Below are 55727 nucleotides of genomic sequence, written 5' to 3'. Positions count from 1 at the left end.
GTGAGAGGCGCTGCTGCTGGCCGCCGGAGAGCCGGCGGTACGTCGTGCCCGCGACACCCTCGAGCCCGAGCAGCCGCATGAGCCACGCTGGGTCGTGGGGGTTGCGGTTGTAGCTCGCCGCGAGCTTGAGCATCTCCCTGACCGAGAGGCCGGCGTAGGAGCCGCCGCCCTGCAGCATGATGCCGATGCGGTCGCGCACCTGCTGCGGGTGGGCCACGGGGTCGATGCCGAGCACCTCGATGCGCCCCGAGGTGGGCTGCGTGAAGCCCTCGCACATCTCGATGGTGGTGGTCTTGCCGGCGCCGTTCGGGCCCAGCAACGCGAGCAGCTGCCCGCGCCGCGCGCTGAAGGAGAGCCCGTCGACCGCCGTTTTGTCGCCGAAACGCTTCACCACGTTGTCGACGACGAGGGCGCTGTCACTCATGGACCTTGAGTGTAGACCTGGCCCGGCCGCGGACCCGAAAGACGAGCCAGACACACGCGACGAGCAGCGCGAACCCGACGATGGCGCAGCCGTAGATCGTCGCGATCGCAGGCGGCTGCAGCCGCAGCCCGCGCGGCAGGACGAGGAAGCTTACCAGGGCGCTGTAGCCGGCGACCGAGGCGCGGAAGAAGAGCCGGTTCGCCCACGCCGCCATCGGCAGGATCGCCCAGAGCGGGTACCACGGGTGCACGACGGGGAAGAGGACGACGAGCACGAGCGTGGCCACCCCGAGCCCGCCGACCGGGTGGATCGCGCCCCGGTACGTCGCCCACAGCATGCGCGCCATGAACGCGGCCGCCACGGCGAGCCCCGCCGAGCGCGTCACGGTGAGCATCGCGCCGGTGTGGTCGCCGAGCCCGAGCAGCATGCCGAGCGCGCCGCTGGCCACGCCGATGTCGGTGGTGAGCGAGAGCCAGCTGCGTATCGACGCAGCTCCGCCCTGCCCCGTGACCCACCCGAAGCCGATGCCGGTCCCGAGCGAGACCGCCACCGAGGTGGCAAGCAGCGCCGCGGCCTGCACCGCCGCCGCGGCGCCGAGCGCGGCGGGGCCGCGCAGCCGGCCGTCGATGCGCAGCGCCCGCGCGAGCGCCATGCCGGTGAACCCGAGCCCGACGAACCCACTCACCTTCACTAGCCCCGCGCAGCTGAGCAGGACGCCCGAGGCCGCCACGAGCACCCACCCGCGAGTGCGGGGGAGGGCGTCGATGCCGCGCAGCCCCACCTCGAAACCGACGAGGACGAAGCCCATCATGACGGCCTCGTTGTGGATGCCGCCGACGAGGTGGAGAACGGTGAGCGGGTTGAGCACCCCGAGCCACAGCGCCGCCGGCACCGCCACGCCACAGCGTCGCGCCAGCGCCGCGATGCCCCAGGCCGCCGCGAGGATCCCGGCGACAGAGACCACGCGGTGGTCGAGCACGCCCCAGAAGATGGAGTCGCCGGTGAGCGAGGAGATCGCGCCGGCGATCCCGAGCGCCACCGGGCCGTACGGGCTCGGCGAGTGCGCCCAGATGAAGGGCACGGAGCGGGCGAGGTGGTGGTCGACGCCGAGCAGCTCGACGGGGCCCGCCGAATAGGGGTCGAGCCCCTGGCGCACGATCGAGCCGTTCGCGAGGTACGAGTAGATGTCCTGGGTGAACAGGGGAGCGGTGGCCATGAGCGGCAGGACCCAGGCGATGAAGGTGCGCAGGACCACTGGGGCGTCGATACGCGGCGGCCCCGCGGACGCCCCGACGAAGGGAGCCATGCACAGCCACGCGGCGACGAGGCAACCGGTGCCGACGAGGACGAGCGAGCTCGAGGCGAGCATCATCGGGCTCATGAGCGCGCCGAGCGGGCCGCGGAACCATGGGTTTTCCACGACCGGCAGCGCCCCGCCCCCGACCGCGCCGAGGGCGATGAGCATCGTGCCGACGAGCCCGAGGAGCCGCAGCGCCTGGAAGCGCGCCCGCTCCCGCGGCGGGCCCGCGAGCGTGGCGGTGCGGCCGCTGACGTGCAGCTGCGCCGAGCGCGAGCCGGGGTGGCCCATGCGGGGCAGCTCCCCGGCGACGGAGGTGCGCGGGCGGCGGCTGGCGGGCGGGGTGGTCACGGCTCGACATTCTAAGGGGCCGGCGCCGGCGAACGCGCGCCCCGGTGCTGCCGAAATATTTTCGGCACACTAGTGTTGTGAAAAGGCAGCTGCCCAAGCACGAACGAAGCGAAAGGGGTGTCACCGTGGTGCTCACACCAACGCAGCCGGCGGCGTCTCCCTCCCGCGGCGGCGGGGAGACCCGCTCGCAGGTGATGTCGGTGCTGCTGAAACGTGCCCCGGTCGCGGCGGCCGACGTGGCGGACGAGCTCGGCCTCTCCACCGCGGGGGTGCGCCGCCACCTGGACAGGCTCGTCGAGGACGGCCTCGCCGAGACCTGCGCGCCCCGCGCGGTCGCCGGGGAGGAGCAGGGCCGGGGCCGGCCGGCGAAGCACTTCCGGCTCACCGCCGCGGGGCGGGCGCAGTTCGGGTCGGACTACGACGCGCTCGCGGTCGAGGCCGTCGACCTCATCGCCGAGCTCGGGGGCGAGGACGCGGTGCGCCGCTTCGCGCAGGCCCGGGCGGAGCGGATCTTCGCCGGGGTCGAGCCCGTTTCCCGGGACGAGGCGACGGTGCCTTCCGAGGCCACCGGCCCATCCGAGGCTGCGGTGCGCCGCGTCGCCGCCGCGCTCGAGGCGCACGGGTACGTGCCCAGCCTCAGGCGCACGGCCGCCGGCATCCAGATCTGCCAGCACCACTGCCCGGTCTCCGCGGTCGCGGCAGCCTACCCCGAGTTCTGCGAGGCGGAGCACGAGGTGCTGGCGAAGCTCGTCGATACGCATGTGCAACCGCTCGCCCTCATCTCGGACGGGCACGGCGTCTGCACAACCAACATCCCACTCGCCGCTGCGGCGAGAACTCACACGAAAGGAGCGGCTGACAATGACTGAAGTGAAGCCCACGCCAGGCCTTGAAAAGCCGATGAACGACGACGAAATCATCGAGTCCATCGGCGCCTACAACTACGGCTGGCACGACTCCGACGTCGCCGGCGCCTCCGCGCGCCGCGGCCTGAACGAGGACGTGGTGCGCGACATCTCCCGCATCAAGGGGGAGCCGGAGTGGATGCTCCACCAGCGTCTCAAGGCCCTCGAGATCTTCGACAAGAAGCCCATGCCGACGTGGGGTGCGGATCTCTCCGACATCGACTTCGACAACATCAAGTACTACGTGCGCTCCACCGAGCAGCAGGCGGCGAGCTGGGACGACCTGCCGGAGGACATCAAGAACACCTACGACAAGCTGGGCATCCCCGAGGCGGAGAAGCAGCGCCTCGTCGCCGGCGTCGCGGCGCAGTACGAGTCCGAGGTGGTCTACCACCAGATTCGCGAGGACCTCGAGGAAAAGGGCGTCATCTTCGTCGACACCGACACCGCCCTGCGCGAGCACGAGGACCTGTTCAAGGAGTACTTCGGCTCAGTGATCCCGGCCGGCGACAACAAGTTCTCGGCGCTCAACACCGCCGTGTGGTCGGGTGGGTCCTTCATCTACGTCCCGCCGGGGGTCCACGTGGACATCCCGCTGCAGGCGTACTTCCGCATCAACACGGAGAACATGGGCCAGTTCGAGCGCACCCTCATCATCGTGGACGAGGACGCGTACGTGCACTACGTCGAGGGCTGCACCGCCCCGATCTACAAGTCGGACTCGCTGCACTCCGCGGTGGTGGAGATCATCGTGAAGAAGGGCGGGCGCTGCCGCTACACCACCATCCAGAACTGGTCGGGCAACGTCTACAACCTGGTGACCAAGCGCGCCAAGGCCGAGGAGGGCGCGACCATGGAGTGGGTCGACGGCAACATCGGCTCGAAGGTGACCATGAAGTACCCGGCCGTGTGGATGACCGGCGAGCACGCCCGCGGCGAGGTGCTCTCGGTCGCGTTCGCTGGCGAGGGCCAGTTCCAGGACACCGGCGCGAAGATGACGCACATGGCGCCGCACACCTCCTCGTCCATCGTGTCCAAGTCGGTGGCTCGCGGCGGCGGCCGCGCCGCCTACCGCGGACTGGTGCAGGTCAACGCTAACGCGCACCACTCCGTCTCCAACGTCGAGTGCGACGCGCTGCTCGTCGACGACATCTCGCGCTCCGACACGTACCCCTACAACGACATCCGCAACGACCGGGTCACGCTCGGCCACGAGGCGAAGGTGTCCAAGGTCTCCGAGGACCAGCTGTTCTACCTCATGTCCCGCGGCATCCCCGAGGAGGAGGCCATGGCGATGATCGTGCGCGGCTTCGTCGAGCCGATCGCCAAGGAGCTGCCGATGGAGTACGCCCTCGAACTCAACCGCCTCATCGAGCTGCAAATGGAAGGATCGGTGGGCTAAATGTCCGACCAGCAAACCGTTGCGAACGTAGTTCGCAACGCCACGACGCACAACAACAAGGGCGACCTGTTCACCTCCTTCGACGTGGAGGACTTCGAGGTCCCGGGCGGCCGCGACGAGGTGTGGCGCTTCGTCTCCCTGCGCCGCCTGCGTGGCCTGCACAACGGCACGTTCGCCGCGCAGGCTCCCGCCCAGATCGCGGTCGAGGGCCCGTCCGAGGTGACCGTCGAGCAGGTCTCGCTTGACGACGATCGCGTCACCGCCGCCGGTGCCCCCGTCGACCGCATCGCGGCCCAGGCTTGGACATCGTCCGAATCGGCGACCCTCATCACGGTGCCCGACCGCGCGGAGCTGACTGAGCCGGTGACCGTCACCGTCACCGGCGCCGGGCTCGACGCGACCACGTTCGGCACCGTCATGATCCAGACGGGCGCGAACTCGACGGCGACCGTCGTGGTGCGCTACGCGGGCTCCGGCACCCACGCCGACAACATCAACTGGGTCATCGGCGAGGGATCCCGCGTCAACGCCGTCGTCGACGCCGACTGGAACACCGACGCGGTGCACGTGGGGCAGCAGTCGATCGTCGTGAAGCGCGATGCGACCCTGCGCCACCACGTGGCCACGTTCGGCGGCGAGGTCGTGCGCATCACCCCGCGCGTCGCGTTCGAGGCGCCGGGCGGCGACGTCGAGCTGACCGGCGTGTACTTCGCCGACGCCGGCCAGTACATCGAGAACCGCCTGCTCGTCGACCACAAGGTGCCAAACTGCCGCTCCAACGTGCTGTACAAGGGCGCGCTGCAGGGCGACAAGTCCTCCCCGCTGCCGGAGGCGCGCACCTGCTGGGTGGGCGACGTGCTCATCCGCGCCGAGGCGACCGGCACCGACACCTACGAGACGAACCGCAACCTCGTGCTCACCGACGGCGCGCGCGCCGACGCGATCCCGAACCTGGAGATCGAGACGGGCGAGATCGCCGGCGCAGGCCACGCCGCCACCGTCGGCCGCTTCGACGACGAGCAGTTGTTCTACCTGCGCTCCCGCGGCATCCGCGAGGAAGACGCCACCCGCCTGATCATCCGCGGCTTCTTCAACGAGGTCCTCAACCAGATCCCCGTCGAGTCGGTCCGCGACGAGCTCATCGCCCGCGTCGCCGGCGAGCTCGAGCGCAACGAAAACTAAAGGAGCATTCATGTCCACCCTGGAAATCAAGAACCTGCACGCCAACGTCCTCCCCTCGGAGGAGGGGCAGGAGGCGAAGCCCATCCTCAAGGGCGTCAACCTCACCATCAACGGCGGCGAGACCCACGCCATCATGGGTCCGAACGGCTCCGGCAAGTCCACCCTCGCCTACACGCTCGCCGGCCACCCGAAGTACGAGGTGACCGACGGCGAGGTGCTGCTCGACGGTGAGAACCTCCTGGAGATGTCCATCGACGAGCGCGCCCGCGCCGGCCTCTTCCTCGCCATGCAGTACCCGGTCGAGGTGCCGGGCGTGTCGTCCTCGAACTTCATGCGCTCCGCCGTCACTGCGGTGCGCGGCGAGGCCCCGAAGCTGCGCGAGTGGGTCGGCGAGCTCAACGCCGCCCGCGAGGCGCTGCAGATGGACGCCTCCTTCTCCGAGCGCTCCGTGAACGAGGGCTTCTCCGGCGGCGAGAAGAAGCGCCACGAGGTCATGCAGCTCGCGCTGATGAAGCCGAAGTTCGCCGTCATGGACGAGACGGATTCCGGCCTTGACGTGGACGCGCTGCGCATCGTCTCCGAGGGCATCAACCGCTACCAGGAGGAGACGGGCGGCGGCGTGCTCATGATCACGCACTACAAGCGCATTCTCAACTACGTCAAGCCCGACTTCATCCACGTCTTCGCCGACGGCCACGTCGTGCAGACCGGCGACGCCTCGCTCGCCGACCAGCTCGAGGCCGAGGGCTACGAGAAGTTCATCTAATGGCGCTCGACGTAGAAGCGATCAGGGCAGAATTCCCCATCCTGTCGCGCACCGTGCGCGGGGACAAGCCGCTGGTATACCTCGACTCCGGGGCAACCTCGCAGCGCCCGCAGCGGGTGTGGGACGCCGAGCGCGACTTCGTGCTCGGCTGCAACGCGCCGGTGCACCGCGGCTCCTACGAGCTCGCGGAGGAGGCCACCGACGCGTACGAGTCGGCGCGCGAGGCGATCGCGGCGTTCGTCGGTGCCGACGACGACGAGATCGCGTTCACCAAGAACGCCACCGAGGGCCTCAACCTCGTCGCGTACGTGCTCGGCGACGACCGCGCCGGCGATCTCGCTGTGCGCGAGGGTGACACCGTCGTCATCACCGAGCTCGAGCACCACGCGAACCTCGTGCCGTGGCAGGAGCTGTGCCGCCGCACCGGCGCGACGCTGAAGTGGTACTCGATGACCGAGGACGGGCGCATCGACCTCGACTCGCTCGAGCTCGACGACACCGTCAAGGTCGTCGCCTTCACCCACCAGTCGAACGTCACCGGCGCGCACGCAGACGTCGAGGAGATGGTGCGTCGCGCGAAGGCGGTCGGCGCGCTCACCGTGCTCGACGCGTGCCAGTCGGTGCCGCACATGCCGGTGGACCTCCACGCCCTCGACGTTGACTTCGCGGCGTTCTCCGGCCACAAGATGTGCGGCCCGAACGGCGTCGGCGCGGTCTACTCGAAGCACCTAGGCGAGCTGCCGCCGTTCATGACGGGCGGCTCGATGATCGAGGTCGTGCGCATGGAGGGCTCCACCTACGCGCCCGCCCCGCAGCGCTTCGAGGCCGGCACGCAGATGACCTCGCAGGTCGTGGGCCTGGGCGAGGCGGTGCGCTTCCTCACCGAGATCGGGATGGACAACATCGCCGCGCACGAGCGGGAGCTCACCGCCTACGCCCTCGAGCAGATGCAGCGTATCGACGGCCTCCGGATCGCCGGCCCCCTCACCGCCGAGAAGCGCGGCGGCGCGATCGCGTTCACGGTCGAGGGCGTGCACCCGCACGACCTGGGCCAGGTGCTCGACGCCGAGGGCGTGGCCATCCGCACCGGCCACCACTGCGCGTGGCCGGCCCACCGGGGCCTCAACCTGCAGTCCACGTCGCGGGCGAGCTTCTACCTGTACAACACGCTGGACGAGGTTGATACCTTGGTGGCGTCGATACGCAAGGCGAAGGAGTTTTTCGCGCGATGAACCTGGAGTCGATGTACCAGGAAGTGATCCTGGACCACTACAAGAACCCGCAGCACGCGGGCCTGCGCGAGCCGTACGAGGCGGAGGTGCACCACGTGAACCCGTCGTGCGGCGACGAGATCACGCTGCGCGTCCACCTCTCCGAGGACGGCGCAACGGTCGAAGACGTCTCGTACGACGCGGTCGGGTGCTCGATCTCGCAGGCGTCCACCTCCGTGATGGCCGAGGAGGTCATCGGCAAGCCGGTCGCCGAGGCGATGGAGAAGCTCGGCGTGTTCGAGGAGATGGTGACCTCGCGCGGCACCGTCGAGGGCGACGCCGCGGTGATCGGCGACGGGGTCGCGTTCGCGGGGGTGGCGAAGTTCCCGGCGCGCGTGAAGTGCGCGCTGCTGGGGTGGAAGGCGTTCCAGGCGGCGACGTCGGACGCGCTCGAGGAGAAGGAGTAGGAGATGACCGAGCCGAATTCGCAGGAGAACACCCGCCCGCAGCAGACCGAGGAGCAGCTCAAGCTCGTCGGCGAGGTGGAGGAGTACTTGCGCGATGTGATCGACCCGGAGCTGGGGATCAACGTCGTCGACCTGGGCCTCGTCTACGACATCTGGATCGAGGAGCGCGCCGAGGCGACGACGGCGGTGGTCAACATGACGCTCACCTCGCCGGCGTGCCCGCTCACCGACGTCATCGAGGAGCAGGCGCTTCAGGCCGTCGTGCCGAACACCGCGGTCGACGACCTCGAGATCAACTGGGTCTGGATGCCGCCGTGGGGCCCGCAGTTCATCACCGAGGAGGGCCGCGAGCAGCTGCGCGCCCTCGGTTTCGCGGTTTAGCCCGCGCTTTCTAAACTGTGGCGTCGTGATTGTCACCAATGATCTCGAGGTGCGCGTCGGCGCCCGCACGCTTCTCGACGCCCCCGGCCAACACCTCCGCGTCCAGCCCGGCGACCGCATCGGCCTGGTGGGTCGCAACGGCGCCGGCAAGACGACGACGATGCGCATCCTGGCGGGGGAGACCGAGCCCTACGGCGGCTCGGTGACGCGTTCGGGCGAGATCGGCTACCTCCCGCAGGATTCGAAAGAGGGCGACATCGAGCAGACTGCCCGCGACCGGGTCCTGTCGGCGCGCGGTCTGGATCAGATCCAGCGGTCGATGGCGAAGCAGCAGTCCATCATGGAGACGACGGACGGCGCGGAGCGCGACAAGGCCATCGCCAAATTCTCCCGACTGGAGGAGCGCTACCAAGCGCTCGGCGGCTACGAGGCCAACGCCGAGGCCGCCCAAATCTGCGACAACCTGGGCCTTCCGGAGCGGGTGCTGGACCAGCAACTGAAAACGCTCTCGGGCGGCCAGCGCCGCCGCGTGGAGCTTGCGCAGATCCTTTTCGCGTCGCGGCAGGGCTCGGGCAAGTCCCAAACCACACTGCTTCTCGACGAGCCCACCAACCACCTCGACGCCGACTCCATCTCCTGGCTGCGTGGCTTCCTGTCGAAGCACGAGGGCGGGCTGATCATGATCTCCCACGACGTCGAGTTGCTCGACGCGGTGTGCAACAAGGTGTGGTTCCTCGACGCGGTGCGTGCCGAAGCCGACGTGTACAACATGGGCTTCGCCAAATATAAGGACGCCCGCGCCCTCGATGAGGCCCGCCGGCGCCGCGAGCGCGCCAACGCGGAGAAGAAGGCCTCGGCGCTGCAGAAGCAGGCCGCGAAGCTGGGGGCCAAGGCCACGAAGGCTGCGGCGGCGAAGCAAATGCTTGCCCGCGCCGAACGCATGATGGGGGAGCTCGACGAGGTTCGCGTCGCCGACCGCGTCGCCTCCATCTCCTTCCCCGAGCCTGCGCCGTGCGGCAAGACGCCCCTGTTCGGCAAGGGGCTGACCAAGATGTACGGCTCGCTCGAGGTGTTCGCGGGTGTGGACTTGGCAGTGGACAAGGGCTCCCGCGTGGTGGTGCTGGGCACGAACGGCGCCGGCAAGACGACGTTGCTGAAGCTGCTGGCCGGTGTCGAGCGCACCGACGGCGAGGGCGGCGTCGTTTCCGGCCACGGCTTGAAGATCGGGTACTTCGCGCAAGAACACGACACCATCGACGGTGCGAAAACGGTCTGGGAAAACACCATCGAGGCGTGCCCCGACGCGGGCCAGCAGGACCTGCGCGGGCTGCTCGGTGCGTTCATGTTTTCCGGCGACAAGCTGGAGCAGCCCGCCGGCACCCTCTCGGGCGGCGAGAAGACCCGCCTCGCGCTGGCCACGCTGGTCTCCTCCCGGGCGAACGTCCTGCTTCTCGACGAGCCCACAAACAACCTCGACCCACAATCCCGCGAGCAGGTCCTCGATGCGCTGAAAACTTACACCGGCGCGGTGGTCCTGGTCACCCACGACCCGGGCGCGGTGCGAGCGCTCGAGCCGGAGCGCGTCATCATCATGCCCGAGGGTGACGAAGATCTGTGGAACGACGAATACATGGAGATCGTCGAACTCGCCTAACGCTGGGACGGCAGGCTGGAGCAGCAAGCTAGAACGGCGGGTACGGATCCTGGCCCTTCGCCCAGGGCGGCGCTTGAACGGGTTCCCGCGGCGGGGGAGGATCGGGCGGCCGCTCCGGGGGCAGGTGGGTTGTGTGATGCCTATGTGACTCGCGGGTGCGGATCAGATTCACCGCAGCATGCTCCGCGGCATCAGCGGTATTGAACTTCAGGTGAGGTGACCCCGGTTCCTTGAGCCCAACCCTCCGTGAAGTCGGGCAGATATCGACGTGGCTGCTGTTGCCACGGTGGTCCATGTTGTCGTTGTTCATCCGGTGGTGCTGCCTGCACAGCGCCGCCAAGTTGCCGATGTCGGTGTTGCCGCCCTTGAGCCACGAAACGACGTGGTGGGCCTCGCATTCGCTGAGCGGGGCAGTGCACCCCGCCCACGCGCACACGCCTTGGAGTGCCAGCAACGTGACGCGCTGAGCAATGGATGCCGTTCGTCTGGTGCGGTAAAGGTCCAATGACAGATGTTCGGCGTCATCGACGGCGAGGACGAATTCGGCCGTCCCGTCCATCCCGAGTCGGACAAGATCGAACGCGGTGACATCAATGCCGGTGTTGGTGGCGAACTTGGTCGTGGCGCCTGCGTCCGCGAGCTGGTCCAGCGTGCACGAGACCAAGACGGATGCGCACCCGCCGCCTGCAGGTTTCTGGCAATGCTCAAAGTGCTCCAGGATGGCGATGAACTGGTCGTAGCGGCGCTGCGCCGGGGTACGGTAATCCTCCTCGCCCTCCGGGAGGTTGGAGTTCGGAACCAGGCCCTTGTCCGTCAGCGTCTTGAACAATGCGGCATGCCCCGCGGTGAAGGTGATGTCCGCGTCAACCGTTCCGTCAGCGTTCTGGTTACCAATCACCAGTTTGCGCTTGCGCATGCCCGCATTCGGATTGGTTGGGTCCGCATGCTTGCGGTTTTCCGCCTCCACCCAGCGTCGGACTAGGGCTCGAAGATCCTTTACGCTGCGATCCGGGGCCTCGTCCATCGCCCTCGCCATGAGGCGGGCGTGCGCTCCTTTTGCCGCGTCGACGAGCCGGTCAAGTTCGAGACGGATGACTCGCTGCTTCTGCTCGGACACCTGCGCCGCAGCCTTTCGCGCCCGAGCCTGGCGTACCCGCGCCTCCTCCCGCCGGCGGTCCTCCTCCCGCCGGCGGTCCTCCTCCCGCCGGCGGTCCTCATCTTCCTCCCCAAAACCGAAGAACTCGAATCCGCCGTCGGATCCCTCCTCGGGCGCGTCTTGCTGGGCGGGCCCTTCAACGTCGGGTTCGCCGTAGAACGCGCGGCCGCGGGCGAGGCGGTCATAGGCGTCGCCGGGTTCGATCCCCAGCCTCTTCTCCAGATACGTCTTCGCCCACTTCGACCCCATAAGCCGACCGGCGTCGTCACGCTCCGCCACGAACGCGAAGAACGCGTCCAACAACGGTTTCGTGCGCAGTGCCGCCTCTAGCTTCTCAAACGGCTCGCGTACATCTTCGAATGTGACGTTGGAGGGGTCGTCGCAAAGGTCCCGCATTGCGAATAAGGCGTGCGCAATTGTGTCGACATGACGTGCGAGTTCCGTGCTCACGACCCCTCCTTCCGGACCTAAGTTCGAACGTTGGGTGTCACTCTACGAACGCTGCCGACATAAACCGCAAGTATGTGCAATACGGCAAACATAAGGTAAAAAAGAGTGATCTAAATCACATCGCACTTCGCTTCACGACGACCTATCGGCCGTAACGCTCAGCAAAATTCGCCAGGATCTGGTTGTTCCACGTGAAATCGCCGGTGTAAGCCTCGGCGATGTTGGATTCCATGACATCGGCGCGAACGTAGCCGAGGTGGGCGTACAAGCGGAGCCGCGCCTCGAGCGCCGGCGCGGTGAGCTCGGGGTGGAACTGCGTGGCGTACACGTTGGACTTCACCCGGAACATTTGGATCGGGCAGGCCTCACCTGAGACGAGCACCGTCGCAGAAGCGGGCACCGACGACACCGCCTCTTTGTGCCCCACCAGCGTGTGAAAACTCTCGGCGAGCCCGTCGAGCAGGGGATCCGAGGCACCCTCTGGGGTGACGGTGACGGTGATGAGGCCGGCCTCCTCGGCGTATTCGTCGCCAAGCGTGGCGCCGATAAGCGTGCCAACCGTGCCGATGCCGTAGCAGGCACCCATGAGCGGGTAGTCGCGGTCGATAATTTCACGGACGAGGGTGCCGATCTCACGCTCGACCCGCAGCTGATTCTGTGACTTTACCGCGTCGGAGTTGTTGAAAGGGCTGCCGCCCAATAGGACACCGGAGTAGGAGTCCAGGTCGACCTCTCCGAGAGGTGCTGACTCGACTCGGCGTTGCTCAATTGCGCCGTCGTCAAGCTGCATGCCCGCGGTGAAGCTCGCGAGCTCTTCCGCGGCGGCTTCGTCCTCGGGGCGGGTGCTGAGGAGGAGGAATGGGCGGTTCAATGTCACCTGCTCAAATGTATCGGAGCGACCTGCCGGTACGATATTCGGCATGGCTAATTCAAACCTCGATCTGCTCGGTTCCCTCAAGGACTCCTGGAACGCAATGTCGTCTGATCAGCGCACCGCGGTCGGTGTGCTCGGCGCGCTGGACACCGCCGGTAAGGCAATCGCGCTGTGGGACCTCGCCCGCACCGACAGTAAGAAGCTCCGCGGCCCCAAGCTGATCTGGACTCCTATTATCGGCGCGGTGAACACGTTCGGCTGGCTGGCGTACTTCGTCATCGGCAAGAAGCGCTAAAAACCGGATGGCATAGACACCTAACTGTACAACTTGTACAATTATCCACATGACTACCGCATCCCTCTCCGAATTTCGGGCGAATCAGAGCCGATATATTGCGGCGGCGCAACGCGAGCCTGTGGCAATCCTGTCAAGGGGAGCTGAACGTCGCGCCGTACTCGTTTCTCCTGAGCTGTTCGATCAGGCTATGCAGGCCCTGGAGGATCAAATCGATCTTGCAGCAGCGCGGGAAGCGGAAAGCGAAGAACGGGTGAGTATGGAAGAAGTGCGTGAGATGATCAGCATTTCAGAGTAGACGAACCCGTGACACGAGCCTACAAAGTTGAATTCGCCAGGTCAGCGGCCAAGTCACTGAGCAAGATTGACCGTACAGAAGCGCAACGGATCTATAGGGCAATCGACAATCTGGCCACCAATCCGGAGCCTCCTGGATCTACTCAACTGGTCGGAGGCGACGGGCAGCGACGCATTCGGGTGGGAGACTACCGGGTGATTTACCGGGTTGAGCACGGCGTACTGGTGGTTTTCGTAATCCGCGTGGCTCACCGGCGGGAAGTATATTGAGGTTCGAAACGGGCACGCCTGCGTCGATTAGTGCGCGAGCCCGCATGACCGCGGCGAGGTCAGAGACTGCATAGTCGCGCTAGTTTCCGCTGGTCCGCGCAGGCTCTGGCACGGCACCTGACTCATGCAGGTGCCGGATGGACCGCACGGAACATCCGGCGGCTCGGCGACATCCGATATTCTCACACCCGCAGTATCAACCATGACACCGTGTGAGGGTCAAGCCCCTAGTTCCTAAACCCGTGTACCGGCGCGGGGATGAACCCGCCGCGGTGGATAAACGCGTCGTTGCCCACCGTGTTCACCGGGATCACCGGCGCGTAGCCGAGCAGCCCGCCGAAGTTCACCTCGTCGCCGGGCTTCGTGCCAGGCACCGGGATGAGGCGCGACGCGGTGGTCTTGTGGTTCATCACACCGATCGCCGCCTCGTCCGCGATCATGCCCGCGATGAGCTCGGCGGAGGTATCGCCGGGGATGGCGATCATGTCGAAGCCGACGGAGCAGATCGAGGTCATCGCCTCGAGCTTGTCCATCGAAATGGCGCCGGAATGCACCGCGTCGATCATGCCCTTGTCCTCGGAGACGGGGATGAACGATCCGGACAGGCCGCCGATGCGCGAGCAGGCCATCATGCCGCCCTTCTTCACGGCGTCGTTGAGCAGTGCGAGAGCCGCGGTCGTGCCGTGCGTGCCCACCTGGTCGAGGCCCATGCGCTCGAGCACGTGCGCCACCGAATCGCCCATTTCCGCCGTCGGCGCCAGCGACAGGTCCACGATGCCGAACGGCACGCCAAGGCGCTGCGCCGCCATCGTGCCCACGAGCTGGCCCGCGCGCGTGATCTTAAACGCCGCTTTCTTGATTTCTTCGGCGAGATCGTTGAGTGACGCGCCCGTCAACGGAGCAATCGCATTATCGACGACCCCAGGGCCCGACACGCCCACCGAGATCACGGTGTCCGGCTCCTCGATGCCGTGGAAGGCGCCCGCCATAAACGGGTTGTCGCCGACCGCGTTCGCGAACACGACGAGCTTCGCGCACGCGATGGAGGAGCGGTCCGCGGTGAGCTCGGCCGCCTCCTTCACGATCTCGCCCATCTTGGCCACGGCGTTCATGTTGATGCCGGCGCGCGAGGACGCCACGTTCACTGAGCTGCACACGTTGTCTGTCTCGGCGAGCGCCTCCGGGATGGAGTAAATCAAACGCTTGTCGGACCGCGTTCCGCCCTTTTCGACGAGCGCGGAGTAGCCGCCGACGAAGTTCACGCCCAGCTCTGCCGCTGCGCGGTCCAACGCGCGGGCGATGTCGACGGGGTTGCCCTCCACACCGGCGGCGACGAGCGCGACGGGGGAGACCGAGATGCGCTTGTTCACGATCGGGATGCCCAGCTCGCGCTCGATGGACTCGCACACGGGCACGAGGTCGCGGGCGCGCTCCATGACGCGGTCGTAGACCGCCTGCGCGGTGGCCACCATCGACTCGCGCGTGCAGCCGATCAGCGAGATGCCCATGGTCACGGTGCGGATGTCCAGGCGGTAGTCCTCGATCATGCGGATGACGTCGAGGAACCGGGCGTCGGAATACTCGAAGTTCATGGCCTGCCCCTAGATGTCGTTGATGGCGCTGAACAGGGCCTCAGACTGGATGCGCACGACCATCCCGAGCGGCTTCCCGGCCGCGTCGAATGCTTCCTGCAGCGCGCCCATGTCCACGTCGCCCTCGGGGAGCTCGACGCGCATGATCATGGTGAAGAAGTCGTCCATGATGGTCTGCGAGACGTCGACGATGTTCAGCTCTTGCTCTGCAGCTTCACCGGCCACGGCGGCGATGACGCCGGGCCGATCCTTCCCGGTCGTTGTAATAATTGCGTACATGCGCAAAGTGTAACCTTTCGTGGCGCGTTAGAGTCGGGGATATGAAAACGAAACACGTCCTCGTCCTCGGCGCCGGCGGCAACGTCTCGCGCCACACCATCCCCAAGCTCGTCGCGCAGGGCCACAGCGTGAGCGCCCTCGTGCGCAACCCCGACCATGTGCAGCAGCTTGTCGACGACGGCGCGACCGCCATCGTCCGCGACCTCACCACGCTCGACGAGGAGGACTGGGCCCGCTTGCTCACCCCGTTCGACGCCGTAGTCTGGTCCGCTGGCGCCGGCGGCAGCAGCGCGGAGGCCACCTGGGCCGTCGACCGGGACGCGGCGCTGGCCATGATCGGCGCACTCGAGGAGCTCGGCGAGTTCGCGCCGTTCCTCGTCATGGTCTCCTACGCCGGCGCGACCGAGGCGACAACCAGCGAAGACAACGCATCGTGGTACGCTTACGTCGAGAGTAAGAAGGCCGTTGACAAGCGACTGCTCGCCTCCGAACTGCCGCACCAGATCCTCGGCCCGACACGGCTCACCGACGGGCCGTCGCAAGGCATCTCGCTTCTCGACGGCCCGATGGCGAAAGACTCCGAAACCCCGCGCGAACTCGTGGCGGATGTCATCGTGGAGTCGGTGGGCCGCGGCGAGCCGTTCCGCCGCAACCCGCTCGAGTTTGAGGGCGGCAGCGACCCCGTGACCGAGATTTAGTCGAAGTACCCGTCGAGGCAGAGCCGGGCGAAGTCGCGCAGCAACGCGTTCGCCCGGCTCACGTCGTGGTTGGGCAGGTCCGCGACGATGCGGGCGTACTCGTCGGCCGGGAAGTAGCCGTAGTCGTGGAAGAAGTCCATGCGGGTGCGCATCGCGGCGGCGTCCATCTCGGCGTGGAACTGGGCCGCCCACACCCGGTCGCCGTAGCGCACCACCTGCACCAGCCCGTCCGGCCCAGACGCGACCACGGCGAGCGAATCAGGCACGGCCACTGGGTTTTCGGTGTGGCCGGTCAGCGCGGTGAACGTGCCGCTGGCGCCGGCGAGGACGTCGTCCTCGACAACTTCTACGGTCGTGGGACCGGACGGCTCGGGGTGGGTCCGCCCGACCTCGCCGCCGAGGTGGTCGACGAGCCAGGAGATGCCGAAGCAGACGAAGAACACCGGCTTGCCGGACGCCACGGCGGCGGACAGGATGTCGTCGATACGCATGTGCCACGCGGAGCGCTCCGGGCTGGAGACGTTGAGCGAGCAGCCGCCGACGATGATGCCGCAGATCGGGTCGAGGGGCCCGAGTTCGGCGCCGGGGGAGTCTATGATGCGCAGCTCCACGTCCACCTCGTCGAGGCCGGTGGCGCGCAGGACGTCGTGGTACTCGGCGTGTGCGACGGCGGGGCCGATGCCGCCCGTGCGCAGCGAGAGGAAGAGGAGCTTGGGCATGGCGGTCATTCTATACCGCTTGGTCTAGTTCGAGGAATCAGCCGCGGACCGACTGCTCCACCACGTCCAGCATCGCCTCGAGGCGCTCCGGTGACTCGCCGGTGGCGAGCTTCGTGATAAAGCCCTCGAGCACCGTCTCCAGGTAGGTCTGCAGGACGTCGACGGGGACGTCGCTGCGCATCTGCTGGTTCGACTCCAGGCGCTCGCGCACCGCCCGGTCGAGCACCTCCTGCTGCTCGCGCCACCGGGCCTCGAACTCGGGGTCGGTGCGCAGCTTGCGCAAGATCTCGGCGCGGGTGGTGAACCAGTCGTTCGCGCCGGTGTCGCTGAGCATGCCGCGCATCACCTCGACGAGGCCGCGCTCGCTGACCACCTCCGCCTGCCGCTGCGCGTCCGCCTCGGCGATGGCGAGAAAGAGCGTCTCCTTGTCGCCGAAGTGGTGGAAGATCGCCCCGCGGGTCTTGCCGGTCGCCTCCTCGAGCCGGGCTACCGTCGCGCCCTCGTAGCCGTAGCGGGCAAAGCACGTGCGCGCGGCGTCGATGATCTCGCTGCGGCGGCGCTGGAGTTCTTCGTCGCTGACGATGGGCATGCGTGGGGCCTTTCGTGTGATGGGGGGAGCGCGGGGCGGGGGATCTTGGCAGCATTATGGGCTAGTGAAATCGCTGTTCCACTAGCCCATAACGGTTCCGGGCGCGGCGCCTCGGCGCCGCGCCACCGGCGGTGCGAGCGTTTAGCTCTTCACCATCTGGCGCAGCACATACTGCAGGATGCCGCCGTTGCGGTAGTACTCGGCCTCACCAGGCGTATCCACGCGAACCACGGCGTCGAACTCGACGGCGTCGGCGCCGTCCTTCTCAGCCTTAACGTGGACCGTCGACGGGATCTCGCCGTTGTTGAACTCGGTGATGCCGGTGATGGAGAAGGTCTCCGAGCCGTCCAGGCCGAGCGACTCGTGGGACTCGCCCTCCGGGAACTGCAGCGGGAGCACGCCCATGCCGATGAGGTTCGAGCGGTGGATGCGCTCGAAGGATTCGGCGATGACGGCCTTCACGCCGAGCAGGTTCGTGCCCTTCGCGGCCCAGTCACGGGACGAGCCGGTGCCGTACTCCTTACCGGCGATGACCACGAGCGGGATGTTCTTCTCGGCGTAGTTCATCGCGGCGTCGTAGATGTACGCCTGCGGCGCGTCGTCCTTGGTGAAGTCGCGGGTGTAGCCGCCCTGCTCATCCACCAGCTGGTTGCGCAGGCGGATGTTGGCGAAGGTGCCGCGCACCATGACCTCGTGGTTGCCGCGGCGGGAGCCGAAGGAGTTGTAGTCCTTGCGCTCCACGCCGTGCTCGTCGAGGTAGTTCGCCGCCGGGGTGCCCGGCTTGATGGAGGACGCGGGGGAGATGTGGTCGGTGGTCACCGAGTCGCCCAGCTTGGCCAGCACGCGAGCGCCCTCGATGTCCTTGACGTCCTCCGGCTCCTCCGGCATGCCGTCGAAGTACGGCGCCTTGCGGATGTAGGTGGAGTCTTCGTTCCAGTCGAAGGTCTTGCCCTTCGGGATGTCCAGACCCTGCCACTGCTCGTCGCCCTTGAAGACGTCGGCGTAGTCCTTCTCGTACATCTCGCGGGAGATGGTGCCGGCGATGGTCTCCTCGATCTCCTCGGTGGACGGCCAGACGTCCTTAAGGAAGACGTCGTTGCCGTCCTGGTCCTGGCCGAGCGGCTGGGACTCGAAGTCGAAGTCCATCGTGCCGGCAATCGCGTACGCGATGACCAGGAGCGGGGACGCAAGGTAGTTCATCTTCACGTCCGGGGAGATGCGGCCCTCGAAGTTGCGGTTGCCGGAGAGCACGGCGGTCGCGGTGAGGTCGTACTCGTTGACGGCCTCGGAAACCTCGGCCGGCAGCGGGCCGGAGTTGCCGATGCAGGACGCGCAGCCGAAGCCGGAGAGGTAGAAGCCCACGGCCTCGAGGTCCTTCCACAGGTCGGCGCGCTCGTAGTAGCCGTCGACAACCTGGGAGCCCGGCGCCATGATGGTCTTCACCCACGGCTTGGCCTTGAGGCCCTTCTCCGCCGCCTTGCGGGCGAGCAGCGCCGCGCCGACCATGACGGACGGGTTCGAGGTGTTGGTGCAGGAGGTCACGGCCGCGATGGCCACGAAGCCGTGGTCGAGGGTGTACTCGCCGCCCTGCGGGGACTCGACGATGACCGGCTTGGACGCGCGGCCCTCGGCGCCCTCGGCGGCGGACTCGCCGTTCGCCGGCCAGGACTCGTTGTAGGAGACCGCGTCGACCTTCTCGGCGCGCACCGGCTCAGCGGTGTCGTCGCCGGCGGTGTTGTAGTCCGGCAGCTGCTTGCGGAAGGTGTCCTTGGACTCGGAGAGCAGGATGCGGTCCTGCGGGCGCTTCGGGCCGGCGATGGACGGCTTCACGGTGGACAGGTCGAGCTCGAGGTACTCGGAATACTCGGCCTCCTCAGCGTCCTGCTCCAGCCACATGCCCTGCGCCTTGGCGTATGCCTCGACGCGGTCGATGTCCTCCTGGGAGCGGCCGGTGAGGTGGAGGTAGTTGATGGTCTCCTCGTCGATCGGGAAGATCGCGCAAGTGGAGCCGAACTCCGGGCTCATGTTGCCGATGGTGGCGCGGTTGGCCAGCGGAATCTGCTTCACACCGTTGCCGTAGAACTCGACGAACTTCTGCACCACACCGTGCTCGCGGAGCATCTCGGTGATGGTGAGCACCACGTCGGTCGCGGTCACGCCGGCCGGGATCTCGCCGGTGAGCTTGAAGCCGACGACGCGTGGGATGAGCATGGACACCGGCTGGCCGAGCATCGCGGCCTCGGCCTCGATGCCGCCGACGCCCCAACCCAGGATGCCCAGGCCGTTTTCCATCGTGGTGTGGGAGTCGGTGCCGATGCAGGTGTCGGGGTAGGCGAGCCCGGCGTTATCGAAGACGACGCGCGACAGGTACTCGATGTTCACCTGGTGGACGATGCCGGTCCCCGGCGGCACGACGCGGAAGTTGGAGAAGTTCTCCGCGCCCCAGCGCAGGAACTGGTAGCGCTCCTCGTTGCGCTGGTACTCGATCTCGACGTTCTTGTCGATGGCGCTGTCCGAACCGAACGCCTCGATGATCACGGAGTGGTCGATGACCATCTCGGCCGGGTTGAGCGGGTTGACCTGATCCGGGTTGCCGCCGAGCGAAGACACGGCCTCGCGCATGGTGGCAAGGTCCACGACACACGGCACGCCGGTGAAGTCCTGCATGAGCACGCGGGCCGGGGTGAACTGGATCTCCACGCTCGGGTCCGCCGAGGGATCCCAGTTGGCGATGGCCTTGATGTGGTCTTCGGTGACGTTCTTGCCGTCCTCGGTGCGCAGGAGGTTCTCGCCCAGCACCTTGAGGGAGTAGGGGAGTTTCTCCATGCCTTCGACTGCGTCGAGCGCGAAGTAGTCGTAAGACTTGTCGCCGACCTCGAGCGTCTTCTTGGCACCGAACGAGTTCTTGCTTTCTGCCACGGTGAGCTCCGTTTCCTCGTCGTATCAGTATCAGGGATTTAGCGACCCTATGGTCAAGGCCCCATGATATGCGACCTGCCATAGTTCCGTTTCCATACTAACAGTACGCGCGTTATGTTTTCGCATTTCGCTTATCGACGCCCCTCCGGCCCCCACCGCTACACTCAAACCCCTGCACAGGTGCGCGCAACGAAAGGATGAGAACGTGGAGCCGGAAGTGTCGCTGGACTCGCTGCTTGCCCAGCTCGCGACCTCACCGATCGCGTTCGGCACCGACAATCCGGTCAACCCCGCCCTGCGCGCCGACCTGGAAGGCGCGCTGCACGCCGCTGACGTCGAGAACCTTGACCCGGCGGGCGTCGTCGTCCTCGAGCAGACGCCGGCCCACGTCGCCGACCTGCGCGACCTCGCCCAAGACCTCGCCAACAGCACCGACTACGGCACCGTCATCGTCCGCACGCCGCAGGTAGCCATCGGGGTGAGCGACCACCTCAACCGCGCGCAGATCGAGCGGGGCGAGCGCGCCATGGTCGCCGAACCCGATTACGCGGACGGCCTGCACGCCTTCGCCCGCGCCGCCGACGGCGTCACGGTGCACTGGCCGCTCGCCGTCGCCGTCGCGCTCCTCGTGCTCGCCGGCATCGCCGTCGCGGCGGCGATGACTGCCCGGCGCTGACAAGGTTCCATCCTTGACCTGCCACCGGGTCCGGTCGCCCGTTTGTAAAAATCCACACCCCCGCCCGGCGGCGCCATTTGCCCAGGTCGCACGCCCACCCCGCGCCGACCGATGTGGATTTTTACACATGGGTCCTCGGCCGTGCCCGTTCCCAGGCCTGTTGCCGTGACGAACGCCACATAGGACAATTTCGGCACGCTTTTCCCAGGTGAGACGCATGTGAATCATGTGAATGGACTTGGCTAACGCGGTCAAATGTAACGAAAGGGATACAAGTCAATTGCCTTGACGTAAGGTTCCCGTATCGGCTCGCGGGCCGATCGTCATCACACGTTTCACGTGAGTTTCGCGGGGCGCTCTAGTCAAGCGCCACGCCTTGCTGTGAGGTTCGGGCATGTGGGGAAGCACGCCGAGTACCGGGCACAGAGAACTCGCCGTGGGGCGGGCGGAGGCGCCAGCCCGCGCAGCCGCGTCAGTAGTCAACATCTAGGACCGCACGTCCAGCCGCTAGTCACGGCTCGGCCGCGCGTGCCTTTGCCTGGCGCCTGCGGGTTTTCTTGATCGCCCCCGGCGCAGCGCAAGCACGCGCGGAGTGCGGTGTGAGGAGCACCTTCGTGGCACATCCACTAAGGGGCACCCGGTTCAGCCGTGCGCGAAGCGTGCTCGGCGTGGCCGCGTGTGTCACAACCGTTTCCCTCGTGTCGGGCGTCGTCAGCCCGGCCGCATCAGGCCAGAGTTCCACCTCCGCCGTCGGCGAGCTTGTCACCGCAGTCTCGCGGGCCCAGGCCGACGTCGACGCCCGCAACCTCGACCTGGGCTCGCTCCAGGAGTCGGTCAACCAGTCGCTCGTCGACCTCCACGACGCCCAAGCGAAGGCCGAGCAGGCCCGCCGAGGCGAGGAGGAGGCGAAGCGCAGGCTCGCCGAGGCGCAGGCGAACGTCGAGAAGCTACGCGCCGAGCTCGACGACTTAAGCCGCGCCCAGTACCGCGGCGCCGCCGCGAGCGACGCGCTGCTGGCGATGAGCGGAAAGCGCTCGCAGGACGATGTCCTCGACCGCTCGACCTTCCTCCGCCAGCGCGCCGAGGAGAAGCGGGCGAAGCTCGACGAGGCCGAGCGGGCGCGCGCCGAGGCCGCGAACGAGGAGTCGACGCTGCGCCAGGCGAGCGAGCTCGCTGACCAGACCGCGGAGGAGGCCAAGTCGGCGGAGGCGAAGGCGCGCCAGCTTCTCGACGACAACCGCGCCGCGCTCAACGCCAGCACCGCCGAGCGCGACGCCGCGCAGCAGAAGCTCGACGAGGCGAAGGCCGCGCTCGACAAGGAGCACCCGGCGAAGGCGGAGGCGGCGCCGGTGGCCGCGGGCGAGGCGAAACCCACCGCGGGCGAGGCGAAACCCACCGCGGACAAGCAGCCCGAGCCGGCGCAGCAACCCGAGCCCGAGCAGCCGGCTCAAAGCGGCGTCGCCGCGACGCCGTACGCCGCGACGCTCACGATCTCCAATGGGGAAACCACCTACGAGGTGCCCGAAGAGGTCGTCGACCTCGTGCGCAAGCGCGTCGCCGACACCGCGCCGGAGTCCCCGGAGCCGAGCCGCGACGCCATCGTCGACGCGGTGAAGACCGTGGCGCAGACGTCGTCGGACGGCGACCTCGCCGCGCTGTCTTCGGCGGGCGGGACGATCGCGAACATCGACTCGGACACCATCGCGAAAGCGGGCGCGATCGCGGCGGGCGTGGCGCTCGTCGGCAACGTCGCCGCCAAGCACGGGTCCTTCGACAACTCGAACGTGGACGCCGCCGAGATTGTTACCGCTTTCGCGGACGGCCTTACGGGCGCGCTCGGCAAGGTCGACTCCACGGCCGACACCGTCTCGGCGGTGCTGCCGGAGTCCAAGACCGCGGAGGATGTGTCTGCGAAGGCGCAGAAGACCGTCGCGAAGATCTCGGACTCGTCCCAGGTCGAGGCGGTCATCGCCCGGGCGCAATCGGCGATCGGCACCCCGTACGTCTGGGGTGGTGGCGACGCGAACGGCCCGACCACCGGCGTCGACGGCGGCAGCGTCGCCGGCTTCGACTGCTCCGGCCTCGTGCTCTACGCCTACGCCGCGGCCGGCATCGCGCTGCCGCACTACACCGGCTACCAGTACCAGCGCGGCACCCAGGTGCCCGCGAGCGAGGCGAAGCGCGGCGACCTCCTCTTCTGGGGCCCGAACGGCAGCCAGCACGTGGCCATCTACCTTGGCGACGGCACGATGATCGAGGCGCCGCAGTCCGGCATGAACGTCCAGATCTCCCCGGTTCGGTGGTCGGGCATGACCCCGTACGCCGTCCGTCTGCTCTAAGCGCCGCCCCCCGCGGGGGCTAGACTCGGGGACATGACCCTGAGCGACCTCACCGACTACGACGCACTCCTCGTCCTTTCCTTTGGCGGCCCCGAAGGGGAGGACGAGGTTATTCCATTTCTCGAGAACGTCACCCGCGGGCGCGGCATCCCGCGCGAGCGCCTCGCCGAGGTCGGCCAGCACTACTTCCACTTCGGCGGCGTGAGCCCGATCAACGGGCAGAATCGGCAGCTCATCGCGAACATCGAGGCGGAGCTGTCCACGCGCGGCCACGAGCTGCCCGTCTACTTCGGCAACCGCAACTGGCACCCGTTCGCCGCGGACACCGCGAAGCAGATGCTTGACGACGGCCACAGGAACATCCTCGTCTTCCCCACGAGCGCCTGGGGCGGCTACTCCGCGTGCCGCCAGTACGACGAGGACATCCAGCGCCTGCGCGAGGTGAACCCGGAGCTCACGTTCACAAAGCTCTGGCAGTTCTACGGCCACCCGACGTTCGTGGACCTCCAAGCGGCGAAGCTCCGCGAGGCGCTGGAGCGCGCCGGACGCACCGCGACCGTGCTATTCACCGCCCACAGCGTGCCCAGCGTGGCGGACGCCGCCTCGGGCGGGCCGGACGACCCCCACCTCTACGCGCGCCAAGTGGCAGAGGCCGCGCGCCTCGTCGCCGAGCGCGCCGGCGTCGACGCCTACGAGGTGGTGTGGCAGTCGCGCTCGGGCAACCCGGCGACGCCGTGGCTTGAACCGGACGTGGTGGACCGCACCCGCGAGTTGCACGAGGAGGGAGGGATCGAGCGCCTCGTCTGCGTCCCCATCGGCTTCATCACCGACCACATGGAGGTGGTCTGGGACCTGGATACGGAGCTCCAGCAGGCGTGCGACGAGGTGGGCGTCGAGCTCGAGCGCGTGCCCACGATCGGCCTCGAGCCGGAGTTCGCCTCGCTCGTCGTCGACCTCGCCGAGGCGGTGGCCGCCGGAGTCAAGCCGGACACCTTGTCTGAGGTGACGGTGCAGGGCTGCACGGTCAACGGCGAACCGTGCAAGGACGGGTGCTGTGCCCCGGTGCGGCGCCCCCAGCGCTAGCCGCGCATGTACTCGCGCCGGTAGTCCACCACGGCGTCGGCCACGCCCGCCATCCGCGCCGAGCGGACGTGGCGCCAGAGGGCGAACAGGTGCGGGTCGAAGGAGTGATCGTCGAGCCGGTCGGTGACCGTCTCAATCGTCGCGGCGACCCGGTCCGCGCGGGCGAACAGCTTCGCGGCGCGCGGGGTCACCCCGGCGGGCAGCCCCGGGGTGTCGTAGAAGTCCGCGAGCGTGCCCACGGCGAGCCGCGGGTTCGGCAGGTCGCGGGAGGTGCCGCCGGCGGCCTCGATGAGCATCGCCGCCTGGTCGGTCGCCTGCGACAGGAGCCGGTCGGCCTCGCCGGGGGTGAGCCACTCGGGCTCCGGCAGCGGTTCCGGGTCCTCGAACCAGCGCCAGTCCACGCCGCCGCCGGAGTACTCGGGCACGAGGATGTGGTTGAGGCCGCGCCCCCCGCGGAGCACGAGCGCGCCGGCCTGGGTGAGCGCCTCCATCGCGGGCGAGCCGGCGCGCAGCCGGGCCGCCTGCCCGGGGCCCCACAGCACGAGGCGCATCACCGGCTCGGGGGATTCGAGGTCGGCGGCGGAACGGACGTCGTAAAGCAGCTGCGAAAGGGGGAGGCTGCCGTACGTGTGCGGCCCGCCGAGGTCCGTGAGCGCCGCGACCGTCTCGTCGGCGGACTCGACGTTGTAGAGCCACGCCGCGAGCCAGACGGCGGTGTTTTGCAGGGGTGAATAGACTTCGGCGCGCGTGTGCATCCGGGCCAGTGTAACCGGGCCTATAAAATACGGACGCACTATGGGAGACAGCCGGTATAGCGGAGATATATTCAAAGGCCACGCGCGCACGCAGCGCCCGACGTACCCCGAGATGCCGGCGGAGCCCGGGATCATCGTGGAGATCGTGGGCAACGACTTCGTCGGTGCCGTCGTCGGGTTCGAGCGGACGTACGACGGGGATTTCGTGCGGCTCGAGGACCGCTACGGCACCCAGCGACTGTTCAAGATGCTCCCCGGCGCGTTCATGGTGGAGGGCCAGCGGGTGAGCCTGACCCGCTACGTCGCGCCGCGCGACACCTCGCCGAAGCGCTCGAACTCGGGCTCGCGCAAGGTGGGCAACGTGCAGGCCAAGGTCGCGATGCCCTCGCGCATCTGGGTCGAGGGCATCCACGACGCCGCCATCGTCGAGCAGGTGTGGGGCCACGACCTGCGCGTCGAGGGGGTCGTGGTCGAGTACCTCGAGGGGTTGGACAATTTGCAGCAGCGTCTCGACGCCTTCCGGCCGGGCCCGGGGCGACGCATCGGCGTGCTCGCCGACCACCTCATCGAGGGCACGAAGGAGTCCCGGCTCGTGGCGGACGTGGGGCCAGACGTGCTGGTCACCGGTCACCCCTTCATCGACATCTGGGCGGCGGTGAAGCCCGCGAGCGTGGGCATCCCGGCGTGGCCCGACGTGCCCTACGGCGAGGACTGGAAGGCCGGGGTGTGTCGCCGGCTCGGCTGGTCGGACCCGAAGGAGGGGTGGCGCCGCGTGTCCTCGTCGGTGCACACGTTCCGGGACCTGGACTCGACGCTCATCGGCGCGGTGGAGCGCCTCGTCGACTTTGTGACGAACCCGGAGTTGTCCAAATCGGATTGCTCACAGATGTAATGTAGCTGCCGTGGGAGCTCTTGTATGGTTCGTGATCGCGGCGGTGCTGGCGCTGCTCGAGCTCGCCGTGGGGGAGATGACGCTGCTCATGCTCGCCTCGGGCGCGCTGCTCACCGCGGCTGTCGCGCTGTTCGGCGTGCCGGTCGCGGCGGAGATCGCGGTCTTTGCCGTCTCGTCGGTGCTGTTCTGGCTGTTCCTCCGCCCGCCCCTGCGCAAGCGGATGGAGTCGCCGCTCGTCCTCGACGAGACGCCGCGCGCCCTCGTGGGCAGCCGGGCGGAGGTCGTCGAGGACATCGACGCCGACGGGGGACAGGTGCGTTTCGACGGCTCCCTCTGGTCCGCCCGCGCCCTCGATCCAGCGCGCACGATCCCGGCGGGCGACCACGTGACCGTTTACGATATCGACGGCCCCGTCGCCGTCGTGTGGAAGGAGTCCTAAATGGGTGGGTTAGTCACCTTCATCGTCATACTTGTCCTCCTCATCGCGCTGCTCTCGGCGTCGATCAAGCTCATCCCGCAGGGGGAAGCCGCGGTCATCGAGCGCCTCGGCCGCTACACGCGCACCGCCTCCGGCGGGCTGACGTTCCTCGTGCCCTACATCGACCGGGTTCGCGCCCGGGTGGACACCCGCGAGCGCGTCGTGTCCTTCCCGCCGCAGGCCGTGATTACCCAGGACAACCTCACCGTGGCCATCGACACGGTGGTGACGTTCCAGATCAATGACCCGGCGAAGGCGATCTACGGCGTGGACAACTATCTCGTTGGCGTGGAGCAGATCTCGACCGCGACGCTGCGCGACGTCGTCGGCGGCATGACGCTTGAGGAGACCCTCACCTCGCGCGAGACCATCAACCGCCGCCTGCGCGGCGAGCTCGACGCCGCGACGGCGAAGTGGGGTCTGCGCATCAGCCGCGTCGAGCTCAAGGCGATCGACCCGCCGCCGTCCATCCAGCAGTCCATGGAGATGCAGATGAAGGCGGACCGCGAGAAGCGCGCCATGATCCTCACCGCGGAGGGCAAGCGCGAGTCCGACATCAAGACCGCCGAGGGCGAGAAGCAGGCCCGCATCCTCGCCGCAGAGGGCGAGAAGCACGCCGCGATCCTCGCCGCAGAGGCGGAGCGCCAGGCGATGATGCTGCGCGCCGAGGGTGAGCGCGCCGCGAAGTACCTCGCCGCCCAGGGCGAGGCCCGAGCGATCCAGAAGGTCAACGCCGCGATCAAGTCCTCCGGCGTCACCCCGGAGCTGCTCGCGTATCAGTACCTCGACCAGCTGCCGAAGATCGCGGGCAACGAGGCGGCGACGATGTGGATGATCCCGTCCCAGTTCGGGGATTCGCTCCAAGAGTTCGCGCGTGCGTTTGCGAAGAAGGACGACGACGGCGTCTTCCGCTACGAGGCGGAGCAGGCCGACGAGCGCGACCGAGAGATCGCCGAGACGGACGACCCGGAAAACTGGTTCGACACCTCCACCGACCCGGAGCTGGCCCGCGCCCTCGCGGAGGCGCGCGCGGTGGCGAACAAGCACGTTGACGACCCAGACCCGACCGCGGCGCCGGGGCCGGGCGCACCGGCTGCACGGCGCGAGATCGCCTCGCGCCCCGCGCAGCCGGCCCCGGAGCTGCGCCCCGAGTTTGGGGGCGCCGGCACGACCCGGGTCGTCGCCGACCCCGCTAGCGGGCAGCCTCAGCCCGAGTAATGAGGTGCAGCGCGAGCTGCCACCCGGCCTGCTCCGCGGGCCACCCGGCCGCCTGCAGCCGCTGGCTCATCGCCTGCTTGGAGATGCCCAGGGCTGCGGCGGCCTCGTTTTGGTTCATGCCGCGGCGCACGAGCGAGGTCGCCTCGCGGCCCTCGTAGGTGCGCTTGTGCAGCACGTGCGCCAGCAGCGCGAACGCCGCGGCGATGTCGGCCGCGTCGGTGGACGCACCAGGCGTCTCGACGGCGACCCGCACCTGCCCCGGGCGCGTGCCCACCGCGTTCGTGGCCGCCTGGGTCGCCGCGTCGCCGTCGGAGATGTCCTCGGTAACGTCAGCAATGCCGAGCCCGATCGCCCAGCCGCCGTCCGAGAGCAGCGCCATCACGAGGGTGAGCGCCGCCTCGGCGTCCGCCACCTGGGTGCGGATGTCCTCCACGCCGAGGATCTCGAACTCGCCGACCCCGGGCAGCGCCTCGAGGGCACGCGCGGAGCGCTCGACGACGTCGGCGCGCCGCTTCTCGCGGCCCCGGTATTTCGCGTGCACGGCAATCATGCGCCGTAGCGTACCCCGGTCTACCCGTGAGCCTTTACTCCGACACTCCCGCGCGGGAGTCGGCGGCGGCAGTTGGTTGCGCCGGCCGCGCGGGTCGCGTGGGCAAGCGCGCGTCGAGCACGAGCCCAGCGACGCCGACGGCCGCGAGCACCGCCATGACGGCGACGAACCGAGGGTCCGCCTGCCCGGTGAGCGTGTCGCCGAAGAGCACGACGAGGATGGTCCCCGGCGCGGAGCCGAGCAGCGTCGCTACCGCGAACGGCACCACGGGCACGCGCGTGAGCGCGGCGGTGTAGTTGAGGACCGAGAACGGCACCGCGGCGATCATGCGCAGGCTCAGCACCGCGAGCCAGCCGCGCTGCTCGAGGCGGGCGTTGATCCTGCCCACCGCCGGGTGCGTGAGCCGCGGCTCCACCCAGTCGCGCAGCAGCGAGCGCACGACGAGCAGCGAGATGACCGCGCTCACGGTGGTGGCGGTGAGCGCGATGAGGATCCCGCGCACGGAGCCGAAGAGGATGCCCGCGGACACCGTGAGCAGGGTGCGCGGGATGGGGAACTGGGTGAGCAGGACGTAGAGCAGCCAAAACAAGAGCGGGAACCAGGGGCCGGTGCGCTGCGCCCAGGTGCGGAGGGTGGCCAGCGGCGGGACGTCGAGAAGCATCCATGCGACGACGAAGACGACGGCGGCGGCACCGAGCAACGCGACATGGCGCGGGGAGGGGGTCCGCCTGCGCTTCGGCTCGCTCGCCGCCATCGCGCCTCCTCTCCCGATTCCCTGGTCCCGATTCACTGGGTACGCCAGCGAAAACACCCCGCCGCAACGTGTGCGACGGGGTGGATATCTGTGCCCGAGGGGGGACTTGAACCCCCACGTCCGTTAATAGGACACTAGCACCTCAAGCTAGCGCGTCTGCCATTCCGCCACCCGGGCTTTGGGTGTTGTTTCAGCCTCTCGGCTGGGCACTCGCATAACTATAGGGCTGGCCCACACATGCTCCAAATCCCCAGCCCAGCCCGCAAGATTTGCTAGGTTCTTCCGGGTGTTTACCCCGCCCCGACGATTGATGACGTACCGCTGGTTCGTCCCCGCGGCCCCGCCCGTGAACGACCCCGCCCAGCTGCACCCCGGGCGGTGGACGAGCGGCAACCGCGTGGTCCGCGATATGGTCGCGGCGTACCCGGGCGTGCTCGTGCTCCACGTGCTCAGCTACCTCATCGGCTCCGGCATCTCCGCGTTCGTGCCGGTCATCGTGGGCAAGATCGTGGACGGGCTCCTCGGCGAGTCGCCGTTCGACGCCTGGTGGCTCTTCGCCGCGCTCGTGGCCATCTTCGTCGTGCAGTTTATCGGGGAAGCGACGGGCGATGGCTTATCGACGGCATCCGTGCGCCGCGTCACCCACAACGCCCAGCTGCACCTCACCTCCGGCGTGCTGCGCCGCGGCGCGGGCGCGATGAGCCCGGGCACGGTGCTCAACACCATCGACGCGGACGCGAACACCGTCGGCCGCTACCGCGAGCTGCTGTCGTTTCCGCTCATGGCCATCGGCTACGCGGTCGGCGCAATGGTGGCGATGTGGTCGGTCTCACCGTGGATTTCGTTGGCTATCCCAGTGAGTGCGCTGATCATCGCCCTGTTCGCCGCGTGGACCGCGGGGCCGGTGACGCGGGTGTCGCTGAAGCGCCGCGCCGCGGAGGCGGATGTTGCTGGCTTGGCCACGGATGCGTCGCAAGGCATACGCACTGTCAAAGGCCTCGGGGCGGGCGCAACCGTGGCCGGGCGTTTTCATACTGAGACAGCCGAGGCGAAGCGGTTGATGCTCACCCACCTGCGTGTGGAGGTGTGGTTGGGTTTTGCCAGGTTCTGCGTGGCGTGGCTGTGCAACCTGGCGATTGTGGGCTTGAGCGCGTGGATGACGCTGAGCGGCGAGATCACTCCGGGGCAGTTGACGTCGGTGGCGCTTTTGGTTCCTCCGGCATTGAACATGGCGGGCTTCGCGTTCGGCGATCTGGCCAGCGGGTGGGGCAGGGCCGTCGCGAGTGGCCAGCGCATCGAGCAGCTGCACCACGCGGGCGACGACACCGCGGGGCCCGAGCTAACAGACACACCGGTCCCAGGCGCGGGGCTGTGGATCCTCGCGCCGGCGGAGCGCTCCTACGCCACAGCCGCCGCGTGGGCGCAGCGCGACGACGTACTGTTCCCGCCGCACACCGTCAACGTGTTTGAGGGCACCATCGCAGACAACGTGAATCCGCGCGGGGATGTGCCGGAGGAGGCGGTCAAGCAAGCGCTCGCCACCGCCCACTGCCAGGACATCCTCCGCAGGCTCGGCGGTATCGGCGCCAACGGCGAGTTGCCGGACGCGCCGCTGGGGGAGGCCGGCTTGAACCTCTCCGGCGGGCAGCGTCAGCGCGTCGCCCTTGCCAGGGCACTCGCCGCCGACCCGGACGTGCTCATCCTGGACGACCCGACCACGGGGCTCGACTCCGTGACCCAAGCGGACGTCGTGGAGGCCGTCGCCGCGCTCAGAGCGGACAAAACCACCGTGGTCATCACCGGAAACGCCGCGTGGCAGCACGCTGGAACCGAATTGGAGGTGGCGTAGATGCGGCGCGAGTACGAACGCACTGACGCGGTCGCCCCCGCGAGCGTGAGGGAGACCTTCGCGTACCTGTCTGCGCTACCCAACGCTCTGGACAAGCGCTGGTGGGCGGGTTTGCTGATCATCCAGGCGCTGATCGTCGCCGTCTACACCACGCAGTCGAACCTGTTCGGCCGCAGCGTCGACCCGCTCACCGGCGGATCAGTGCCACTGCTGGGAACCGGCACCCGCGCCTTCGTTATGACCATCGGCCTAGCGCTGGCCTGCATGCTCGTCGAGATGTTCTTGCGTGCCCTCGGCAATTACGTAGTGGGCCTCAAGGTCGCCCGTGCGTCCATCGACCTGCGCCGACGCTGCCTCGACGCGATCCTGCGCGCACCCGTGCCGCGGGTGATGGAGCTCGGCACCGGCAACGTCATCACCCGCATGACCAAGGACATCGACGACGTCGTCCAAACCATCACCTCGATCGGCTCGCGCGTACTCACCACCGCGTTCGTGTTCCCGATCACCGCGATTGGGCTCTTGCTTATCGACGTCCGCTTCGCGCTCATCCTCATTCTCCTCATGGCGGCCGCCTACCCGTTCGCCCGCGACGTCGTGCGCAGCATCCCGGCCGCGTCGAACGCGGTGAGCGTGGCGGAGGCGCGCCGCAACACCGTGCTGTTGGATACGGTCCGCGGCCTGCCCACATTGCGCGCGTTCGGGCTCGAGCGGTGGGCGCTCGCGCGGATGCGGCGCACGTCGTGGGGCGCCGTCGAGGCGGACATGGACCGCGCGCCGTGGTTCATCCGCCTCATGGGCATCGGGCAGGTCATCTTCGCCGCTTGGGTCCTGCTCACGCTGGGCCTCGGCGTGTGGCTCGCCTCCGGCGGGGCGATCACGCCGGGGCAGGCGAGCGCCGCCGTGTTCCTGGTCATCCGCGCCGAGGTGATGGTGTTCAACGCGCTCTTCTTCATCGGCGAGATGCAAAGCGCGGCGACGTCGATCGGGCGCGCGGTGGCCCTGGCCAAGCTCGCGGACGGCAGGGACGGTGCGGCGCTGCCACCGGACCTCGCCGCGCCGGTGGACGTGGTGGTGGACCACGTCACCTTCGCCTACCCGGGCGGTGCGAACGTGCTCGACGGCCTCACCGTCACCCTCGCCGCCGGCACGACGACGGCGCTCGTGGGCACGTCGGGGGCGGGCAAGTCGACGCTCGCGGCGCTCATCGCCGGGCTCGTCGAGCCCACGGGCGGGCGCATCCTCGTCGGGGACGTGGACACGGGCACCGTGAGCGACCGGTGGACCGCGAAGAACGTCACCCTCATGACGCAGGACGTGCACATCTTCGCGGGCACCCTCCGCGAGGACCTCGCGATGGCCGCGCCCGGTGCGGGGGACGCGGCACTCCTCGCAGCACTGGAGACGGTGGGGCTCGGCCAAACGACGCCCCAGTTCCACCGCGCGTTCCCGCACGGCCTGGATACCCGGGTTGGGGCGGGGGCGGAGGAACTGCCGCCCGAGGTGGCGCAGCAGGTCGCGCTCGCCCGCGTCGCGCTCGCGGGGCCGAAGGTGCTCGTCTTGGACGAGGCGACCGCGGAGGCGGGCAGCGACGCGACCAACGCCCTCGAGCAGGCGGCGGCGGAGATCACCCGTGGCACGACCGCGCTTGTCGTCGCCCACCGCCTGGACCAGGCCGCGGCCGCGGATCGGATCCTCGTCATGGACGCCGGGCGCATCATCGAGGACGGCACCCACGCCGAGCTGCTCGCCGCGGGCGGGAGATACGCGCAACTCTTCACCGCGTGGAGTGGCGCTGGTTACTAGCGCGCCCGGGGGCGCTCGGGTAGGAATGGGGGCATGACTACTTCCTACGATTCCGACCGTTTCCCCGGCCCCGACCCGTACGCCCCGCTCGCGGACGTGCCGTCCTTCGACATCGCCTCCGAGGACATCGTCGATGGCGAGCGCCTCGCCGACACGCTTGCCGGCGATAACGCCACCAGCCCGCAGCTGTCCTGGTCCGGCGCCCCGGAGGGCACCAAGACGTACGCTGTGACCTGCTTCGACCCGGACGCGCCGACCGCCTCCGGTTTCTGGCACTGGTCCGCGTTCAACATCCCGGCTGACGTCACCGAGCTGCCCGCCGGCGCGGGCGCGAAGGATGGCCTCGGCATCGGCGCGGTGGTGCTCACCGGCGACAGCGGCGTGCAGGGCTTCTACGGCGCGAACCCGCCGGCCGGCCACGGCCCGCACCGCTACCTGTTTGCCGTCCACGCGGTGGACACGGAGCTGCCCGCAGACGAGATTGCCAACCCCACGCAGCTCGGCTTCAACCTGAACTTCCACTCGCTCGGCCGAGCAATCATCTGGGGCTGGTACGAGAACCAGTAAGATTCGCCGAATGGTTCCAGTGCAACTCCGCGCCGGCGGCGCGTTCATGGGCATCGCACTCGTGCTCGTGCTCTACGCCGTGCTGGCGCTGCTCCGCGGCGACGCCGCGTTCCCCGTCACCCCGCAGGTGCTCTCCGTCATCGCGGCGGTGGCTATCGTCGGTGCCTTCGCCACCTACAACACGAAACAAGAAGGCTCGCGCACCCAGGTGGGCGCGCTGCTCGCGGCCGTGGTGCTCATCGGGCTCGGGTTCATCGCGCCCGACACCGAACTCATGGCCACCACGCCGTTCTGGCTGATCGGCTGGGCGCTCGCCGCCGGACTTTGCGCGGTGGTGCTGCGCCGCAGCGCAGCCGGACACGCTTAGAGCGCTTTCCACTCCAGCCCGCTGCCCACGGCATGCTTAATCGAGTCCAGGCCGTGGGCTCGCGCCCGCGGCGATGCGCTCCCACGCCTGCTCCGGGGTGGAAATGCCACCGACGCTGACCAGCACCAGCTTGTATCCGACTCGCTCGTTGAGGCGCTTGAGCTCCTCGAGCGAACGCTTAGAGACGGGAGCTCCGCTTACCCCGCCGACCTCCATGGCCTCGACCTCGGCATCGTCTGTCGGCTTGTTTCTACTTTCCGCTACATTGAAAGTTCCAGGAATCTTGGCGACCCATGGTCCGAAGGTGCTGCCATGGGGTTCTATGCTAGCGCGCTCTGCATCGGGTACATAGCGGCTGCACGGTCCGCAACAGGCGGCGCTGCCCAAAAAACGCCGTCGTGCGGGCTCGTCGTTGTGGCAGTCGCGACACCGTGGATCCTCCCAATTTTGAGGGGCGGAGCCCGCCGGCTACGCTATCGTCATCGTGATTTTCGGCCCGCCGTACGTTGCTTACTCAGACCGCTGTATTAGATGGTGTCTATCATTGCTCGCTAACGCCCCTGGCAGCGGAATCAGCTTTCTTCACCGCAATAAAAAATCCACTGCCCGCAACTGCGTAGGCGATTAACCGGATGGCTATTCCTAGTCGCGCGCATATGTTGGGTGCAAGGAGGCCAATTACGACGAGGAGTAGGGCGAAGAGAATGCCGAGAACACCAAAGGCCCGCAGTAGTGGGACGGCTGCTCTGTGCCCCGCGTTCCATGCCGCGTCGCTAGTTCTGGTCGCTTGAGTTCGAATTCCAAAACCACCGTTGCGCGAGTTCGTTCCGTTTACCGTCCTTCTGCACAGTATCAGGGAATTCACGCCGAAAAATAGGAGGGCCAAGGCAGAAATCGCAAGGGCGGAACCCACTTGTAAATCACCTTCAAAATCGAAACGACGGAGTGCTGGTCTAATCGTCAAAAGCACGTGAGGTGCGTTCAAAAGTTTGAACTACGGATTCGTCGAGCTGTTCACGCTCCAACAGCGCTTACCCGAACCGCTCAAAGTAACCCGCATGACTCAGGAGTCCTGCGGTGGCGTCCAAATAAAATTCAGCGAGATCCATCGACGAGAGCTTGCAGGCGCTGCAAAACTACTAGCGGTTCTTCTTATTCCAGCGATACCTGCGGAGATAGAAGATCGGCAAAATCAATAGGTAATATACGCCTAATGTAAAGGTCACCGGTGCGATTAAGTGATCCAAGCTCAAATTGTTCCAGATTGAGCCGCCTGGGTTCGGGGACCGCGTGTTGGAATCGGTGCCGACAGGAAACACAATATACATGGCAATCACTGCGAGAGGCACGATAACGAAGCTCTGCCACCATGGCGGAACCCATGGTGCCCCATTCTCCTCTCGTGCGGCAAGTGCACCCCCGAATCCCATTTCAAACCGAGAACCCATACTATAAGTTCCTAACCAATGTGAATTTGCTCACTAACCGCGCATGAACCCGCGTAGAGAGCGAGCTGCCCCGCCCTCACTGCCGGGCCGCCCAGGGCTTTGATGCCGTATTCGAGGGAAGCGGTCGCGCCGTATACCGCGGCGAGTGAGACAATTTTGTCAGCCGCGAGTTTCCATTGCTTGTTCTTCAGGTAGCGACCAATTTCTTGACCGTCGGCCCACGTTAAGGGAATACCGAGGGCATTAGATACAACACATTGGCCGAAAGTTCCGAGGTCGTACGTCGTGACCGCCGTGCCATCTGTGTATGAATCGGGGGAGCCCATGAACGCGGCGAGTATATCGGCGTCTTCGCGGGAAAGGCCCATTTCGCTAGCGTCGTCGTAGTTAATAGCCCAGTCACCCGGGGACTTTTCGTAGACGATTTCTGTGAAGAAGGTCTCGAAGCCCTTGGATATACCGTTTGACAACTGCTCTTGATCGGATGTAAATGATGCGGGATCCGATGGTTTCATCGGTGAGACACTAGGTTTCGGTGGTTGAGCTGTCGCAGTTGGCAAAAAGCTCAATGTCAAGCTCATCACGGTCACTGCACTTAGGAAAGAACGTAAGGCGTAGTGTTTTTCACGACTGTATACCTCCAAATGCGTACGGACGCCGAAGCGATATTTAACTCACGGCTGGCGCTCGTAAGAGTAATGCACACTTCGTCTTTGCGCATTGCTGCCACCGCAGCTGCAAGTCTCTACCCGACTTGCCACGTGAGCGATTTTTGAAATAGGGTCTGGTTAATGGTCGGTCACCCTCCGTGCGATGCGCTTCTACCAGCTAACTTCGAATCTAGCTTTCACACCCAAACGGGCCTTTAAGAAGCACGATCATTCTAGGGTTCTCCACGCCGTCTAGCACGCGACCGCATCACCACGGCAATGCGTACAACGCACTGCCCAAAGCCAAGCCACACTCAGCCCAAGACAGCCACGACAGGTGGTCCGCGTCCCGGGCCGCCGCTGGAGTTGATCGGTGAGGTTCCCGAACCCAGGTGGGCGCGGTGGTGCTGCGCCGCAGCGCAGCCGGTCAAGCTTAGAGCGCTTTCCACTCCAGCCCGCTGCCCACGGCCTGCTCAATTGAGTCCAGGCCGTGGGCTTTAATCTGCGCGGCGATCCCGCGGTGGATGCCGCGGATCCAGCCCAGCCCGCCGTAAATGAACGGGGTGTAGCCCTGCAGCAGGCTCGCGCCCGCGGCAATGCGCTCCCACGCCTGCTCGGGCGTAGAGATGCCGCCGACGCTAACCAGCACCAGCTTGTCGCCCACGCGCTCGTTGAGGCGCTTAAGCACCTCGAGCGAGCGCTTGGCAACGGGAGCTCCGCTCACCCCGCCTGCCCCCATGGCTTCCACCTTGGCTGCGTCCGTTTTCAGCCCATCGCGGGAAATGGTCGTGTTCGTGGCCACAATGCCGGCCAGGTCCAGCTCCACGGCCAGGTCTGCCACGGCGTCGATGTCTTCGTCGGAAAGGTCTGGCGCGATCTTCACCAGCACCGGGGTAGTGGTGGACTTCTTTACTACCTCCAGGATCGGACGCAGCTCCTCTACAGCCTGGAGATCACGCAGGCCCGGCGTGTTGGGGGAGGAGACGTTGACCACGAGGTAATCCGCCAGCCCGCCGAGCAGCGTCGCGGTGGCGCGGTAATCGGCCACGGCGTCCTCGCTCGTCTTGTTCTTGCCGATGTTGATGCCCACTACATCACGGGAGCGGCGCGCCCGAAGGTTATCCGCAACCGTAAGCGCGCCCTTGTTGTTGAAGCCCATCCGGTTCAAAATCGCCTTGTCCTCGGGCAGGCGGAACAGACGGGGTGCGGGGTTGCCCGGCTGCGGCTTCGGGGTCACGGTGCCCATCTCGGCGTAGCCGAAGCCGATGGCGCCCCAGGCGTCGATCGCCTCGGCGTTCTTGTCAAAGCCGGCGGCGAGGCCCAGCGGGGCGGGGAAGTCCACCCCGAACACGGTCTGGCGCAGCACCGGGTCGTGCACGCGCACGACTTTCTCCATCACGCGGTTCGCGGGCGTGACGGTGTGCAACACGTGCAGCGCGCCGCTGATGATGCCGTGGATGCGCTCCGGGGGGAGCAGAAACATCGCGCGCAGCGCGCGGTCGTAGAGCGTCACCTTGTCGGCCATTGGGTCCTCCTCGTTGCTGCTCATGTTACGAAGTGCGGGTTTGCTCGGCGGGCGGGACGATCTGGATGCCTCCGCCGGTGGCGGAGGCGGCGACCACGGTGCCGTCGTCAAGCGCGATGATGCTCTGCGCGTCGGCGACGGTGGGGAACTCCGCGCGCTTGAGCGGCACGCCCTGCGAGATGTCGTAGCCGGTGGCGGTGTTCACGGCGAGGGAGCTCACCCAGGCGAGGCGCTGCGCGGGATCCCAGGCGACGTCCCACGGCCCGTCGGGCACCGGGGCGGTCTGCTGGAGGCGGACGATGCTGTCGGTGGTGTAGACGCATAGCTGCGAGCCGGTCGAGTCCGCGGCGAGCACGAGTCCGCCGTCGCCGGCGGCGATCTTGCCCACGCCGAGTCCGACGCGCAGCGTGCCGCCCTGGCGCTTGCCCTGCCAGTCGAGGTCCTGGATGGTGGTGTCGAAGCGGTTCGTGCGCACGACCGAATCGGCCTGGCCGTCGACGCGGGCCGCCTGGAGCTGGTCGGTCTCGCGCGCGACGTCGAACGTGTCCGCGAGCTCGCCGTCGCGGAAGACCCACACCTTGCGCTCCGAGTCGCTCGCGGCGAGCACCTCGCCTGACGACACCACGGTGGCCACCGTCACCGGCCGGTCGGTGGGGATGGTTTGCTCCTGCGCGCCGAACAGGCGGATCTCGCCGTCGCAGGCCACCGCGAACGTCCCGGCGTTCGCCGAGGCCTCGCCGCAGGACGAGTCGAGCTCGTGGCGGTCGCCCTTGCCCGCGCGGATGTCTTCGAGTGTGCCGGTGATGAGCGCGGAGTCGGTGCGCACGCCGATAACCCCGTCGGTGGCATCGAGGTCGCGCACGGCCTCGAAGTCGACGACCTCGCCCGCCGGGTGCGCCGCCGCCGGGGAGTGCGCGGGCTCGGCGCTGCCCATGTTCGCGGCCGCCTCGCCGCCGGCCTCCTCGATCTTCGCCTCGGGGGAGGCGCCGCAGCCCGCGAGCACCGCCGCGGCTAGGACGGGCACCACGGCGAGGGCGGGCAGAGCGCGGGCGGTGCCGGAGGTCGTCGATACGCGGGTGCGGGAGGGGGAGTGCAACGGGCGGTGGAACTTCACAGGCGAAAATTCTAGCAACGCGCACGAGGCGCTCATAGGTCGTGCGCCACCCGCGGGGTAGTCTCTGACGCCATGACAAACGCCGCCGACACTATGTCCTGGCTCCAGGTGATCGTCCTGTCGATCGTGCAGGGCCTCACCGAGTTCCTGCCCGTCTCCTCCTCGGGGCACCTGCGCATCGTCTCGCAGCTGTTCTGGGGGGAGGACGCCGGCGCGAGCTTCACGGCCGTCATCCAGCTGGGCACCGAGCTGGCGGTGCTCGTGTACTTCGCCAAAGACATCTGGCGCATCCTCACCGCCTGGTTCGCGGGGCTGGCGGACGCATCGAAGCGGGGGTTCGACTACCGCATGGGCTGGATGGTCATCGCCGGCACGATCCCGGTCGGCCTGGCCGGCGTGCTGCTCAAGGACCTCATCCGCGACAACTTCCGCAACCTGTGGATCACGGCGACGGTGCTCATCGTCTTTTCCTTCGTGTTCATCCTCGCCGAGCGGATGGGCAAGAAGACGCGCGGCTACGAGGACCTGACGATGGCGGACGCGATCATCATGGGCCTGTGGCAGTGCCTCGCGCTCATCCCGGGCGTGTCGCGTTCCGGCGGCACGATCTCCGGCGGGCTGTTCCGCAACGTCGACCGCGAGGTGGCCACGCGCTTTTCCTTCCTGCTCGCCATCCCGGCGGTGCTCGCGTCGGGTCTCTTCTCGCTGCCGGACGCGTTCGACCCGCAGGCCGGCCAGGCGGCGAGCGGCGCGCAGCTGCTCGTCGGCTCGGCCGTCGCGTTCGCCCTCGGTTACGTGTCCATCGCGTGGCTGCTGAAGTTCGTTTCCAACCACTCGTTCGCCTGGTTCGCCGCGTACCGCATCCCGCTCGGCGTGATCGTCATGGTGCTGCTCGCCGCCGGCGTCATGGCACCCGTGTAACCGCGGTAGGGTGGTGCGCATGCATGCATGGCCCGCCCCGTCCGTCCCCGCCGTCGCCGGCACCCCGGTGCCGCTAAAGCTCTACGACACCGCGGATCAGCGGGTGAAAGCGGTGGACACCACAGGCGACGCCAACGGCGAGGTGGGCATGTACGTCTGCGGCATCACGCCGTACGACTCGACGCACCTCGGCCACGCCGCCACGTACCTCACGTTCGACCTCGCGCAGCGCCAGTTGCTGGCCAACGGGCACAAGGTGCACTACGTGCAGAACATCACGGACGTTGACGACCCGCTGTTCGAGCGGGCCGCGCGCGACGGGGTGGACTGGCGCGAGCTGGGCACGAGCCAGATCGACCTGTTCCGCAGCGACATGGAGGTTCTCGCCGTCATCCCGCCGCGCGACTACGTCGGCGCGATGGAGTCCGTCGACGAGGTCATCGCGCTCGTGCAGCGCCTCCTCGAGGTCGGCGCGGCCTACGAGCTCGACCACGGGGACATCTACGCCTCCATCGAAGCCACTGAGCAGTTCGGCTACGAGTCGAACCTCGACCGGGCGACGATGGAGGAGTACTTCGCCGAGCGAGGCGGGGACCCGCAGCGCGAGGGCAAGCGCGATCCGCTCGACGCGCTTGTCTGGCGCGGCCACCGCGACGGCGAGCCCGCGTGGGACTCGCCGTTCGGGGCCGGGCGCCCGGGCTGGCACGTCGAGTGCTCCGCCATCGCCACCAACCGCCTCGGCGCCCACTTCGCCATCCAGGGCGGCGGGTCCGACCTCGCGTTCCCGCACCACGAGTTCTCCGCGGCGCACGCCGAGGCCGCGCACGGCATCGACCGTATGGCCGGCCACTACGTCCACGCGGGCATGATCGCCCTCGACGGGGTGAAGATGTCGAAGTCCCTCGGCAACCTCGTTTTCGTGCACAAGCTCACCGAGGCGGGCCACGACCCGTCGGCGATCCGCCTCGCCGTCTTCGCCGGGCACTACCGCACGGACCGTGACTTCTCCGACCGCATCCTCGACGAGGCGGAGGCCCGCCTGGCGCGCTGGCGCGAGAACCTCGCCAAAGATGTGGACAAGGACGAGGCGCTCGCGACCGTCGCGACGCTGCGCGAAGCCCTCGCCGACGACCTGGACACCCCTCGTGCGCTCTCGCTTCTCGACGCCACCTCCGGCGACCACGACCGCATCGTCGCCACCGCCGTTGACGGCCTGCTCGGCGTGCGCATTTGACCCCGCTCCAGCACAATGGATGGCATGAGCGCCGCTGCCGATACCTCAATCCGGGCCCAATTCCAGCCCGACGTGGACGAATTCATTGACGACCTGACCACGTTCGCCACCGGGTCCTACCTCCAAGATGACGACCGGGACCTGTGGGAGGAGCCGTTCGACCCTGCCGTGCTGCCGGACCTCAAGCACATCCTCGAGATGTTTCTCGACGCGCTCGACCAGCTTGGCGACGACCCGGAGGGCGAGCAGCTGGTGAAGGTGGTCGGCCCCTTCTACGAGAACCTCGACGAGTTCAACGAGAAGCACGCCTCCGCTGTGCTCGAGCCGGAGGAGAAGGCCGACATCGAGACCCTCGTCTTCCGCGCTTGCGCCGCTACCGGCGCCACCGACGAGGCGCTGCACGAGCTGCCCGATTTTGAGTAGCGCGGCAGCATCCCCGGCCGCCGTCTTCTGGGACATGGACGGCACCCTCATCGACACCGAGCCGCTGTGGGGCATCGCCACCTACGAGCTCGGCGAGCTGCTCGGCCGCCCGCTCACGCCCGAGGTGCGCGCGAAGACGGTCGGCGGCAGCTTCGCCAACACGCTCGGCATCGTCGCCAAGTGGGCGGGCTATTCGCTTGTCGACGGCGACCTCGAGCACTACCGCACCTGGATGTATGCCCGCATGGGTGAGCTATTCGCCGAGGGCATCGAGTGCAACCCCGGGGTCGCCGACATCCTGGCCTCGCTGGCGCAGCGCGGCACGCCGATGCTCGTGACCACGAACACGGAGCGCGAGCTCGCCGACCCGTGCATCGACGCGATCGGCCGGGAGTACTTTACCGACACGATCACCGGCGACGAGGTCGCGCACCCGAAGCCCGCCGCCGACATGTACCTCGAGGCCGCGCGGCGCGTCGGCGCCGAGCCGCGGGACTGCCTCGTATTCGAGGATTCGTGGAGCGGCATGTCCGCCGCTGCGGATGCGGGGTGCGTCGTGCTCGGGCTCGCGGAGCGGGTGCCGGCGGGTGTGACGCCGTTCGACCCCCGCGTGTTCGTTGGCGCGTCCGCCGCGGACGTGGACATGTGGTTTTCCGCCGCCCGCTAGGCCCGAACGGGGGGAACCGCCGGGCCGCCTCTGCGTGGGACTCTTCGGCTTCCTCTATTTCGATAGAGGTGCACGCGCAGGTCGCGTGCGTGGCGGTTCGCGGCCGGAAGATGACACCTTTGCGGCCCGTGGAATAGTGCCGCTACCTGCGTATAGTTGGCGCCATGACAACTCGTACTGAAGAAGATTTGCTCGGCACCGCCGAGGTCCCCGCCGACGTCTACTACGGCATCCACGCACTGCGTGCGGTGGACAACTTCCAGATCTCCCAGAGCACCATCAACGACTTCCCGGCGTTCATTCGCGGCATGGTGCAGGTGAAAAAGGCCACCGCGCTGGCGAACCGCCGCCTCCACGTCCTGCCGCGCGACAAGGCCGAGGCGATCGTGTGGGCCTGCGACCAGATCCTCGACGAGGGCCGCTGCATGGATCAGTGGCCGACCGACGTCTTCCAGGGTGGCGCCGGCACCTCGGTGAACATGAACACCAACGAGGTCGTGGCCAACCTGGCGCTCGAGCACCTCGGCAGGGAGAAGGGTGAGTACGACGTCATCAACCCGAACGACGATGTCAACATGTCGCAGTCCACGAACGACGCGTACCCGACCGGGTTCCGCCTCGGCGTCTACTACGCGGTGCAGGAGCTCCTTGAGGAGCTGGACAAGCTGCAGAAGGCGTTCCGCGCGAAGGGCGACGAGTTCGCCGACATCATCAAGATGGGCCGCACCCAGCTGCAAGACGCCGTGCCGATGACGCTGGGGCAGGAGTTCACGGCGTTCGGCTCCAACCTGAGCGAGGAGCAGCGCACGATCTCGAACGCGGCCGAGTCGCTGCTCGAGGTCAACCTCGGCGCGACCGCCATCGGCACCGGCATCAACACCCCGAGCGGCTACAAGGACCAGGTTGTCGCCGCGCTGCGCGAGGTGACGGGGCTGAACATCCAGGCGTCGCCGGACCTCATCGAGGCGACCTCCGACACCGGCAGCTACGTCATGATGCACGGCGCGATCAAGCGCGCGGCGATGAAGCTCTCCAAGATCTGCAACGACCTGCGCCTGCTCTCCTCCGGCCCGCGCGCCGGCCTCAACGAGATCAACCTCCCGGAGCGCCAGGCCGGCTCGTCGATCATGCCGGCGAAGGTGAACCCGGTGATCCCGGAGGTGGTCAACCAGGTCTGCTTTAAGGTCTTCGGCAACGACGCCACCGTGTCCATGGCCGCGGAGGCGGGCCAGCTGCAGCTCAACGTCATGGAGCCGGTCATCGCGCAGTCGCTGTTCGAGTCCATCCGCCTGCTCACCAACGCCGCGCAGACGCTGCGCGAGAAGTGCGTCGACGGCATCACGGCGAACAAGGAGGTGTGCGAGGCGTACGTGACCAACTCCATCGGCATCGTTACCTACCTCAACCCGGTCATCGGCCACCACAACGGCGACGTCATCGGGCGTGAGGCGGCGGCCACGGGCAAGAGCGTCTACAACCTCGTGCTGGAGAAGGGCCTCATCGAGGAAGACGACCTGAAGAAGCTGCTGAGCAAGGAAAACCTCATGCACCCGGAGTACCGGGGCAAGCTCTACGTGGACGACTCGGAGCACGAGCAGAGCGAGTCGAGCGAGTCGCAAGCGCAGCACGGCGAGACCCACGTGCCGAGCGCGGCCGGCGACACCGCCGAGGAGCCGTACCCGGAGGCCGAGTAGCCCCGCACCCGGCGCGTTTCCGATTGGTGTGACGAATAGAGGATAATTGGGGCATGCTTCTCGTGGTCCACCTCGTCATCCTGTTCGGTGCGATCATCCTCGGCGCCCGCATGGGCTCCATCGCCATCGGGTTCGCCGGTGGCCTCGGGGTGCTCCTGCTCGGCGCCACCGGGATGCCCGTGTCTGTCGACGCGATCCCGTTCGACGTCATCGGCATCATCATGTGCGTTATCGCCGCGATCTCGGCGATGCAGCTCGCTGGCGGCATGGACTACCTCGTGGACATCGCGGAGCGCTTCCTGCGCCGCAACCCCGAGCGGGTCACCGTCTACGCGCCGATCGTCACCTGGCTCATGACAGTGCTCGCCGGCACGGGGCACACCGCCTTTTCCACCATGCCCGTCATCGTGGAGGTGGCGAAGGAGGGCGGCGTGCGCCCGTCGCGTCCGCTGTCGGCGGCCGTTATCGCTTCGCAGATGGCCATCGTGGCGTCGCCGATCTCCGCGGCGGTGGTGTTTATGGCCTCGGCGCTCGAGCCGCACGGCGTCGGCTACCTGCAGCTGCTCGCCGTGATGGTCCCGGCGACGTTCTTCGCCATCTTCCCGATGGCGTGGGTGGCCAACCGCATGGGCCCCGAGCTCGAGGACGACCCGGTCTATCGGCAGCGCGTTGCGGACGGGCTCGTCTCGTCGCCAAGCGAACGCTCCAACTACGCCGCTCCGCGCGGCGCGAAGGCGTCGGTGGGCATCTTTGCCGCCGCCATCCTTGTCGTGATGGTGTACGCGACGCTCATCTCAGACCAGATCGGGCTGATCAGTAACCCGACGGTGCCGCGCAACGAGGCGATCATGGCGATCATGCTCGCCGCGGCCGCCGCGATCGTGCTGGTAGCGAAGACGACGGCGGCCGAGATCCTGAACACCCAGGTGTTCCGCTCCGGCATGTCCGCCTGCGTGTGCGTGCTCGGCGTCGCGTGGCTGGGCACCACGTTCATCGACTACTACCTCGACGACATCAAGCGCATCGCCGGCGGCGTGCTCACCGCGCAGCCGTGGCTGCTCGCGGTCGTGCTCTTCGTCGCGGCGTCGCTGCTGTACTCGCAGGCCGCGACGGCGAAGGCGCTCATCCCCGCGGCGCTTTCCATCGGGGTGAGCCCGCTCACCGCGCTCGCGGCGTTCCCCGCCGTTTCCGCGCTGTTCGTGCTGCCGACCTACCCGACACTGCTCGCCGCGGTGGAGATGGACGACACGGGCTCGACCCGCATCGGCAAGTACGTGTTCAACCACCCGTTCCTCGTGCCGGGGGTGGTGTGCGTCGCCGTGAGCGTGATCCTCGGATACGCCATCGGCGCGGCTGTAGTGTGAAGGCATGAGCACTCGTTCCGACGTCGAAATCGCCCAAGCCCACACCCTCAAACCCATCACCGAGATCGCGGCGAAGGCCGGCGTCGCAGAAGACGCGCTGATCCCGTACGGCAAGCACATGGCCAAGGTAGATATCACCCAGGTGCCCGCGGGCTCGCCCGGCAAGCTCGTCCTGGTCACGGGCGTCTCGCCGACGCCGGCGGGGGAGGGGAAGTCCACCGTTCTCATCGGGCTCACCGACGCGCTGGCGAAGCTCGGCCAGAACGCCATGGTGGCGCTGCGCGAGCCCTCGCTCGGCCCGGTGATGGGCATCAAGGGCGGCGCGGCCGGCGGCGGCTACTCGCAGGTCGTGCCGATGGAGCAGATCAACCTCCACTTCACCGGCGACTTCCACGCGATCACGAGCGCCAACAACACGCTCGCCGCGCTCATCGACAACCACATCCACCAGGGCAACGCGCTTGGCATCGACCCGCGTCGCGTGACGTGGCAGCGCTGCCTCGATGTCAATGACCGCAGCTTGCGCAACGTGGTCACCGGCCTCGGCGGCCCGGCCCACGGCGTGCCCGCGGAGACCGGGTTCACCATCACCGCCGCCTCCGAGATCATGGCGATCCTCGGCCTGGCCACGGGCCTCGCCGACCTCAAGCGCCGGCTGGCCAACATCACCGTCGGGCTCACCTACGACAACAAGCCGGTCACCGCGGGCGACCTCGGGGCGCAGGGCGCGATGGCAGCGCTGCTCAAGGACGCGGTGAACCCGAACCTCGTGCAGACCCTCGGCGGCACGCCCGCGTTTATCCACGGCGGCCCGTTCGCGAACATCGCCCACGGCTGTAACACGCTCATCGCCACCCGCACCGCCCAGCAGTACGCGGACATCGTGCTCACCGAAGCGGGCTTCGGCTCCGACCTGGGCGCGGAGAAGTTCTTCGACATCAAGGCCCGCTACGGCGGCCTCGACGTCGCGGGCGCCGTCATCGTCGCCACGATCCGCTCGATCAAGCACAACGCCGGCGTGGCCAAGGCGGACCTCGCCGCGGAGAACGTCGCGGCGCTCGAGGCCGGCATCGCCAACCTCGAGCGCCACGTCGAGAACGTGCGCAAGTTCGGGGTCACCCCGGTCGTCGCGCTCAACCGCTTTGCGACGGACACCCAGGCCGAACTCGCCTACGTCAAGCAGTGGGCGCAAGAGCGTGGCGTCGCGCTCGCGGAGGCCGACGTGTGGTCCGCCGGCGGCGACGGCGCCATCGAGCTCGCGCAGACGCTGCTGGACAACCTCGTCGAGGGCAGTTCGCACCCGCTCTACGACCCGGCGGACGGCGTCGAGCACTCCATCGCGACGATTGCGCGCGAGATCTACCGCGCCGGCGACGTGCAGTACTCCGCGGCCGCGCTGAAGGACCTGCAGACGCTTAAGGACAACGGCTTCGATTCCCTGCCGGTCTGTATCTCCAAGACGCAGTACTCCTTCTCCGACGACCCGGCGCGGCTCGGGGCACCGACCGGCCACACGCTCCACGTGCGCAACCTCATCCCGCGCACCGGCGCCGGATTCGTTCTCGCGCTCACCGGCGATGTGATGACGATGCCGGGCCTGCCGAAACAGCCCGCCGCCAACACCATCGACGTCGACGACAACGGCGTGATCAGCGGCCTATTCTGATTCGACCGCGTCCGCCCGCGACCCCGGCCACCCGGGGTAGGCCGGCGGCGTGCCCCCGAAGACCGGGCACAGCGACTGGAAGGCGCACCACCCGCACAGCTTCGACTCCTGCGGGCGGAACGTGCCCGCCTTGCCGTCCGCCTCGATCTTCCACCACAGCTCGGCGAGGTCGCGCTCGAAGTACTCGAGCTCCTCGCGCGAGGGGGTAAGGATCATCGAGTCCATCACCTTGAGGTACATGAGCTTGAGCTGGGTGGGGATGACCCCGAAGAGCCGCCAGTACACGAGCGCGTAGAAGCGCATCTGGAACTGCGCGTCCTGGGAGTAGCGCAGCTGCGGCTTCTTGCCCGTCTTGTAGTCGACCACGCGCACCTCGCCGGTCGGCGCGATGTCCACGCGGTCGATGAACCCGCGCACCGGCACCCCGTTCGGCAGCGTGAAGTCCACCGGCATCTCCTGGGCGTGTGCGTCGAAGCCGAGCGGGTTTTCCATGGTGAAATAGCCGCGCAGGAGCGTGCGGGCGTCGACGAGCAGCTGGTACTCGTCTTGGACGGGGGCGGCGCACTCCGGGGCGTCGCTACGCATCCGCTCCCAATGCGGCTTGAGCCGCTTCACGGCCGCCGGGTACGTGCGCTCCTCGCGCGGCCAGGTGAACATCTCCTCGAGCACGGCGTGGACGAGGGTGCCTTTCACCTGCGCCTCCGTCGTGGGTTCGGGGATGCGGTCGATGGTGCGCAGCCGGTACTGCAGCGGGCAGCGCTTGTAGTCGGACGCGCGGGAGGGCGACAGGGCGAGGGGGCGCGGTTGCGAGGTGGGAGTCATGGTGCCCCACATCTTAGAGTGGGGGCATGACACAGTCGTTTATCGATTTCCTCGCCGCCAGCCCGTCCGCCTTCCACGCCGCCGCCAACGTCGCCGAGCGGCTCGAGGACACAGGGTTTTCGCGGAGCGTTTCGCTTGACGACGACGCCCACGCCCCCGGCGGGCACTACATCGAGCGCGACGGCGCCGTGGTGGCCTGGTGGGTGCCGGAGGGCGCGCACCCCCGGTTCCGGGTCGTCGGCTCGCACACGGACTCGCCGGGGTTCATGGCCAAGCCCGACCCGGACGTCGTGCGCGAGGGGTGCCGGCAGGTAGCCGTCGAGGTCTACGGCGGGCCGATCCTGGCCAGCTGGTTCGACCGCGACCTCACCTTCGCGGGGCGCGTGGTCACCGCGGACCGCACCGAGCACCTCGTCAACACCGGCCCCGTCGCGCGCGTGCCCAATCTGGCCATCCACCTCTACCGCGGGGACGTGCCGGAGATCGACAGGCAGGTGCACACGCAGCCGATCCTCGGCGTCGACCGCCCGCTGCTCGAGCTCGCCGCCGCGTCGGCTGGCGTCGACGCGGGCGACATCGTTGCGCACGAGCTCGTCACTGCCGACGCGCAGCGCGGGAAGGTGCTCGGCGACCTGCTCTCCGCGGGGCGCCTGGACAACCTCACCAGCGTGTGGGCGTCGCTTGAGGCGCTGCTCGCGGCGAAGGACGACGCGGAGGACATCCTCGTGCTCGCCGCGTTCAACCACGAGGAGGTCGGCTCCGCGTCCACAGCCGGCGCGGGCGGGCCGCTGCTCGAGCGGGTGCTCACCCGCGTCGCATCCGGGTTCGGCGACCCGGCCGCGATCATCGCGGACTCGATCCAGGTCTCCGCCGACGCCGCCCACGCGGTGCACCCGAACTACCCGGGCAAGCACGACCCGACACACCACCCGCTGCTCAACCGCGGGCCGGTGCTGAAGATCAACGCGAACCAGCGCTACGCCTCCAACGCCGCGACGGAGGCCGAGTGGATAATCGCCTGCCGCGCCGCCGGCGTGCCGGTGCAGACGTTCGTGGGCAACAACGCGGTGCCGTGCGGCTCCACGATCGGCCCGATCTCCTCGACGCGCCTCGGGCTGCCCACCGTCGACGTCGGCGTGCCGCTGCTGTCCATGCACTCCGCTCGCGAGCTGTGCGGGGTGGACGACATGGACTACTTCGCCCGCGCGCTCACGGCTTTTTACGCCGGCGCGCGGTAGGGCATACTAACCGCCATGTATTCGGGACCGTTCCAGCCAGGCGACAAGGTGCAGCTCACCGACGCGAAGCGCCGCCACTTCACCATCGAGCTCAAAGAGGGCGGGCAGTTCCACTCCCACAAGGGCATCGTCGCCCACGACGACATCATCGGCGCGGACGAAGGCTCGGTGGTCAAGTCCACCCTCGGCTCGGACTTCCTCTGCTTCCGCCACCTGCTGGTGGACCACGTGCTGTCCATGCCGCGCGGCGCGGCGGTGATCTACCCGAAGGACGCCGCCCAGATCCTCGTCGAGGGCGATATCTTCATGGGCGCGCGCGTCCTCGAGGCGGGCGCCGGGTCGGGTGCCTTGTCGATGTCGCTGCTGCGCGCCGTGGGACCGGAGGGCCGCGTGTTCTCCTACGAGATCCGCGATGACCACCTCGCGTTCGCGCGTGACAACGTCGCCGAGTACTTCGGCGGCGAGCCGGAGTGGTGGACGCCGCGCCTGGGCGACTTCGGCGAGATCACCACCGACGACCTCGGCGGGCCGGTCGACCGCGTCATCTTGGACATGGTGGAGCCGTGGCTGTTCATCGACACGGTCAAGGACGTGCTCATCCCCGGCGGCGTGTTCATGACGTACGTGGCCACGGTGCCGCAGCTGATGAACATCATGGAGGCGATCCGCGGCGCGAAGTGCTTTACGGAGCCGCGCGCGTGGGAGACCCTGCTGCGCGAGTGGAAGGTCGAGGGTCTGGCCACCCGCCCGGAGCACCGCATGAACGCGCACACCGCGTTCCTCGTGTGGACCCGTCGGCTCGCGGACGGGGTGACGCCGCCGCGGCCGCAGCGCAAAGCGCGTCGATAAGCATCCGCTCCGCGGTAGGCTCGAACGCATGTCTCCTCTCGACGACGACGCCTTCGGCCCCGAACTGCGGGATCTGAAACGCAAGAACCAGGAGCTCGGCTCGCGCAACGCAAAGCTCGCCGAGCTGCTGAAATCCAGCCGTGACAACCTCAACGACCTGTACGCGAAGGTCGAGGAGCTCGGCGAGCCCGCGTCGACGTACGGCATCTACCTGTGCGGCTCGCCCCGCGACGGGGAGGCCGAGGTGTTCACCTCGGGCCGGCAGATGCGGCTGAAAATCTCGCCAATTGTCGACCCGGCGGCGCTCGTGCCCGGCACGCTCGTGCGGCTCGGGGAGGGGACCGTGGTGGTGGAAGCCTGCGGGTTCACCCCGACCGGGCAGCTCGCCACGATGGTCGAGCGCATCGGCGGCAACCGCGCCGTCGTCGCGGACCAGCAGGGCGCCGAATCCCTCGTCCTACTCGCCGAGCCGCTGTTGACCACGGTGCGCGCCGGCGACACCGTGCTCATCAACGCGGCCGCGGGCTACGCCTTCGAGCGCATCGCCAAGACCGAGGTCAACCAGCTTTCCCTCGAGGAGGTGCCGGACGTGACCTACGCCGACATCGGGGGCCTGGCCTCGCAGATTGAGACGATCCAGGACTCCGTGGAGCTGCCGTTTTCCTACCCCGAGCTCTACGCCGCCTACGACCTCAAGCCCCCGAAGGGCCTGCTGCTCTACGGCCCGCCCGGCTGCGGCAAGACGCTCATCGCCAAGGCGGTGGCGAACTCGCTGTCCACCCGCATCGGCGACGGCGGCAAGGCACACTTCATCAACGTGAAGGGCCCGGAGCTGTTGAACAAGTTCGTCGGTGAGACCGAGCGACGCATCCGCCTCATCTTCGAGCGCGCCCGCGAGCTCGCCTCCGAGGGCTCGCCCGTCATCGTCTTCTTCGACGAGATGGAGTCGATCTTCCGCACCCGCGGCTCCGGCGTCTCCTCCGACATGGAGACGACGGTGGTGCCGCAGCTGCTCACGGAGATCGATGGGGTGGAGGACATCGCCAACGTCATCGTCATCGGCGCGACCAACCGCGAAGAGCTCATCGACCCGGCCATCCTGCGCCCCGGGCGCCTGGACATCAAGATCCGCGTCTCCCGCCCCAACAAGGACGAAGCTAAAGACATCCTCGCGCGCTACATCAACGACGAGATTCCCCTCGCGGACTCAGCCTCCACACTCATCGACGTCACCGCCGACGCCATGTTCGAGCCTCGCCCCTTCGTGCGCCTCGAGCTTGTCGACGGCTCCACGGAAATCCTCCATTACTCCGACTTCGTCTCGGGCGCGATGATCGCCAATGTGGTCGACCGCGCGAAAAAGTTGGCGATCAAGGACAACATCTCCGGCGCCTCCGATGCCGGCGTCAACGCGGGCCACCTGCGCGAGGCTGTGGCGTTGGAGCAGCAGGAGAGCGAGCACCTTCCCAATACGTCCAACCCGGACGAGTGGGCCCGCATCTCCGGGCGCCAGGGCAAGCGCGTGGTCGCGGCAGAGGTGTTGAACTACTGGCCTATCGGCTAGCCAGAGAATTCCTCATCGAACAGGAATTGGTCGATGGCGATGGCGACGCCGGCACCTGTTCCGATGGCCTGGGACACTTGATCCGGGGAGCTTACGACATTGCCCACTGCCCAGAGCCCCGGTTGTGACGTCTTGCCGCCTTCAACGGAAACCCATCCGTCAACAACTGTGCATCCGGCCTTGCGCAGTAACTGATCATTGGGGATGAAGTCCGGGCCGGTAAAACATGCGTCATAGCGAATCGTTCCGGAAGCGGTCATGACCTCGACCGAAGTATCGTTTTCGGCAGCAGGGGAGACGCGGACGACGCCGTCGCGGTCGAGCACAACCCCGGTTGCTTCCAGCTTCTGCAGTTGCTCTTTCGTCGGGTCGAGGCCGTTGAGGTGAAGCGTTACACTCTCCGACCATTTCGTGAGAAGCGACGCCATCTTGAAGGTGAACGCGGGATTCTTCCCGCCTATGACCCCGACGCTCTTTCCCGTGGCTTCGTAGCCGTGGCAATAAGGGCAATGGAAGACTCTGCTTCCCCACATGTCCCTTAAGCCTGGAACTTCGGGGAGGGAGTCGGTGATTCCGGTTGCAACGAGGGTTTGAGATGCTGTCAGGGATCTTCCGGATTCCGTTTCCGCAACCCAGTTGTCTCCGCCGACTCGGGCCAGGGATTCGACGCGGTCCTGAAAAATCACTCCGCCGTACGCTGCGAACTCGGTGTGCCCACGCTCGAGTAGAGTCGTGGGCCTCACTCCATCGGAACCGAGAACGCCGTGCATGTGCTCGCTGGATCGATTCCGCGGTTTTCCGTCGTCGATAATGCACACCTTCCGACGCGCGCGAGCAAGGTTGATAGCCGCGGCTGTTCCGGCAAATCCACCGCCGATAACTAGGACCTCGAAAGACCCCTCTTCATCCCCGCGCATTCGAGCGAGCCGCTCTCGACTGGATTCGTCCATGAGTTTCTCACCCTCGTTCGTGTTTCGGATCTAGCCCAGGGTAGCGACATGTCGAAGTACCGCGTCCACGGCGCGGGTGAAGTCAGTGTCGCCAAGGTGCGCGAAACTCAGTACGAGCCCGTCGCCCCCGCCTGTCCATAAGGCAGACTCGCGGCCACACTCGACGCCTTGTGCCTGGAGTGATGCTACGAACGCGTCTCGCTGATCCCCTGCGGGGAAGTGGACCGTCACATCGGCACCGTCCCCGGGCGCGAGTTGCGCCTCCGCGTTCGCTTGTTCCAGCGCGGGAATGACCCGCTCGCTTAGGACCGTCCGGCGACGGGCAAGTTCCCTGTGGACGGATTGGGTATTGCGGCGGACAACCCCGCCGTCGAGAAGCGATGCGATGGCGCGTTGGGTCACTGCGGAAACTGGGACGCCAAGCACTGCGCGAACCTCACGTAGCCTGTCCGCGGTGGTGGGAGAGGCCACGACGTAGCCTGCCGCGAGCTCGCGGGAGAGCAGCGTCGAAAACGTGCCGAGTGTGACCACGTCGGCCGCGGGGGCGAGCGAGGTCAGAGTGGGCTGCGGAGAGATCCGGTAACGCAGCTCGGTGTTGAAATCGTCCTCGATGAGTACGGTGTCCGAGCGCGACGCCCACTCCAACAGCTCAGCGAGGCGCGGGGCGGGCATCGACCCGCCGAGCGGAAAGAGGTGCGACGGCGTGACCAGCAGAGCGTCGAGGTCACCGGGCAACTGCTTCACGACGATCCCCGCGCCATCCGTCCCGCACGCCACCGCCTCATGGCCGCCGAGCGGAATCACCCGCCGAAGGCCCGGGTGGCCGGGGTCTTCCACACCTACCCGCAGCCGCGGGCCGAGGGCCAAGAGGATGAGCATGAGGCCTTCGCGGGAGCCGCCGGTGACCAGGATTTGCTGCGGGTTGACCGTCATGCCGCGGGAGAGCCGGAGGTGGTCAGCGATTGCCTGGCGCAGCTCGGGTTCGCCGGCTTTGTCCATGCCCCGGCCGTTGGCGTTTACCGGGTCGCCGGCGGCTTCGCGCCACGCCTTGCGCCAGGCGGCGGGCCGGATAATGCCCGCTGAACCAGGTGAGGGTTTGAGCGAGATTGTCGCCTGCGGTGTACTCGGGGCGAATTCCTTAGCGGGCTCGGGGGCATCGGCGGAAGCGACGGTGAGCTCCGGGTGGATACGTGTTGGCGCACCTTGGGAGGTCAGGAGGTAACCCTCGCTGGCGAGCTGCTCATAGGCGGCGACGACACTGCCGCGGGAAACTCCCAGCTGGGTGGCAAGGGCGCGTGTGGAGGGCACTTCGTCACCCGGCCTAAGTCGGCCGTTTGCAACGGCAATACGAACGTCGGCGGCGATCTGGGCGGGAATTGACGGCTTCACTGGTCCAAAGAATGTAAACGATACTGGCACTTGGAATCTACCAGTTGCTGGGGCAGACTGAGCGGTATGTCTGACGTACAGGAACTCAACGAGAAATTCATCGGCGGCGTGATCATGGACGTGGTCACCCCCGAGCAAGCGAAGATTGCCGAGGACGCCGGCGCGGCGGCCGTCATGGCGCTCGAGCGCGTGCCGGCGGACATCCGCGCCCAGGGCGGCGTGGCCCGCATGAGCGACCCGGACCTCATCCAGGGCATCATCGACGCCGTCGATATCCCGGTCATGGCCAAGGCCCGCATCGGCCACACCTACGAGGCGAAGATCCTCGAGCACCTCGGCATCGACTACATCGACGAGTCCGAGGTCTTGAGCCCCGCGGACTACGAAAACCACATCGACAAGCGCGCCTTCGATGTGCCGTTCGTGTGCGGCGCGACCAACCTCGGAGAGGCGCTGCGCCGCGTCAACGAGGGCGCGGCCATGATCCGCTCGAAGGGCGAGGCCGGCACCGGCGACGTCTCCGAGGCAACGAAGCACATCCGCAAGATCCTCGGCGAGATTTCCGCGCTGCAGGCGATCTGGGACGGCAACCGCGACGAACTCTACGTCGCGGCGAAGGAGCTGCAGGCGCCGTACGACCTGGTTTCCTGGGTCGCGGAACACGGCACGCTGCCGGTGCCGCTGCTCGTCGCGGGCGGCGTATCGACGCCTGCGGACGCGGCCCTCATGATGCACCTCGGCGCGGACGGCGTCTTCGTCGGCTCCGGCATTTTCAAGTCCGGCAACCCCGCGGCCCGCGCCAAGGCGATCGTGACCTCGGTGCGCAACTGGACCGACATCGCCGTAGTGACGGAGGCGTCGCGCGGCCTTGGTGAGGCCATGGTGGGCATCAACGTCGAGGAGCTGCCGGCGCCGCACCGCATGGCCGAGCGCGGCTGGTAGGCCGCCTGTTCGGCGGCGCCGGTGCCGCGGTTAGCGCACGTCGCCGAACTTGCGCACGACCCAGCGGCTGATGCCCATCAGCACTGCGCCGAGCACGATCGTGATCGCCGAGAGCGTGAGGAAGAACGCGCGCTCGGCGGTCGCGTCGTTAGGGTCATAGAGCGAGCCGAGCACGCCGGAAAGTGCGGTGCCCATGGATATCGACATGAGCCACACCGCGAAGAGGCGGGACTTGAATGCCTCCGGCGCCACCTTGGTGGCCAGGGAGTTGCCGACGGGGGAGAGCAGCAGCTCGCCGACGGTGAACAGGAAGAGGATCAGCACAAGCACCCACAGCGGCGTCGACTGTGGCCCCTTGCCCACGTAGGGCAGGAAGAGGAACAGTGACAGGCCGATGACGATGTTGGCCACGCCGAACTTCGTCGCCGAGGCCCACTGCCGGTCACCCAACTTCGTCCACAGCGTGGCGAAGACGGGGGAGAACAGGATGATGAACAGCGGGTTGAACGACTGCACCTGCGCCGGGGTGAACTCCCAGCCGAACAGGTGGAGGTCGGCGCGCTGGTCCGAGTAGACCGCCACGACGGTGAACTGAGACTGGAAGATGGCGAAGAAGGCCACCGACCCGACGAGCAGGGGGATGTAGCCGGTCAGGCGCGATTTCTCGTGCGCGGTGACCTCGTCGGAGCGGAACATCTCGCGCAGCAGCACGACGGTGGCGATCAGGGCGATGGTGAAGACGACCCAGGACAGGGAGTCGAGCGGGAGCACGCCGGTGGTCAGCGCGATGACGAACGCGGCGACGACGACGGCCGCGCCGATGCCCCACTTCGCCCAGTCCGAGCGCGGCAGCGGGTTGGGGATCTCGGAGCCCGCCTCACCGATGGAGGACTTGCGCATGAGCGTGTACTGGATCAGGCCCAGCGCCATGCCGATGGCGGCGAGGCCGAAGCCCCAGTGGAAGCCGGCTTTGCCCCACACCGCGCCGGTGACCATCGGGCCGAGCAGGCCACCGATGTTGACGGCCATGTAGAAGATGGAGAAGCCAGCGTCGCGGCGCGGATCCTCGCGCGTGTAGAGGTCGCCGAGGACCACCTGGGAGGACGTCTTCACGCCACCGGAGCCGATGCCCACGCAGACGAGGCCGAGGGCGAGGCCGGTCGCGCCCGGGATGAGGGCGAGGCAGATGTGGCCGATCATCACCAGGATCGCGGAGTAGTACAGGGTGCGCTCCGCGCCGAGGAGGCGGTCACCCACGAAAGAGGCGACGAGCGCCATCATGAAGACGAAGCCGCCGTAGGCGCCGACGAGGCTCAGGGCCGTCGACTGGTCGATGCCCAAGCCGCCGTCCGTGGTGGCGTAGTACATGTAGAACGCCAGGAGGGCCTGCATACCGTAGAAGCTGAAGCGCTCCCACAGCTCGATGCCGAAGAGGTTGGCCAGGCCCCAGGGTTGGCCGAAGAATTTGCGCTCGGTGCCCGCTTGCGCCGGCCCGGGCTGGATTTGGGTGCTCATGGATCAATAAAATACGTCGGCGCGTATGGATTCCCAAGACGGCCGTCCGCCTAGGGGCCGAGGAGGCCAATGGGGACAACCCATTACCGTTCGCCGACCTCCGCGATCGTTCCAGTTGGCGCAACGAGGAGGAGACCGACGGGGGTCGCCGTATTGACTCGTCCAAACCTGGGCGAAGTGTCGAGCCAAACCTGGGCAAAGTGTCGAGCCAAACCTGGGCGAAGTGTCGAGCCAAACCTG

53 protein-coding genes, 1 tRNA gene and 2 pseudogenes (1 of these 56 only partly in view) are annotated in these 55727 nt (G+C 67.6%); 34 read left to right on the top strand and 22 right to left on the bottom strand.

All coding sequences use genetic code 11. The features are described 5' to 3' along the window. A protein-coding gene (locus CJEDD_RS06900) for an ABC transporter ATP-binding protein (RefSeq protein WP_042404767.1) crosses the window boundary here: on the bottom strand, positions 1-424 show its 5' end (the start). Its footprint begins 503 nt before the window's first position; the window shows 424 of its 927 coding nt (coding positions 1-424); it begins with the start codon at positions 422-424; the stop codon falls past the left edge of the window. Then, positions 417-2012, bottom strand: coding sequence for a polyprenol phosphomannose-dependent alpha 1,6 mannosyltransferase MptB (mptB, locus tag CJEDD_RS06895; protein WP_042404819.1), 1596 nt, complete (start codon positions 2010-2012; stop codon positions 417-419). Before mptB ends, CJEDD_RS06900 begins: the two co-directional genes overlap by 8 nt. Before the next feature lie 185 nt (positions 2013-2197). Between mptB and CJEDD_RS06890 the strand changes: the two genes are divergently transcribed. Genes CJEDD_RS06890 through CJEDD_RS06855 form a run of 8 tightly spaced genes read left to right on the top strand, consistent with a single transcriptional unit; the run spans position 2198 to position 10040 of the window. Further along, the gene (locus tag CJEDD_RS06890; RefSeq protein WP_232297645.1) at positions 2198-2941 is read left to right on the top strand and encodes a helix-turn-helix transcriptional regulator; all 744 of its coding nucleotides are present in this window, start codon (positions 2198-2200) and stop codon (positions 2939-2941) included. Then, positions 2832-4379 (top strand): Fe-S cluster assembly protein SufB, encoded by a 1548-nt coding sequence (gene sufB / locus CJEDD_RS06885; RefSeq protein WP_415857844.1) that lies wholly within the window; start codon positions 2832-2834, stop codon positions 4377-4379. The genes CJEDD_RS06890 and sufB overlap by 110 nt, the downstream gene beginning before the upstream one ends. Continuing rightward, on the top strand, positions 4380-5561 hold the full coding sequence (gene sufD, locus CJEDD_RS06880; protein ID WP_042404763.1) for a Fe-S cluster assembly protein SufD: 1182 nt from the start codon (positions 4380-4382) through the stop codon (positions 5559-5561). 10 nt (positions 5562-5571) lie between these two features. Further along, positions 5572-6327, top strand: coding sequence for a Fe-S cluster assembly ATPase SufC (sufC, locus tag CJEDD_RS06875; protein WP_042404761.1), 756 nt, complete (start codon positions 5572-5574; stop codon positions 6325-6327). After that, positions 6327-7559, top strand: a complete 1233-nt coding sequence (locus CJEDD_RS06870; protein ID WP_042404759.1) for a cysteine desulfurase — start codon at positions 6327-6329, stop codon at positions 7557-7559. Before sufC ends, CJEDD_RS06870 begins: the two co-directional genes overlap by 1 nt. Further along, on the top strand, positions 7556-8005 hold the full coding sequence (sufU, locus tag CJEDD_RS06865) for a Fe-S cluster assembly sulfur transfer protein SufU (RefSeq protein WP_042404757.1): 450 nt from the start codon (positions 7556-7558) through the stop codon (positions 8003-8005). The genes CJEDD_RS06870 and sufU overlap by 4 nt, the downstream gene beginning before the upstream one ends. 3 nt (positions 8006-8008) lie before the next feature. Beyond that, a complete protein-coding gene (locus tag CJEDD_RS06860) occupies positions 8009-8386 on the top strand; it encodes a metal-sulfur cluster assembly factor (RefSeq protein WP_042404755.1) in 378 nt (125 codons plus the stop codon). A gap of 25 nt (positions 8387-8411) precedes the next feature. Further along, positions 8412-10040, top strand: coding sequence for an ABC-F family ATP-binding cassette domain-containing protein (locus tag CJEDD_RS06855; RefSeq protein ID WP_042404754.1), 1629 nt, complete (start codon positions 8412-8414; stop codon positions 10038-10040). Between the two features lie 28 nt (positions 10041-10068). Here CJEDD_RS06855 and CJEDD_RS06850 read toward each other — a convergent pair whose 3' ends face one another. Further along, complete coding sequence (locus CJEDD_RS06850; protein ID WP_273657453.1) at positions 10069-11646, bottom strand: HNH endonuclease signature motif containing protein; 1578 nt, start codon at positions 11644-11646, stop codon at positions 10069-10071. A gap of 142 nt (positions 11647-11788) precedes the next feature. Further along, complete coding sequence (locus CJEDD_RS06845) at positions 11789-12523, bottom strand: glutamine amidotransferase (RefSeq protein WP_157034541.1); 735 nt, start codon at positions 12521-12523, stop codon at positions 11789-11791. 43 nt (positions 12524-12566) lie between these two features. Between CJEDD_RS06845 and CJEDD_RS06840 the strand changes: the two genes are divergently transcribed. From CJEDD_RS06840 to CJEDD_RS06830, 3 genes are read left to right on the top strand one after another with little or no spacing between them, the layout of a single operon-like run. Then, on the top strand, positions 12567-12815 hold the full coding sequence (locus CJEDD_RS06840) for a PLDc N-terminal domain-containing protein (RefSeq protein WP_052333879.1): 249 nt from the start codon (positions 12567-12569) through the stop codon (positions 12813-12815). A gap of 49 nt (positions 12816-12864) precedes the next feature. Then, a complete protein-coding gene (locus CJEDD_RS06835) occupies positions 12865-13113 on the top strand; it encodes a type II toxin-antitoxin system prevent-host-death family antitoxin (RefSeq protein WP_074432580.1) in 249 nt (82 codons plus the stop codon). A gap of 8 nt (positions 13114-13121) precedes the next feature. Beyond that, positions 13122-13382 carry a type II toxin-antitoxin system RelE family toxin gene (locus tag CJEDD_RS06830; protein ID WP_074432581.1) on the top strand — a complete coding sequence of 87 codons (261 nt, stop codon included), beginning with the start codon at positions 13122-13124 and terminating at the stop codon, positions 13380-13382. 227 nt (positions 13383-13609) lie between these two features. Here CJEDD_RS06830 and CJEDD_RS06825 read toward each other — a convergent pair whose 3' ends face one another. Both CJEDD_RS06825 and CJEDD_RS06820 read right to left on the bottom strand, forming a co-directional pair. Then, positions 13610-14974, bottom strand: coding sequence for a PFL family protein (locus CJEDD_RS06825; RefSeq protein WP_042410074.1), 1365 nt, complete (start codon positions 14972-14974; stop codon positions 13610-13612). 9 nt (positions 14975-14983) lie between these two features. Next, the gene (locus CJEDD_RS06820) at positions 14984-15253 is read right to left on the bottom strand and encodes an ACT domain-containing protein (RefSeq protein ID WP_042410076.1); all 270 of its coding nucleotides are present in this window, start codon (positions 15251-15253) and stop codon (positions 14984-14986) included. A 41-nt stretch (positions 15254-15294) separates the two neighbouring features. On the opposite strand from CJEDD_RS06820, the gene CJEDD_RS06815 reads away from it, so the two are divergent. Continuing rightward, positions 15295-15951 carry an NAD(P)H-binding protein gene (locus CJEDD_RS06815; RefSeq protein ID WP_273657452.1) on the top strand — a complete coding sequence of 219 codons (657 nt, stop codon included), beginning with the start codon at positions 15295-15297 and terminating at the stop codon, positions 15949-15951. Here the strand turns inward: CJEDD_RS06815 and CJEDD_RS06810 are convergent. From CJEDD_RS06810 to acnA, 3 genes are all read right to left on the bottom strand, one after another. After that, positions 15948-16670, bottom strand: a complete 723-nt coding sequence (locus tag CJEDD_RS06810) for a glutamine amidotransferase-related protein (RefSeq protein ID WP_042409882.1) — start codon at positions 16668-16670, stop codon at positions 15948-15950. The genes CJEDD_RS06815 and CJEDD_RS06810 overlap by 4 nt on opposite strands. Positions 16671-16707: 37 nt before the next feature. Further along, a complete protein-coding gene (locus tag CJEDD_RS06805; protein WP_042409877.1) occupies positions 16708-17259 on the bottom strand; it encodes a TetR/AcrR family transcriptional regulator in 552 nt (183 codons plus the stop codon). Between the two features lie 141 nt (positions 17260-17400). Beyond that, positions 17401-20178: an aconitate hydratase AcnA gene (acnA, locus tag CJEDD_RS06800; RefSeq protein WP_042409873.1), complete on the bottom strand. Its 2778-nt coding sequence runs from the start codon at positions 20176-20178 to the stop codon at positions 17401-17403. Positions 20179-20383: 205 nt separating this feature from the next. Between acnA and CJEDD_RS06795 the strand changes: the two genes are divergently transcribed. The 3 genes from CJEDD_RS06795 (at position 20384) to CJEDD_RS06785 (ending at position 24276) form a co-directional block, all read left to right on the top strand. Continuing rightward, entirely contained in the window at positions 20384-20854 is a 471-nt protein-coding gene (locus CJEDD_RS06795; RefSeq protein WP_042409869.1) for an Rv1476 family membrane protein, read from the top strand. A 614-nt stretch (positions 20855-21468) separates the two neighbouring features. Then, complete coding sequence (locus CJEDD_RS06790; RefSeq protein WP_042409242.1) at positions 21469-23193, top strand: DIP1281 family NlpC/P60 protein; 1725 nt, start codon at positions 21469-21471, stop codon at positions 23191-23193. A 33-nt stretch (positions 23194-23226) separates the two neighbouring features. After that, positions 23227-24276, top strand: coding sequence for a ferrochelatase (locus tag CJEDD_RS06785; protein WP_042409244.1), 1050 nt, complete (start codon positions 23227-23229; stop codon positions 24274-24276). Here CJEDD_RS06785 and CJEDD_RS06780 read toward each other — a convergent pair. Next, entirely contained in the window at positions 24273-25031 is a 759-nt protein-coding gene (locus tag CJEDD_RS06780; RefSeq protein WP_042409247.1) for a hypothetical protein, read from the bottom strand. The genes CJEDD_RS06785 and CJEDD_RS06780 overlap by 4 nt on opposite strands. Positions 25032-25071: 40 nt before the next feature. On the opposite strand from CJEDD_RS06780, the gene CJEDD_RS06775 reads away from it, so the two are divergent. From CJEDD_RS06775 to CJEDD_RS06765, 3 genes are read left to right on the top strand one after another with little or no spacing between them, the layout of a single operon-like run. After that, positions 25072-25923 (top strand): DUF3097 domain-containing protein, encoded by an 852-nt coding sequence (locus CJEDD_RS06775; RefSeq protein WP_042409248.1) that lies wholly within the window; start codon positions 25072-25074, stop codon positions 25921-25923. A gap of 10 nt (positions 25924-25933) precedes the next feature. Then, the gene (locus CJEDD_RS06770; protein ID WP_042409251.1) at positions 25934-26362 is read left to right on the top strand and encodes an NfeD family protein; all 429 of its coding nucleotides are present in this window, start codon (positions 25934-25936) and stop codon (positions 26360-26362) included. Continuing rightward, complete coding sequence (locus CJEDD_RS06765) at positions 26363-27619, top strand: SPFH domain-containing protein (RefSeq protein ID WP_081764588.1); 1257 nt, start codon at positions 26363-26365, stop codon at positions 27617-27619. Here CJEDD_RS06765 and CJEDD_RS06760 read toward each other — a convergent pair. The 3 genes from CJEDD_RS06760 to CJEDD_RS06750 all read right to left on the bottom strand — a co-directional run bounded on the left by CJEDD_RS06760 (position 27594) and on the right by CJEDD_RS06750 (position 29100). Then, positions 27594-28169 carry a hypothetical protein gene (locus CJEDD_RS06760; RefSeq protein ID WP_042409255.1) on the bottom strand — a complete coding sequence of 192 codons (576 nt, stop codon included), beginning with the start codon at positions 28167-28169 and terminating at the stop codon, positions 27594-27596. The two genes, CJEDD_RS06765 and CJEDD_RS06760, sit on opposite strands and share 26 nt — an antisense overlap. 34 nt (positions 28170-28203) lie before the next feature. Beyond that, the gene (locus CJEDD_RS06755; protein ID WP_042409258.1) at positions 28204-28923 is read right to left on the bottom strand and encodes a TVP38/TMEM64 family protein; all 720 of its coding nucleotides are present in this window, start codon (positions 28921-28923) and stop codon (positions 28204-28206) included. A 91-nt stretch (positions 28924-29014) separates the two neighbouring features. Further along, a tRNA-Leu gene (locus CJEDD_RS06750) sits at positions 29015-29100 on the bottom strand. 133 nt (positions 29101-29233) lie between these two features. Here CJEDD_RS06750 and tetA point away from each other — a divergent pair. From tetA to CJEDD_RS06730, 4 genes are read left to right on the top strand one after another with little or no spacing between them, the layout of a single operon-like run. Then, positions 29234-30772 (top strand): tetracycline efflux ABC transporter TetAB subunit A, encoded by a 1539-nt coding sequence (tetA, locus tag CJEDD_RS06745; protein WP_420536338.1) that lies wholly within the window; start codon positions 29234-29236, stop codon positions 30770-30772. Beyond that, positions 30773-32578 carry an ABC transporter ATP-binding protein gene (locus tag CJEDD_RS06740; RefSeq protein ID WP_042408676.1) on the top strand — a complete coding sequence of 602 codons (1806 nt, stop codon included), beginning with the start codon at positions 30773-30775 and terminating at the stop codon, positions 32576-32578. It abuts the gene before it with no gap. A gap of 33 nt (positions 32579-32611) precedes the next feature. Beyond that, complete coding sequence (locus tag CJEDD_RS06735) at positions 32612-33145, top strand: YbhB/YbcL family Raf kinase inhibitor-like protein (RefSeq protein WP_042408673.1); 534 nt, start codon at positions 32612-32614, stop codon at positions 33143-33145. Positions 33146-33155: 10 nt separating this feature from the next. Continuing rightward, positions 33156-33512: a hypothetical protein gene (locus CJEDD_RS06730; RefSeq protein WP_042408670.1), complete on the top strand. Its 357-nt coding sequence runs from the start codon at positions 33156-33158 to the stop codon at positions 33510-33512. On the opposite strand, the pseudogene CJEDD_RS06725 reads toward CJEDD_RS06730, so the two are convergent. Next, positions 33509-33803 (bottom strand): annotated as a pseudogene (locus CJEDD_RS06725) (quinone-dependent dihydroorotate dehydrogenase); the annotation flags it as partial. The gene CJEDD_RS06730 and the pseudogene CJEDD_RS06725 sit on opposite strands and share 4 nt — an antisense overlap. A gap of 250 nt (positions 33804-34053) precedes the next feature. Continuing rightward, a complete protein-coding gene (locus tag CJEDD_RS06720; RefSeq protein WP_232297745.1) occupies positions 34054-34377 on the bottom strand; it encodes an SdpI family protein in 324 nt (107 codons plus the stop codon). Positions 34378-34501: 124 nt separating this feature from the next. Between CJEDD_RS06720 and CJEDD_RS06715 the strand changes: the two genes are divergently transcribed. Next, positions 34502-34711, top strand: a complete 210-nt coding sequence (locus CJEDD_RS06715; RefSeq protein ID WP_157034510.1) for a hypothetical protein — start codon at positions 34502-34504, stop codon at positions 34709-34711. A gap of 260 nt (positions 34712-34971) precedes the next feature. On the opposite strand, the gene CJEDD_RS06710 is transcribed toward CJEDD_RS06715, so the two are convergent. The 3 genes from CJEDD_RS06710 to CJEDD_RS06700 form a co-directional block, all read right to left on the bottom strand. Next, positions 34972-35475, bottom strand: a complete 504-nt coding sequence (locus CJEDD_RS06710) for a hypothetical protein (protein WP_157034509.1) — start codon at positions 35473-35475, stop codon at positions 34972-34974. Between the two features lie 568 nt (positions 35476-36043). Further along, positions 36044-37159, bottom strand: coding sequence for a quinone-dependent dihydroorotate dehydrogenase (locus tag CJEDD_RS06705; protein ID WP_462975738.1), 1116 nt, complete (start codon positions 37157-37159; stop codon positions 36044-36046). Between the two features lies 1 nt (position 37160). After that, on the bottom strand, positions 37161-38177 hold the full coding sequence (locus CJEDD_RS06700; protein WP_042408684.1) for a YncE family protein: 1017 nt from the start codon (positions 38175-38177) through the stop codon (positions 37161-37163). Positions 38178-38321: 144 nt separating this feature from the next. Here CJEDD_RS06700 and CJEDD_RS06695 point away from each other — a divergent pair, with 144 nt between their 5' ends. The 7 genes and pseudogenes from CJEDD_RS06695 (at position 38322) to CJEDD_RS06665 (ending at position 46218) form a co-directional block, all read left to right on the top strand. Beyond that, positions 38322-39170: an undecaprenyl-diphosphate phosphatase gene (locus CJEDD_RS06695; protein WP_042408662.1), complete on the top strand. Its 849-nt coding sequence runs from the start codon at positions 38322-38324 to the stop codon at positions 39168-39170. A 19-nt stretch (positions 39171-39189) separates the two neighbouring features. After that, a complete protein-coding gene (gene mshC, locus CJEDD_RS06690; protein ID WP_273657451.1) occupies positions 39190-40404 on the top strand; it encodes a cysteine--1-D-myo-inosityl 2-amino-2-deoxy-alpha-D-glucopyranoside ligase in 1215 nt (404 codons plus the stop codon). A gap of 24 nt (positions 40405-40428) precedes the next feature. After that, the gene (locus CJEDD_RS06685) at positions 40429-40827 is read left to right on the top strand and encodes a hypothetical protein (protein WP_042405729.1); all 399 of its coding nucleotides are present in this window, start codon (positions 40429-40431) and stop codon (positions 40825-40827) included. Between the two features lie 34 nt (positions 40828-40861). Further along, positions 40862-41494 carry an HAD family hydrolase gene (locus CJEDD_RS06680; protein WP_042405730.1) on the top strand — a complete coding sequence of 211 codons (633 nt, stop codon included), beginning with the start codon at positions 40862-40864 and terminating at the stop codon, positions 41492-41494. A 164-nt stretch (positions 41495-41658) separates the two neighbouring features. Beyond that, positions 41659-43077 (top strand): annotated as a pseudogene (aspA, locus tag CJEDD_RS06675) (aspartate ammonia-lyase); the annotation flags it as partial. 164 nt (positions 43078-43241) lie between these two features. Beyond that, positions 43242-44552: an anaerobic C4-dicarboxylate transporter gene (locus tag CJEDD_RS06670; protein WP_042405732.1), complete on the top strand. Its 1311-nt coding sequence runs from the start codon at positions 43242-43244 to the stop codon at positions 44550-44552. A 4-nt stretch (positions 44553-44556) separates the two neighbouring features. Further along, the gene (locus tag CJEDD_RS06665) at positions 44557-46218 is read left to right on the top strand and encodes a formate--tetrahydrofolate ligase (RefSeq protein ID WP_042405734.1); all 1662 of its coding nucleotides are present in this window, start codon (positions 44557-44559) and stop codon (positions 46216-46218) included. On the opposite strand, the gene CJEDD_RS06660 is transcribed toward CJEDD_RS06665, so the two are convergent. Continuing rightward, positions 46210-47040 carry a RecB family exonuclease gene (locus CJEDD_RS06660; protein ID WP_042405765.1) on the bottom strand — a complete coding sequence of 277 codons (831 nt, stop codon included), beginning with the start codon at positions 47038-47040 and terminating at the stop codon, positions 46210-46212. The two genes, CJEDD_RS06665 and CJEDD_RS06660, sit on opposite strands and share 9 nt — an antisense overlap. Positions 47041-47066: 26 nt before the next feature. Between CJEDD_RS06660 and CJEDD_RS06655 the strand changes: the two genes are divergently transcribed. The 3 genes from CJEDD_RS06655 to arc are packed head-to-tail and all read left to right on the top strand — an operon-like array spanning position 47067 to position 50691. Continuing rightward, the gene (locus tag CJEDD_RS06655; protein ID WP_042405736.1) at positions 47067-48278 is read left to right on the top strand and encodes a M18 family aminopeptidase; all 1212 of its coding nucleotides are present in this window, start codon (positions 47067-47069) and stop codon (positions 48276-48278) included. 15 nt (positions 48279-48293) lie between these two features. Then, a complete protein-coding gene (locus CJEDD_RS06650) occupies positions 48294-49127 on the top strand; it encodes a tRNA (adenine-N1)-methyltransferase (RefSeq protein WP_042405739.1) in 834 nt (277 codons plus the stop codon). 28 nt (positions 49128-49155) lie between these two features. Beyond that, positions 49156-50691, top strand: a complete 1536-nt coding sequence (gene arc / locus CJEDD_RS06645; protein ID WP_042405742.1) for a proteasome ATPase — start codon at positions 49156-49158, stop codon at positions 50689-50691. Here the strand turns inward: arc and CJEDD_RS06640 are convergent. Together CJEDD_RS06640 and pdxR are read right to left on the bottom strand one after the other, a co-directional pair. Then, positions 50688-51641, bottom strand: a complete 954-nt coding sequence (locus CJEDD_RS06640) for an NAD(P)/FAD-dependent oxidoreductase (RefSeq protein WP_232297672.1) — start codon at positions 51639-51641, stop codon at positions 50688-50690. The two genes, arc and CJEDD_RS06640, sit on opposite strands and share 4 nt — an antisense overlap. A gap of 30 nt (positions 51642-51671) precedes the next feature. Next, positions 51672-53030, bottom strand: coding sequence for a MocR-like pyridoxine biosynthesis transcription factor PdxR (gene pdxR, locus CJEDD_RS06635; RefSeq protein WP_052333729.1), 1359 nt, complete (start codon positions 53028-53030; stop codon positions 51672-51674). A gap of 66 nt (positions 53031-53096) precedes the next feature. On the opposite strand from pdxR, the gene pdxS reads away from it, so the two are divergent. Beyond that, positions 53097-53972, top strand: a complete 876-nt coding sequence (gene pdxS, locus CJEDD_RS06630; protein WP_042405745.1) for a pyridoxal 5'-phosphate synthase lyase subunit PdxS — start codon at positions 53097-53099, stop codon at positions 53970-53972. Between the two features lie 30 nt (positions 53973-54002). Here pdxS and CJEDD_RS06625 read toward each other — a convergent pair whose 3' ends face one another. Then, a complete protein-coding gene (locus CJEDD_RS06625; protein ID WP_042405747.1) occupies positions 54003-55487 on the bottom strand; it encodes a peptide MFS transporter in 1485 nt (494 codons plus the stop codon). Positions 55488-55727 lie beyond the last annotated feature (240 nt).

Source organism: Corynebacterium jeddahense (assembly GCF_028609865.1).
GTDB classification, from domain to species: domain Bacteria; phylum Actinomycetota; class Actinomycetes; order Mycobacteriales; family Mycobacteriaceae; genus Corynebacterium; species Corynebacterium jeddahense.
The sequence above is the reverse complement of the archived record's forward strand: the minus strand, read 5'-3'. Positions and strand labels throughout refer to the sequence as shown.

Bases quoted from the DNA above. Each gene is read 5' to 3' on its own strand.
- mptB (WP_042404819.1), bottom strand. From the start codon at position 2,012: ATGGGCCACCCCGGCTCGCGCTCGGCGCAGCTGCACGTCAGCGGCCGC.
- sufB (WP_415857844.1), top strand. From the start codon at position 2,832: ATGTGCAACCGCTCGCCCTCATCTCGGACGGGCACGGCGTCTGCACAA.
- sufD (WP_042404763.1), top strand. From the start codon at position 4,380: ATGTCCGACCAGCAAACCGTTGCGAACGTAGTTCGCAACGCCACGACG.
- sufC (WP_042404761.1), top strand. From the start codon at position 5,572: ATGTCCACCCTGGAAATCAAGAACCTGCACGCCAACGTCCTCCCCTCG.
- CJEDD_RS06870 (WP_042404759.1), top strand. From the start codon at position 6,327: ATGGCGCTCGACGTAGAAGCGATCAGGGCAGAATTCCCCATCCTGTCG.
- sufU (WP_042404757.1), top strand. From the start codon at position 7,556: ATGAACCTGGAGTCGATGTACCAGGAAGTGATCCTGGACCACTACAAG.
- CJEDD_RS06860 (WP_042404755.1), top strand. From the start codon at position 8,009: ATGACCGAGCCGAATTCGCAGGAGAACACCCGCCCGCAGCAGACCGAG.
- CJEDD_RS06840 (WP_052333879.1), top strand. From the start codon at position 12,567: ATGGCTAATTCAAACCTCGATCTGCTCGGTTCCCTCAAGGACTCCTGG.
- CJEDD_RS06835 (WP_074432580.1), top strand. From the start codon at position 12,865: ATGACTACCGCATCCCTCTCCGAATTTCGGGCGAATCAGAGCCGATAT.
- CJEDD_RS06825 (WP_042410074.1), bottom strand. From the start codon at position 14,974: ATGAACTTCGAGTATTCCGACGCCCGGTTCCTCGACGTCATCCGCATG.
- CJEDD_RS06820 (WP_042410076.1), bottom strand. From the start codon at position 15,253: ATGTACGCAATTATTACAACGACCGGGAAGGATCGGCCCGGCGTCATC.
- CJEDD_RS06815 (WP_273657452.1), top strand. From the start codon at position 15,295: ATGAAAACGAAACACGTCCTCGTCCTCGGCGCCGGCGGCAACGTCTCG.
- CJEDD_RS06810 (WP_042409882.1), bottom strand. From the start codon at position 16,670: ATGCCCAAGCTCCTCTTCCTCTCGCTGCGCACGGGCGGCATCGGCCCC.
- CJEDD_RS06805 (WP_042409877.1), bottom strand. From the start codon at position 17,259: ATGCCCATCGTCAGCGACGAAGAACTCCAGCGCCGCCGCAGCGAGATC.
- CJEDD_RS06785 (WP_042409244.1), top strand. From the start codon at position 23,227: ATGACCCTGAGCGACCTCACCGACTACGACGCACTCCTCGTCCTTTCC.
- CJEDD_RS06780 (WP_042409247.1), bottom strand. From the start codon at position 25,031: ATGCACACGCGCGCCGAAGTCTATTCACCCCTGCAAAACACCGCCGTC.
- CJEDD_RS06775 (WP_042409248.1), top strand. From the start codon at position 25,072: ATGGGAGACAGCCGGTATAGCGGAGATATATTCAAAGGCCACGCGCGC.
- CJEDD_RS06765 (WP_081764588.1), top strand. From the start codon at position 26,363: ATGGGTGGGTTAGTCACCTTCATCGTCATACTTGTCCTCCTCATCGCG.
- CJEDD_RS06760 (WP_042409255.1), bottom strand. From the start codon at position 28,169: ATGATTGCCGTGCACGCGAAATACCGGGGCCGCGAGAAGCGGCGCGCC.
- CJEDD_RS06755 (WP_042409258.1), bottom strand. From the start codon at position 28,923: ATGGCGGCGAGCGAGCCGAAGCGCAGGCGGACCCCCTCCCCGCGCCAT.
- tetA (WP_420536338.1), top strand. From the start codon at position 29,234: ATGACGTACCGCTGGTTCGTCCCCGCGGCCCCGCCCGTGAACGACCCC.
- CJEDD_RS06740 (WP_042408676.1), top strand. From the start codon at position 30,773: ATGCGGCGCGAGTACGAACGCACTGACGCGGTCGCCCCCGCGAGCGTG.
- CJEDD_RS06735 (WP_042408673.1), top strand. From the start codon at position 32,612: ATGACTACTTCCTACGATTCCGACCGTTTCCCCGGCCCCGACCCGTAC.
- CJEDD_RS06730 (WP_042408670.1), top strand. From the start codon at position 33,156: ATGGTTCCAGTGCAACTCCGCGCCGGCGGCGCGTTCATGGGCATCGCA.
- CJEDD_RS06710 (WP_157034509.1), bottom strand. From the start codon at position 35,475: ATGAAACCATCGGATCCCGCATCATTTACATCCGATCAAGAGCAGTTG.
- CJEDD_RS06705 (WP_462975738.1), bottom strand. From the start codon at position 37,159: ATGAGCAGCAACGAGGAGGACCCAATGGCCGACAAGGTGACGCTCTAC.
- CJEDD_RS06695 (WP_042408662.1), top strand. From the start codon at position 38,322: ATGACAAACGCCGCCGACACTATGTCCTGGCTCCAGGTGATCGTCCTG.
- mshC (WP_273657451.1), top strand. From the start codon at position 39,190: ATGCATGCATGGCCCGCCCCGTCCGTCCCCGCCGTCGCCGGCACCCCG.
- CJEDD_RS06685 (WP_042405729.1), top strand. From the start codon at position 40,429: ATGAGCGCCGCTGCCGATACCTCAATCCGGGCCCAATTCCAGCCCGAC.
- CJEDD_RS06680 (WP_042405730.1), top strand. From the start codon at position 40,862: ATGGACGGCACCCTCATCGACACCGAGCCGCTGTGGGGCATCGCCACC.
- CJEDD_RS06670 (WP_042405732.1), top strand. From the start codon at position 43,242: ATGCTTCTCGTGGTCCACCTCGTCATCCTGTTCGGTGCGATCATCCTC.
- CJEDD_RS06665 (WP_042405734.1), top strand. From the start codon at position 44,557: ATGAGCACTCGTTCCGACGTCGAAATCGCCCAAGCCCACACCCTCAAA.
- CJEDD_RS06660 (WP_042405765.1), bottom strand. From the start codon at position 47,040: ATGACTCCCACCTCGCAACCGCGCCCCCTCGCCCTGTCGCCCTCCCGC.
- CJEDD_RS06655 (WP_042405736.1), top strand. From the start codon at position 47,067: ATGACACAGTCGTTTATCGATTTCCTCGCCGCCAGCCCGTCCGCCTTC.
- CJEDD_RS06650 (WP_042405739.1), top strand. From the start codon at position 48,294: ATGTATTCGGGACCGTTCCAGCCAGGCGACAAGGTGCAGCTCACCGAC.
- arc (WP_042405742.1), top strand. From the start codon at position 49,156: ATGTCTCCTCTCGACGACGACGCCTTCGGCCCCGAACTGCGGGATCTG.
- CJEDD_RS06640 (WP_232297672.1), bottom strand. From the start codon at position 51,641: ATGGACGAATCCAGTCGAGAGCGGCTCGCTCGAATGCGCGGGGATGAA.
- pdxS (WP_042405745.1), top strand. From the start codon at position 53,097: ATGTCTGACGTACAGGAACTCAACGAGAAATTCATCGGCGGCGTGATC.
- CJEDD_RS06625 (WP_042405747.1), bottom strand. From the start codon at position 55,487: ATGAGCACCCAAATCCAGCCCGGGCCGGCGCAAGCGGGCACCGAGCGC.